54 protein-coding genes (1 of these 54 cut by a window edge) are annotated in these 57,671 nt (G+C 46.8%); 24 read left to right on the forward strand and 30 right to left on the reverse strand.

Annotation, left to right across the window (positions count from 1 at the left end):
* Positions 1 to 360: 360 nt before the first annotated feature.
* The 3 genes from dnaG to rpsU all read right to left on the reverse strand — a co-directional run bounded on the left by dnaG (position 361) and on the right by rpsU (position 3,126).
* The gene (gene dnaG, locus AOC20_RS07850; protein WP_215360010.1) at positions 361 to 2,322 is read right to left on the reverse strand and encodes a DNA primase; all 1,962 of its coding nucleotides are present in this window, start codon (positions 2,320 to 2,322) and stop codon (positions 361 to 363) included.
* 36 nt (positions 2,323 to 2,358) lie between these two features.
* Positions 2,359 to 2,805 carry a GatB/YqeY domain-containing protein gene (locus AOC20_RS07855; RefSeq protein WP_215360011.1) on the reverse strand — a complete coding sequence of 149 codons (447 nt, stop codon included), beginning with the start codon at positions 2,803 to 2,805 and terminating at the stop codon, positions 2,359 to 2,361.
* Positions 2,806 to 2,913: 108 nt separating this feature from the next.
* Positions 2,914 to 3,126, reverse strand: coding sequence for a 30S ribosomal protein S21 (gene rpsU / locus AOC20_RS07860; RefSeq protein WP_011903537.1), 213 nt, complete (start codon positions 3,124 to 3,126; stop codon positions 2,914 to 2,916).
* 77 nt (positions 3,127 to 3,203) lie between these two features.
* On the opposite strand from rpsU, the gene tsaD reads away from it, so the two are divergent.
* Positions 3,204 to 4,277 carry a tRNA (adenosine(37)-N6)-threonylcarbamoyltransferase complex transferase subunit TsaD gene (tsaD, locus tag AOC20_RS07865; RefSeq protein WP_215360014.1) on the forward strand — a complete coding sequence of 358 codons (1,074 nt, stop codon included), beginning with the start codon at positions 3,204 to 3,206 and terminating at the stop codon, positions 4,275 to 4,277.
* A gap of 23 nt (positions 4,278 to 4,300) precedes the next feature.
* Here tsaD and folE2 read toward each other — a convergent pair whose 3' ends face one another.
* Genes folE2 through xseB form a run of 4 tightly spaced genes read right to left on the reverse strand, consistent with a single transcriptional unit; the run spans position 4,301 to position 8,242 of the window.
* Positions 4,301 to 5,128: a GTP cyclohydrolase FolE2 gene (gene folE2, locus AOC20_RS07870; RefSeq protein ID WP_215360017.1), complete on the reverse strand. Its 828-nt coding sequence runs from the start codon at positions 5,126 to 5,128 to the stop codon at positions 4,301 to 4,303.
* Between the two features lie 25 nt (positions 5,129 to 5,153).
* On the reverse strand, positions 5,154 to 7,055 hold the full coding sequence (gene dxs / locus AOC20_RS07875; RefSeq protein WP_215360020.1) for a 1-deoxy-D-xylulose-5-phosphate synthase: 1,902 nt from the start codon (positions 7,053 to 7,055) through the stop codon (positions 5,154 to 5,156).
* 53 nt (positions 7,056 to 7,108) lie between these two features.
* Positions 7,109 to 8,008, reverse strand: a complete 900-nt coding sequence (locus tag AOC20_RS07880) for a polyprenyl synthetase family protein (protein WP_215360022.1) — start codon at positions 8,006 to 8,008, stop codon at positions 7,109 to 7,111.
* The gene (gene xseB, locus AOC20_RS07885) at positions 8,009 to 8,242 is read right to left on the reverse strand and encodes an exodeoxyribonuclease VII small subunit (protein ID WP_215360025.1); all 234 of its coding nucleotides are present in this window, start codon (positions 8,240 to 8,242) and stop codon (positions 8,009 to 8,011) included.
* Between the two features lie 162 nt (positions 8,243 to 8,404).
* Between xseB and AOC20_RS07890 the strand changes: the two genes are divergently transcribed.
* Together AOC20_RS07890 and AOC20_RS07895 are read left to right on the forward strand one after the other, a co-directional pair.
* Positions 8,405 to 9,511, forward strand: coding sequence for an aromatic ring-hydroxylating oxygenase subunit alpha (locus AOC20_RS07890; RefSeq protein ID WP_215360027.1), 1,107 nt, complete (start codon positions 8,405 to 8,407; stop codon positions 9,509 to 9,511).
* Positions 9,512 to 9,597: 86 nt separating this feature from the next.
* Positions 9,598 to 10,428 (forward strand): sulfurtransferase, encoded by an 831-nt coding sequence (locus tag AOC20_RS07895; RefSeq protein ID WP_215360030.1) that lies wholly within the window; start codon positions 9,598 to 9,600, stop codon positions 10,426 to 10,428.
* Here AOC20_RS07895 and AOC20_RS07900 read toward each other — a convergent pair.
* Genes AOC20_RS07900 through polA form a run of 3 tightly spaced genes read right to left on the reverse strand, consistent with a single transcriptional unit; the run spans position 10,425 to position 14,947 of the window.
* Positions 10,425 to 11,198 carry a ZIP family metal transporter gene (locus tag AOC20_RS07900; protein ID WP_215360033.1) on the reverse strand — a complete coding sequence of 258 codons (774 nt, stop codon included), beginning with the start codon at positions 11,196 to 11,198 and terminating at the stop codon, positions 10,425 to 10,427. The two genes, AOC20_RS07895 and AOC20_RS07900, sit on opposite strands and share 4 nt — an antisense overlap.
* Positions 11,199 to 11,203: 5 nt before the next feature.
* Positions 11,204 to 12,079 carry a dienelactone hydrolase family protein gene (locus AOC20_RS07905; protein ID WP_215360036.1) on the reverse strand — a complete coding sequence of 292 codons (876 nt, stop codon included), beginning with the start codon at positions 12,077 to 12,079 and terminating at the stop codon, positions 11,204 to 11,206.
* Between the two features lie 36 nt (positions 12,080 to 12,115).
* Positions 12,116 to 14,947: a DNA polymerase I gene (polA, locus tag AOC20_RS07910; RefSeq protein ID WP_215360038.1), complete on the reverse strand. Its 2,832-nt coding sequence runs from the start codon at positions 14,945 to 14,947 to the stop codon at positions 12,116 to 12,118.
* A gap of 116 nt (positions 14,948 to 15,063) precedes the next feature.
* Here polA and AOC20_RS07915 point away from each other — a divergent pair, with 116 nt between their 5' ends.
* The 3 genes from AOC20_RS07915 to AOC20_RS07925 are packed head-to-tail and all read left to right on the forward strand — an operon-like array spanning position 15,064 to position 17,208.
* Complete coding sequence (locus AOC20_RS07915; protein ID WP_251373081.1) at positions 15,064 to 15,435, forward strand: hypothetical protein; 372 nt, start codon at positions 15,064 to 15,066, stop codon at positions 15,433 to 15,435.
* A gap of 22 nt (positions 15,436 to 15,457) precedes the next feature.
* A complete protein-coding gene (locus AOC20_RS07920; protein ID WP_215360042.1) occupies positions 15,458 to 16,432 on the forward strand; it encodes a homoserine kinase in 975 nt (324 codons plus the stop codon).
* A complete protein-coding gene (locus AOC20_RS07925; protein ID WP_215360044.1) occupies positions 16,429 to 17,208 on the forward strand; it encodes a BPSS1780 family membrane protein in 780 nt (259 codons plus the stop codon). The genes AOC20_RS07920 and AOC20_RS07925 overlap by 4 nt, the downstream gene beginning before the upstream one ends.
* Before the next feature lie 8 nt (positions 17,209 to 17,216).
* On the opposite strand, the gene AOC20_RS07930 is transcribed toward AOC20_RS07925, so the two are convergent.
* Positions 17,217 to 19,583 (reverse strand): UvrD-helicase domain-containing protein, encoded by a 2,367-nt coding sequence (locus AOC20_RS07930; RefSeq protein WP_215360046.1) that lies wholly within the window; start codon positions 19,581 to 19,583, stop codon positions 17,217 to 17,219.
* 24 nt (positions 19,584 to 19,607) lie between these two features.
* Here AOC20_RS07930 and AOC20_RS07935 point away from each other — a divergent pair, with 24 nt between their 5' ends.
* Both AOC20_RS07935 and galU read left to right on the forward strand, forming a co-directional pair.
* Positions 19,608 to 22,499, forward strand: coding sequence for a valine--tRNA ligase (locus AOC20_RS07935; protein WP_215360048.1), 2,892 nt, complete (start codon positions 19,608 to 19,610; stop codon positions 22,497 to 22,499).
* A 25-nt stretch (positions 22,500 to 22,524) separates the two neighbouring features.
* On the forward strand, positions 22,525 to 23,415 hold the full coding sequence (galU, locus tag AOC20_RS07940) for a UTP--glucose-1-phosphate uridylyltransferase GalU (RefSeq protein ID WP_215360050.1): 891 nt from the start codon (positions 22,525 to 22,527) through the stop codon (positions 23,413 to 23,415).
* A gap of 88 nt (positions 23,416 to 23,503) precedes the next feature.
* Here the strand turns inward: galU and AOC20_RS07945 are convergent, their stop codons facing one another.
* Both AOC20_RS07945 and alaS read right to left on the reverse strand, forming a co-directional pair.
* Entirely contained in the window at positions 23,504 to 23,749 is a 246-nt protein-coding gene (locus AOC20_RS07945; protein WP_371816860.1) for a sulfurtransferase TusA family protein, read from the reverse strand.
* Complete coding sequence (gene alaS, locus AOC20_RS07950) at positions 23,746 to 26,370, reverse strand: alanine--tRNA ligase (protein WP_215360052.1); 2,625 nt, start codon at positions 26,368 to 26,370, stop codon at positions 23,746 to 23,748. Before alaS ends, AOC20_RS07945 begins: the two co-directional genes overlap by 4 nt.
* A gap of 122 nt (positions 26,371 to 26,492) precedes the next feature.
* On the opposite strand from alaS, the gene AOC20_RS07955 reads away from it, so the two are divergent.
* The 3 genes from AOC20_RS07955 (at position 26,493) to AOC20_RS07965 (ending at position 30,334) form a co-directional block, all read left to right on the forward strand.
* A complete protein-coding gene (locus tag AOC20_RS07955; RefSeq protein ID WP_215360054.1) occupies positions 26,493 to 26,954 on the forward strand; it encodes a tripartite tricarboxylate transporter TctB family protein in 462 nt (153 codons plus the stop codon).
* A gap of 19 nt (positions 26,955 to 26,973) precedes the next feature.
* A complete protein-coding gene (locus tag AOC20_RS07960) occupies positions 26,974 to 28,476 on the forward strand; it encodes a tripartite tricarboxylate transporter permease (RefSeq protein ID WP_215360056.1) in 1,503 nt (500 codons plus the stop codon).
* Positions 28,477 to 28,561: 85 nt separating this feature from the next.
* Complete coding sequence (locus AOC20_RS07965) at positions 28,562 to 30,334, forward strand: glutamine--tRNA ligase/YqeY domain fusion protein (protein ID WP_215360058.1); 1,773 nt, start codon at positions 28,562 to 28,564, stop codon at positions 30,332 to 30,334.
* On the opposite strand, the gene AOC20_RS07970 is transcribed toward AOC20_RS07965, so the two are convergent.
* Complete coding sequence (locus AOC20_RS07970) at positions 30,315 to 31,211, reverse strand: SDR family oxidoreductase (protein WP_251373082.1); 897 nt, start codon at positions 31,209 to 31,211, stop codon at positions 30,315 to 30,317. The two genes, AOC20_RS07965 and AOC20_RS07970, sit on opposite strands and share 20 nt — an antisense overlap.
* Positions 31,212 to 31,238: 27 nt before the next feature.
* On the opposite strand from AOC20_RS07970, the gene AOC20_RS07975 reads away from it, so the two are divergent.
* Positions 31,239 to 32,279: a CDP-6-deoxy-delta-3,4-glucoseen reductase gene (locus tag AOC20_RS07975; RefSeq protein ID WP_215360060.1), complete on the forward strand. Its 1,041-nt coding sequence runs from the start codon at positions 31,239 to 31,241 to the stop codon at positions 32,277 to 32,279.
* A gap of 68 nt (positions 32,280 to 32,347) precedes the next feature.
* Positions 32,348 to 33,541 carry an acetylornithine transaminase gene (locus AOC20_RS07980; RefSeq protein WP_215360062.1) on the forward strand — a complete coding sequence of 398 codons (1,194 nt, stop codon included), beginning with the start codon at positions 32,348 to 32,350 and terminating at the stop codon, positions 33,539 to 33,541.
* 14 nt (positions 33,542 to 33,555) lie between these two features.
* On the opposite strand, the gene AOC20_RS07985 is transcribed toward AOC20_RS07980, so the two are convergent.
* The 7 genes from AOC20_RS07985 to AOC20_RS08015 all read right to left on the reverse strand — a co-directional run bounded on the left by AOC20_RS07985 (position 33,556) and on the right by AOC20_RS08015 (position 39,733).
* Positions 33,556 to 34,272 carry an ABC transporter ATP-binding protein gene (locus tag AOC20_RS07985; protein WP_433915454.1) on the reverse strand — a complete coding sequence of 239 codons (717 nt, stop codon included), beginning with the start codon at positions 34,270 to 34,272 and terminating at the stop codon, positions 33,556 to 33,558.
* Positions 34,269 to 35,042, reverse strand: a complete 774-nt coding sequence (locus AOC20_RS07990; protein ID WP_215360066.1) for an ABC transporter ATP-binding protein — start codon at positions 35,040 to 35,042, stop codon at positions 34,269 to 34,271. Before AOC20_RS07990 ends, AOC20_RS07985 begins: the two co-directional genes overlap by 4 nt.
* Positions 35,039 to 36,085 (reverse strand): ABC transporter permease subunit, encoded by a 1,047-nt coding sequence (locus tag AOC20_RS07995; RefSeq protein WP_251373189.1) that lies wholly within the window; start codon positions 36,083 to 36,085, stop codon positions 35,039 to 35,041. The genes AOC20_RS07990 and AOC20_RS07995 overlap by 4 nt, the downstream gene beginning before the upstream one ends.
* 37 nt (positions 36,086 to 36,122) lie before the next feature.
* Entirely contained in the window at positions 36,123 to 37,058 is a 936-nt protein-coding gene (locus AOC20_RS08000; RefSeq protein ID WP_215360070.1) for a branched-chain amino acid ABC transporter permease, read from the reverse strand.
* A 75-nt stretch (positions 37,059 to 37,133) separates the two neighbouring features.
* Positions 37,134 to 38,312 (reverse strand): branched-chain amino acid ABC transporter substrate-binding protein, encoded by a 1,179-nt coding sequence (locus AOC20_RS08005; RefSeq protein WP_215360072.1) that lies wholly within the window; start codon positions 38,310 to 38,312, stop codon positions 37,134 to 37,136.
* A 29-nt stretch (positions 38,313 to 38,341) separates the two neighbouring features.
* Positions 38,342 to 39,283 carry a 4-hydroxy-3-methylbut-2-enyl diphosphate reductase gene (ispH, locus tag AOC20_RS08010; protein ID WP_215360074.1) on the reverse strand — a complete coding sequence of 314 codons (942 nt, stop codon included), beginning with the start codon at positions 39,281 to 39,283 and terminating at the stop codon, positions 38,342 to 38,344.
* 3 nt (positions 39,284 to 39,286) lie between these two features.
* Positions 39,287 to 39,733 (reverse strand): FKBP-type peptidyl-prolyl cis-trans isomerase, encoded by a 447-nt coding sequence (locus AOC20_RS08015; RefSeq protein WP_215360076.1) that lies wholly within the window; start codon positions 39,731 to 39,733, stop codon positions 39,287 to 39,289.
* A gap of 3 nt (positions 39,734 to 39,736) precedes the next feature.
* Between AOC20_RS08015 and radC the strand changes: the two genes are divergently transcribed.
* The 3 genes from radC (at position 39,737) to rpmG (ending at position 41,016) form a co-directional block, all read left to right on the forward strand.
* Positions 39,737 to 40,459: a RadC family protein gene (gene radC / locus AOC20_RS08020; RefSeq protein ID WP_215360079.1), complete on the forward strand. Its 723-nt coding sequence runs from the start codon at positions 39,737 to 39,739 to the stop codon at positions 40,457 to 40,459.
* Between the two features lie 144 nt (positions 40,460 to 40,603).
* On the forward strand, positions 40,604 to 40,837 hold the full coding sequence (rpmB, locus tag AOC20_RS08025; protein WP_011903570.1) for a 50S ribosomal protein L28: 234 nt from the start codon (positions 40,604 to 40,606) through the stop codon (positions 40,835 to 40,837).
* An 11-nt stretch (positions 40,838 to 40,848) separates the two neighbouring features.
* On the forward strand, positions 40,849 to 41,016 hold the full coding sequence (gene rpmG / locus AOC20_RS08030; RefSeq protein WP_015421876.1) for a 50S ribosomal protein L33: 168 nt from the start codon (positions 40,849 to 40,851) through the stop codon (positions 41,014 to 41,016).
* An 82-nt stretch (positions 41,017 to 41,098) separates the two neighbouring features.
* On the opposite strand, the gene AOC20_RS08035 is transcribed toward rpmG, so the two are convergent.
* From AOC20_RS08035 to purN, 3 genes are read right to left on the reverse strand one after another with little or no spacing between them, the layout of a single operon-like run.
* Positions 41,099 to 42,292, reverse strand: a complete 1,194-nt coding sequence (locus AOC20_RS08035) for a DesA family fatty acid desaturase (protein ID WP_215360081.1) — start codon at positions 42,290 to 42,292, stop codon at positions 41,099 to 41,101.
* Positions 42,293 to 42,320: 28 nt separating this feature from the next.
* Positions 42,321 to 43,880, reverse strand: a complete 1,560-nt coding sequence (locus tag AOC20_RS08040) for an RsmB/NOP family class I SAM-dependent RNA methyltransferase (RefSeq protein WP_215360083.1) — start codon at positions 43,878 to 43,880, stop codon at positions 42,321 to 42,323.
* Positions 43,877 to 44,506: a phosphoribosylglycinamide formyltransferase gene (purN, locus tag AOC20_RS08045; protein WP_215360085.1), complete on the reverse strand. Its 630-nt coding sequence runs from the start codon at positions 44,504 to 44,506 to the stop codon at positions 43,877 to 43,879. Before purN ends, AOC20_RS08040 begins: the two co-directional genes overlap by 4 nt.
* A gap of 39 nt (positions 44,507 to 44,545) precedes the next feature.
* Between purN and AOC20_RS08050 the strand changes: the two genes are divergently transcribed.
* From AOC20_RS08050 to dut, 5 genes are read left to right on the forward strand one after another with little or no spacing between them, the layout of a single operon-like run.
* Positions 44,546 to 45,496, forward strand: coding sequence for a bifunctional riboflavin kinase/FAD synthetase (locus AOC20_RS08050; protein ID WP_215360087.1), 951 nt, complete (start codon positions 44,546 to 44,548; stop codon positions 45,494 to 45,496).
* Positions 45,471 to 48,350: an isoleucine--tRNA ligase gene (gene ileS, locus AOC20_RS08055; RefSeq protein WP_433915473.1), complete on the forward strand. Its 2,880-nt coding sequence runs from the start codon at positions 45,471 to 45,473 to the stop codon at positions 48,348 to 48,350. The genes AOC20_RS08050 and ileS overlap by 26 nt, the downstream gene beginning before the upstream one ends.
* Before the next feature lie 11 nt (positions 48,351 to 48,361).
* On the forward strand, positions 48,362 to 48,853 hold the full coding sequence (gene lspA / locus AOC20_RS08060) for a signal peptidase II (protein WP_215360091.1): 492 nt from the start codon (positions 48,362 to 48,364) through the stop codon (positions 48,851 to 48,853).
* Between the two features lie 9 nt (positions 48,854 to 48,862).
* Complete coding sequence (coaBC, locus tag AOC20_RS08065; RefSeq protein ID WP_215360093.1) at positions 48,863 to 50,074, forward strand: bifunctional phosphopantothenoylcysteine decarboxylase/phosphopantothenate--cysteine ligase CoaBC; 1,212 nt, start codon at positions 48,863 to 48,865, stop codon at positions 50,072 to 50,074.
* A 41-nt stretch (positions 50,075 to 50,115) separates the two neighbouring features.
* Positions 50,116 to 50,565: a dUTP diphosphatase gene (gene dut / locus AOC20_RS08070; RefSeq protein ID WP_215360095.1), complete on the forward strand. Its 450-nt coding sequence runs from the start codon at positions 50,116 to 50,118 to the stop codon at positions 50,563 to 50,565.
* Positions 50,566 to 50,641: 76 nt separating this feature from the next.
* Here dut and AOC20_RS08075 read toward each other — a convergent pair whose 3' ends face one another.
* From AOC20_RS08075 to clpS, 3 genes are read right to left on the reverse strand one after another with little or no spacing between them, the layout of a single operon-like run.
* On the reverse strand, positions 50,642 to 50,875 hold the full coding sequence (locus AOC20_RS08075; protein WP_068320954.1) for a hypothetical protein: 234 nt from the start codon (positions 50,873 to 50,875) through the stop codon (positions 50,642 to 50,644).
* Between the two features lie 42 nt (positions 50,876 to 50,917).
* Entirely contained in the window at positions 50,918 to 53,224 is a 2,307-nt protein-coding gene (gene clpA, locus AOC20_RS08080; RefSeq protein WP_215360097.1) for an ATP-dependent Clp protease ATP-binding subunit ClpA, read from the reverse strand.
* Positions 53,221 to 53,577, reverse strand: coding sequence for an ATP-dependent Clp protease adapter ClpS (gene clpS / locus AOC20_RS08085; RefSeq protein ID WP_251373190.1), 357 nt, complete (start codon positions 53,575 to 53,577; stop codon positions 53,221 to 53,223). Before clpS ends, clpA begins: the two co-directional genes overlap by 4 nt.
* 276 nt (positions 53,578 to 53,853) lie before the next feature.
* On the opposite strand from clpS, the gene AOC20_RS08090 reads away from it, so the two are divergent.
* Both AOC20_RS08090 and AOC20_RS08095 read left to right on the forward strand, forming a co-directional pair.
* Entirely contained in the window at positions 53,854 to 54,057 is a 204-nt protein-coding gene (locus AOC20_RS08090) for a cold-shock protein (RefSeq protein WP_011903586.1), read from the forward strand.
* Positions 54,058 to 54,141: 84 nt separating this feature from the next.
* Complete coding sequence (locus AOC20_RS08095) at positions 54,142 to 54,594, forward strand: DUF192 domain-containing protein (RefSeq protein WP_215360099.1); 453 nt, start codon at positions 54,142 to 54,144, stop codon at positions 54,592 to 54,594.
* A gap of 64 nt (positions 54,595 to 54,658) precedes the next feature.
* Here the strand turns inward: AOC20_RS08095 and ppnP are convergent, their stop codons facing one another.
* Genes ppnP through argF form a run of 3 tightly spaced genes read right to left on the reverse strand, consistent with a single transcriptional unit; the run spans position 54,659 to position 57,243 of the window.
* Complete coding sequence (gene ppnP, locus AOC20_RS08100) at positions 54,659 to 54,964, reverse strand: pyrimidine/purine nucleoside phosphorylase (RefSeq protein ID WP_215360101.1); 306 nt, start codon at positions 54,962 to 54,964, stop codon at positions 54,659 to 54,661.
* A gap of 44 nt (positions 54,965 to 55,008) precedes the next feature.
* A complete protein-coding gene (locus AOC20_RS08105) occupies positions 55,009 to 56,241 on the reverse strand; it encodes an argininosuccinate synthase (protein ID WP_215360103.1) in 1,233 nt (410 codons plus the stop codon).
* Between the two features lie 54 nt (positions 56,242 to 56,295).
* On the reverse strand, positions 56,296 to 57,243 hold the full coding sequence (gene argF / locus AOC20_RS08110) for an ornithine carbamoyltransferase (RefSeq protein ID WP_215362274.1): 948 nt from the start codon (positions 57,241 to 57,243) through the stop codon (positions 56,296 to 56,298).
* Between the two features lie 152 nt (positions 57,244 to 57,395).
* On the opposite strand from argF, the gene AOC20_RS08115 reads away from it, so the two are divergent.
* Positions 57,396 to 57,671: the 5' portion of a DUF3579 domain-containing protein gene (locus AOC20_RS08115; RefSeq protein WP_215360105.1), read on the forward strand. Its footprint extends 39 nt past the window's final position; 276 of the gene's 315 nt are visible here — the first part of the coding sequence; its start codon is at positions 57,396 to 57,398; its stop codon lies beyond the right edge, outside the window.

Below are 57,671 nucleotides of genomic sequence, written 5' to 3' on the forward strand. Positions count from 1 at the left end.
CAGCTTTTACTGGCTTGGCTGGAATTTTTGCTTTGACTGCTGTTTTAGCTGGAGTTTTTGCTTTAGCTACTGGTTTAGCTGGAGCTTTTGCTTTTGGAGCTGGTTTTTTGGTCTTGGTATTTGGCATTTATTAGCACTTACTCACATTACTGTTGTTGATATCGACTGAAGAAACACAGCCCCGCGTAACTCACTTACTCACTTACCCCAAATTTCATTAAAATAAAGCGCAAGTGGCTGAATTAAATCGGTTTTTTCTTGGGAACAGAGGATTATAGTCGATTGCGACTTTTTGGACCCTATTCTTCCTAAAAATATGGGGTAATTTCAGGGAATTTCTAGGGGTCTTTACAGAAATTCTTAGAAGAATTTCAGCTTTTCGCCCAATTCCCGATAACGGGCTTTATCTTGCTCGGAAGCGGTGCTTCCAGCGATCTTTTGGGCAATTTCGGTCATTTCTTGCTTGAGATGGATTAATTCCAGTTTTTTGAATGCTCCATCAAGATCAGCGGCAGCACCTTCAAGCTCTAGATCGGATCCCATTACACGATTTCTGAGCACTTCATACAAAGGAGCGAACTCGCTACGTGAGAGCTGATCCTGGAACATGGCAAATGCCCCAGCGCCTGCGACTGCCGGTTTATTGCCCTCACCTGGAATGAATTCAACTAAGTCACACTGCGACAAAAGATCTTTCATTAACGCATGTGCTTTTGCAGATCTTTGTTCTGCAGCCTTAAATGCAAGCTCGCGCTTATTCGCATCTAAGGCTTTTCCCAAATGCGGAAACTGAATAATGACGCGTAACATTTGCTCTGCCAAATCGGTTGGCGCTTTGGGTGGTTCAATATTATGAGTAGCCACGCGTTTTGCGGAACCTTTGGATGCCTGCCATGGAGCACCCTGTCGATTACTCGAAAAATTATTCTGATTACCCTGGTTGCCTTGCCCACTTTGAGTCCGCGCTTGAACTGGCTGATAAGTAGTTTGGCGAACGGGTGCAGGCGCCACTGTTAAACCACAAAACGCTTCGAGTTCTGCTGGGGTTGTATTGGTCCGAATCGCTAGCTCACGCAAGATTTGGGTTCGCAAAGCGATTGGCGGCATGGAGAGCAACAGCGGCTTAGCGGCATGATGCGTATGGGCTCTGCCTTCAGGCGTGGTTAACTCATGGCCTTCGCTCGCCACCTTAAAGAAGAAGCTGGAGATAGACATCGCTTCTTTGATAACCTTTTCAAAAGCAGGCGCTCCATAAGCTCGCACGTAACTATCAGGATCATGCTCGGTTGGCAAAAACAAGAAACGAATTTCTTTATCATCCGACATCAAAGGCAAACAAGCTTCTAGCGCACGCTGTGCTGCACGTTGACCTGCAGCATCACCATCAAATGAGAACACTACTTTATCGGTTTGGCGCAATAGCATGCGCACATGGTTTGCAGTGCATGCTGTTCCTAAAGTAGCTACTGCATTCGGAAAACCCAATTGCGCTAAAGCAACGACATCCATGTAACCTTCACAAACGAGAACATATTCTTGTCCACGAATAGCTTGTCTTGCTTCAAACAACCCATAAAGAGTATTTCCTTTGGAGAACAAAGGTGTCTCTGGAGAATTTAAATACTTAGGCTCGCCTTGATCCAAAATGCGCCCACCAAAGCCAATTGTCTGTCCTTTGGGATTGCGAATTGGGAACATAATGCGATCGCGAAAACGGTCATAGCGCTTGATTGGTGCCCCTTCAGACTGCTCGCCCTGAATCAGCAAGCCACCTTCCACCAAAGTCTTTGCTATTTCGTCATTGGAATAAGTGCCAAACACAGCTTCCAGGCCCTGCCAGCCATCAGGCGCATAGCCTAAAGCGTAGCGCTTCGCTATTTCACCCGTAAGACCGCGGCCTTTGAGATATTCAACTGCACGGGTATTGCCTTTAAGTTGCTGGCGATACCAGTCTGCAGCTGAACTCATCACTTCACTCAGCGCCATAGCTTGCTGTTGTCTTGCTACATCATTTGCGGTGCACTCTTCACGTGGTACATCTAATCCTGCCGAACGCGCAAGATCTTCAATCGCATCTACATAACCAAGGCCGGAATACTCCATTAAAAAACTAATCGCTGATCCATGTGCGCCACAACCAAAGCAGTGATAAAACTGTTTAGTCGGAGATACTGAAAATGAAGGAGACTTCTCTGAATGAAAAGGGCACAAACCCTGAAAGTTTGCACCCGCTTTTTTTAACTTAACATGCTGCCCAACCACATCAACGATATCAACCCGATTTAAAAGATCGGCAATGAAGGATTGTGGAATGAGTGCCATAGGGCGAGTATGAAACTGTTTCTCTTTTTTGAATACTTACTTGGCGAGTGCGGCTTTTACTAAGCCTGAAACTTTGCCCATATCTGCTTTGCCAGCCAATTGACCTTTCAGCACGCCAATAACCTTACCCATATCCTGTGGGCCAGCAGCACCTGTAGAGGCAACGGCAGCAGCCACTGCAGCCTCAACCTCAGCATCGGATAACTGCGCAGGCAAGTAAGTTTGCAAGATCACCATCTCGGCAGCTTCAATTGCCACTAAATCATCGCGCCCTGCTTTTTCAAACTGAGAAATAGAATCCTTGCGTTGCTTAATCATTTTTTCAACAGTTGCAACTACACCGGCATCATCAACCACGATGCGCTCATCAACTTCACGTTGCTTAATCGCTGCCAACAAAAGACGAATAGTTCCTAGGCGCTCAACTTCTTTTGCGCGCATAGCATTTTTCATATCTTCGGTAATTTGATCTTTTAAGCTCATGACTTCATTCCTGATGTTGATTGATGGTGATTCAGAAAGCAAAAACCCGCTGCGTTTCACCGTCAGCGGGTTTCAAAGCTTCTCGGTGAAGAGAGCTTTTAAATTCTATTAGTAAAGCTTCTTAGGCAACATCTGGCTGCGAATACGCTTGTAATGGCGCTTAGCAGCTGCGGCCTTCTTACGCTTACGCTCAGCCGTTGGCTTCTCGTAGAACTCGCGTGCACGCAAGTCTGTCAAAAGGCCATTCTTTTCAATGGTGCGCTTGAAACGGCGCAATGCCACTTCAAATGGTTCGTTTTCGCGGAGGCGGACTGTAGTCATACTTATTTAACTCGTATATGCTCGATAGATATCGAAAAATTAACTGAATTGCGATTCTAGCACGACCAAGCGAAAAAATGATTGTTTTAGGAATAGAAACTTCTTGTGACGAGACCGGGGTGGCTTTATACAACACCACGCCTTGGGAAGAGGGTAAACCGGCCTTCCAGGGCATACTGGGCCAAGGTTTGCACTCCCAAATCGCCATGCACCGGGATTATGGGGGCGTTGTCCCCGAATTAGCCTCCCGAGACCATATTCGTCGAGTTTTACCCCTTTTAGACCAATCTTTAGCCCAATCGGACCTCAAATTGGCCGATATTGATGCCGTAGCCTTCACCCAAGGGCCAGGACTGGCTGGCGCCCTCCTGGTAGGCAGTGCCTTTGCTAAATCACTAGCTCAGGGACTTAATCTACCTTCTATTGGGGTACATCACTTAGAGGGACACCTGCTCTCCCCGCTTTTGGGCCAAACAGCCCCCCAATTTCCATTTATTGCCCTACTGGTATCGGGCGGCCACACCCAACTCATGAAAGTTTCCGGCATTGGCCAATACGAGCTTCTTGGTGAGACTTTGGATGATGCTGCTGGCGAAGCTTTCGATAAAACCGCCAAATTACTTGGTCTAAATTACCCGGGTGGCGCTGCAATTTCTAAATTAGCAGAACAAGGTCGCCCCGGAATGTTTGATTTACCAAAACCAATGTTGCATTCGGGTGATTTAGATTTTTCTTTCTCAGGTCTAAAGACTGCAGTCCTTAATCAAACTAAAAAGTTTTCTGAGAAAAATATTGTTGACGCAAATGAGATCGCACAATTTCATGCGAACCTCGCTAGAAGTTTTGTCGACTCAATCGTGGCAGTGCTAATAAGTAAATCTGAAAAAGCACTCAAGCAAACTGGTTGCAAACATTTAGTGCTCGCTGGAGGCGTGGGGGCGAATTTACAGTTGCGCACAGCACTCAATGACAAGGCGAAGAAGAATGGCTTTGAAGTGCACTATCCACCACTTGAGCTCTGCACTGACAATGGAGTGATGATCGCTTTTGCTGGGGCGCTACGTATGCTTGCCAAAAATAATGGCTCCACAACTTCTGGAGCCTTTGATATCAAACCCCGTTGGGATTTACAAAGCAATAATCTGAAATAAATTGATTGCTTATCTGCAGTTATTTATTTCTTGTGGCTAATTCTAGCGAATGCGCTGTGATTGTGAATAGACTCGAAGTTCTCGGCTTCAACTACAAAAGACCGAATACGCTGATCTGCCTTGAGGTTCCCGGCCACGTCACGTACTAAATCTTCCACGAATTTCGGGTTGCTGTATGAGCGCTCGGTCACCCACTTTTCATCAGGGCGCTTAAGTAGACCCCATAACTCACTAGATGCTTCACTCTCGGCAGCAGTCACCAAATCTTCTACTGTCATCCTGGTTTCCGTATCTAGCACCACTGACATCGTTACATGCGAGCGTTGATTATGCGCACCAAAATCAGAAATCTCTTTAGAGCACGGACATAAACTCATTACTGGGACTTGAGCACGCAAACCTAATTCAACATCAGTAATGCCTTTTGAATTCTGATTGGCAGTCGCCATCCAAGTCACTTCGTAATCCATCAAGCTCTCAACTCCGGAAACCGGAGCAGCTTTTTTAACAAAGTGCGTATAGGTAAATTGAACATGCCCTTCCTTGGCATCGAGCAATGGCAACATCTCACGCACCATTGCGACAACGGAAGTACTGTCTACTGCAATATCTTGCTTTTGTAGCAAAGCCATAAAGCGAGACATATGGGTACCCTTCACATGCGCAGGCAATGCCACATCCATCTCAAAAGTGCCAACCGATGGAAAGTTCCCTGTCGCGCTACGAATCGTCAGCGGATGACGCACGCCACGAATACCAACTTGCTCAATCGGTAAAGCGCGCTCGTCCCGCGTGGATTGCACGTCAGGCATTGCGCTAGGCTTGAGAAAAGCGGGATTCATGTCATTCATGGCTCTATTTTCAGGCAAAACCAGCTTATTTGCCTACAAGTGCTGAATTTACGGCCAATATTGCTGGAAAACGCTGTTTGATAGAGTTGGCGATACCCTCTACGTCCAGGCCACACTTGGTCATCAGCAAGCTGTAGTCGCCATGCTCAATAAATTGATCAGGAAGACCTAATTGCAGGAGGGGCTTATGAATACCAAGATTCGATAACGCCTCTAAACATGCGCTACCAGCACCGCCAGCAATTGCGCCGTCTTCAATCGTCACGAAATAATCATGGTCCTCAGCGAGTGATTGAATTAAATCTACATCAAGCGGCTTTACAAAACGCATATTGGCAACCGTTGCATCAATACCCTCAGCCACTTCGAGCGCAGGGTAGAGCAAAGTACCGAATGCCAATATCGCCACACGCTGACCCGCAGGTGCAGTGGATTTACGACGAACCTCACTCTTGCCCATGGGCAGTGTGCGCAACTCTTTTGAAGGAATTGCGCCTACACCAGCACCACGTGGATAACGCACTGCGCTTGGATGCGGTTGATGAAAAGCGGTTGTTAATAAATCACGGCACTCCGCCTCATCCGCTGGTGTCATCACCAACATATTCGGAATGCAGCGTAAAAATGGAATGTCATATGCACCAGCATGTGTAGCACCATCAGCGCCAACTAAGCCGGCACGATCCAATGCAAACAACACTGGCAGATCTTGTAACGCAACATCGTGAATGAGCTGGTCATACGCACGCTGCAAGAAAGTAGAGTAAATCGCTACAACCGGCTTCATACCCTCGCATGCCATACCCGCTGCAAATGTCACGGCATGTTGTTCAGCAATGCCTACATCGTAGTAACGTTTTGGGAAATTCTTTTCAAACTCAACCAAACCTGAACCTTCACGCATCGCTGGCGTTATACCCACCAACAAAGGATCTGCATGTGCCATGTCGCATAGCCACTCGCCAAAAACTTGTGTAAAAGTTTTCTTGCTAGTGGCCGCTTTTTTCACACCCTCTTCAGGATTAAATTTACTAGGGCCGTGATACAGCACTGGATCTGCTTCGGCTAACTCATAGCCCTGACCTTTTTTGGTCACTACGTGCAGGAACTGTGGCCCCCGACCCTCAAGGGCAAGGCGACGTACGTTCTGCAGCATCGGAATCAAAGCATCTAAATCATGACCGTCAATTGGGCCAAAATAGTTAAAGCCAAACTCTTGGAAAATCGTTGAGGGAGAAACCATACCCTTGGCATGATCCTCAAGGCGCTTAGCAAACTCCCGCAAGGGTGGTGCAATCGACAGCACGCTATCAATTCCCTTTTTGGTCGCAGAATATATATTGCCGCTTAGTAATCTGGCTAGGTGACGATTGAGTGCACCCACCGCAGGTGAGATCGACATATCATTGTCATTCAGTATGACAACCAATGGTATATCGTCATACACGCCGGCATTATTCATAGCCTCGAAAGCCATGCCACCAGTCATAGCGCTATCACCAATCACCGCTACAGCTACCTGACGCTCGCCTTTAGTTTGGAACGCACGAGCCATACCCATCGCCGCAGAAATACTAGTAGACGAGTGCCCAGTACCAAAAGCATCAAACTCACTTTCCGAGCGATGCGGAAATCCCGAGAGACCCTGGTACTGACGCAAGGTATTCATTCGCTCACGACGACCCGTCAAAATCTTATGTGGATAACTTTGATGTCCCACATCCCAAACGATACGATCGTCTGGGGTATCAAATACGTAATGTAAAGCAATCGATAACTCCACCGTTCCTAAATTGGAGGATAGATGTCCACCTGTCTTAGAAACAGAATCCAAAACAAACTCACGTAACTCATCAGCTAAAGCAGGTAACTCTTCACGTGTGAGTTTTTTGAGATCGTCAGGGGAGTTAATGGAATGTAAAGTCATCGAATCTAAATAATCTGTACTAATGAATTTCTCTTATATTTCTCATGTATCTCTTATTTGCCGCGATTGACAACCAAGAGAGCCAAATCTTTTAATGCTTGCGCCTGAGCACCAAAACTATCTAAGCTAGCGATTGCTACTTCTTGTAATTCTTTAGCCTGCTTCTGCGCATAGTCTAAACCCATCAAGGTCACATAGGTCGGCTTATTCGCTGCAGCGTCCTTGCCGGCTGTTTTTCCCAAGGTTTGACTATCAGCAGTAGCATCCAGTACATCATCGACAATCTGGAACGCCAATCCCAAGGCTTTTGAGTATGCCTCGAGATGCGCCAATTGCGTTTGATTGAGTTGCGCAGCAATACCACCCAGTTCTACAGCGCAGGACAATAACGCACCGGTCTTCATGGCATGCATTTGTTTTAAGCCTGGCAGATCAAGCTTCTTACCAACGCTCTCTAAATCAATTGCCTGACCACCAGCCATCCCGCGTGAACCAGAGGCAGCTGCTAAAGCAGAGATCATTTTTAGACGAACCTGCGCATCACAGTTTGCAGCTGCTAGGATCTCAAAGGCACGAGTTTGCAATGCATCACCAACCAACAGCGCAGTAGCTTCATCAAAAGCTTTATGTACGGTTGGGCGACCGCGACGCAAATCATCGTCATCCATACAGGGTAAATCGTCATGCACCAAGGAGTAGGCATGAATACATTCAATCGCAACTGCGGCAGCGTCCAATGAAACAGCTTCTGCTTTTCCATCATTACTCAGTTCACCAGCAGCGTAAACTAATAGCGGACGTATACGCTTGCCGCCACCCTGCGCTGCATAACGCATTGCCTCATGCAAACGATGTGGTGTGGTTTGTGCAGAATCGAGTAAGCGCTCTAAGGCTGACTCAGTTCGTTCGGAGTGGGAATTTATCCACTCTTGGAATTGAAAAGTGTTGCTCAATTAAGCCTCGAATACCCGAACCTGTTGCTCAACTTGGGCTAGCATTCCTTGGCAATGCTTTAACAAAGCGGCACCGCGTTGGTAGGCTAGCAAGGTCTCTTCTAAGGAAAATTTGCCGGACTCCATATCGGAAATAAGCTTCTCAAGCTCCTTGACGGCTTGCTCATAGCGCAAGTTGGGGTCAATTTGGACCTCAAGACCGGGTTTTTGACTCTCTGACTTCTTGGCTGGCATATGCTGGATTCCTTGGTATTTCTCACACAGATAGCCCTACATCTTAAAGCGAGAAGCTCCTTGGATGGGTATAATCCATCCCTTCCTTTCCAATATCGATCCGTCGATGGTTGGATTGGTTATTCCGCTTAGCTTCGGCTGACGTTTTCGGGGGTGGGGAGAATGACTAATCTGGCTACCGCGCAGCAGCTTGCGCCGTCCAATTTACAACTGCCGGTTTCGGCATATTTTGACGCTGATTTGTATCAGCGGGAAATCGAACTGCTTTTTAAGCAGGGTCCCGGCTATGTTGGTCACGAACTCATGGTGCCTGAAATCGGCTCCTATCAAACTTTAAGAGCAGAAAACGAAGGTCGCATCCTCGTTCGCAATGAATCCGGCGTGGAACTACTTTCCAACGTTTGTCGCCATCGTCAAGCATTGATGCTCAATGGTCGTGGCAAAGCCGATAATATTGTTTGCCCATTACATCGCTGGACCTATGACTTAGGTGGCAACTTATTAGGTGCGCCACACTTCGAAGATAAACCTTGTCTAAATCTTGGTAAGTCCCCATTACAAAATTGGCAGGGTCTCTTGTTTGAAGGCCCACGTGATGTACGTACCGATCTTGCCAAACTTGGTGTTGCTGATGATCTGAAATTTGATGGCTATGTACTAGACCATGTTGAAGTACATGATTGCAACTACAACTGGAAAACATTCATTGAGGTATATCTCGAGGACTATCACGTTGTGCCGTTTCATCCAGGTTTAGGTAAGTTTGTATCTTGCGAAGATCTACATTGGGAATTCGGAGATTGGCATAGCGTCCAAACCGTTGGTATTCATAAAGATTTACAGAACCCAGGTTCACCAACCTATCGCAACTGGCATGAGGCAGTACTACGTCAGTTCAACGGCAAAGCCCCACGCCATGGCGCTATCTGGCTAACCTACTACCCCAATGTGATGGTGGAATGGTATCCAGGGGTGCTTTGCGTATCCACCCTGCATCCAATGGGCGCAAATAAAACTCGCAATATTGTGGAGTTCTACTATCCAGAAGAAATTGCTTTATTTGAGCGCGAGTTTGTGGAGGCAGAACGTGCCGCCTATATGGAAACCTGCATCGAGGATGATGAAATCGCCGAGCGTATGGACCAAGGACGCGCAGCACTGCTAGCACGTGGCATCAATGAAGTAGGGCCGTACCAAAGCCCCATGGAAGATGGCATGCAACATTTTCATGAGTGGTATCGTCGCGTCATGAACTTTACAGGCGCATAATCAAAAGTAGCTTCACGACATTAGCAATTTACGGTTTCATTAATACCTTTCATTAATAACCCTCATCACTAAATATAGGAAGCATCATGACTCCTCTAATCTCAGCAAACCAATTAGAAGAAATCATTAATAGTGGTGAAAATGTATTGCTCTGTGATTGCCGCTTTGATTTAGTGGACCCTCTCATCGGCAAAAAATCCTATGAAGAAAGCCATATCCCGGGCGCTATTTATGTTGATCTAGATAAAGATCTATCGGGGACAAAAACTGGTAGTAACGGACGTCACCCCCTTCCAAGCCCAGAAGCCTGGGCACAAACTAAAGCTCGTCTTGGCATTAGCCCCAACACCCTAGTAGTTGCCTATGATAAGCAAGGGTCTGTTTACGCAAGCCGCTTGTGGTGGATGCTCAAAGCCACTGGGCACGCCAATGTTCGAGTTCTTGATGGCGGTTTAGATGCTTGGAATGGCCCTATGGGCAATATTCCTAGGGCACCCACTCCTTGCACACAAGCTATTGCAGTCATGCCCTATGCTGGACTGGTACTAGTTGATGAGGTGGTTAGTAATCTCAATTCCCAGAAATACAAAATAGTTGATGCGCGTACCGAAGATCGCTTTCATGGTCAAAATGAAACCTTGGATCCGATTGGCGGACATATTCCAGGAGCAATGAATCGTTTCTTTAAAAACAATCTGAGTGCAACTGCATTTAAAGCACCAGAACTATTGTTTAAAGAGTTCTCAGAATTTCTTGGGCCAATTAAGGCTTCTGAGGTTATTCATCAATGCGGGTCTGGTGTTACTGCCTGCCATAACCTTTTGGCAATGGAGCTTGCCGGATTTAAAGGTTCTCGCCTATACGCGGGTAGCTGGAGCGAGTGGTGCGCAGATCCTAAAAGACCCGTTGAGCTCTAATGCAGCAAGGAAAGTAGGATCACAAACCCTACACCGCAAGCAATCAATACCGTTTGACGTAAAGATTCAATCCAGTGTGGACGGCGGTGCATTTGCGGAATGAGATCGCTGACCGCAATATAAATAAAACTACTAGACGCAATCACCAGTAAGTACGGCATTGCCGCATGTGCACGCTCCAAGAAGAAGTAGGCAAGCACACCACCTGCTACTGCCGCTAAACCGCAAATAAAGTTATAAAGTAAAGCGCGTGTACGCGTGAAGCCTGCATTCAGTAAGACAATGAAATCGCCAATCTCTTGCGGGATCTCGTGAGCAATAATCGCAATGGCAGTAAAGATGCCCACTTGATAGTCAGCCATAAAAGCAGCAGCGATCAAAATGCCATCGACAAAATTATGAATGCCATCACCCACCAAGATCATCCATCCACTTCGTCCAGCGTTTTCAGCGTCATGCCCATGATGATGGTGATGACCATCACCTTCATGGTGATGATCGTGGCGTAGTAAAGCAATTTTCTCTAGCAAGAAGAAGCCCAATAAACCAGCAAGTAAGGTGGCGAATAAGAACTGAGGTTTTGCATCCTCCATGCTAAATGCTTCTGGTAGCGAATGTAGTAGAGCGGTGGCCAACAAAATACCAACTGATAAGCTGACCATATTGTTGACCATCTTGGACAGCAATGCCAGAGAACAGCTAGCGGCTACCAGCACGCTAGCTGTGCCAGCTAAGGCAGTAACTAAGAGGATAGTTTGTAAAACCGACATGCGGATTAAGCTACTCCATTTTTCTTGAACCAAGCAATGCATTTTTCCCAACCATCCTTGGCAGGACCTTCGCGATAAGTGGCGCGATAGTCTGCATGGAAAGCGTGTGGCGCATCTGGATACACTTCAATCATTGATGCTTTAGCAGCTGGGTTTTTAGGGGCAGCTTGCGCTAGGGCTGCGCGCATCTGCTCAACACTCTCCAAAGAGATGCCGGTATCAGCAGCTCCATATAAACCGAGTACTGGTGCCTTTAAGTCGGCAGCAATATCTACTGGATGACGTGGATTGCCTTCAGTTTTTTCGCCAATGACACGACCATACCAAGCAACTCCAGCGCGCACTTGCGGCAAAGTCGCAGATAACCAAGTGATTCGACCACCCCAACAGAAACCTGTCACGCCAACCCGCTTGAGATCGCCACCATTTTTACCCGCCCAAACTAAAGCAGCCTGCAAATCATTGAGGACTTGTACATCCGGTGTTTTAGCCACAATATTTTTCTGAATCTCTGCCACTGTTCCATAAGTATTTGGATCACCAGCGCGAGTAAAAAATTCAGGGGCAATTGCAAGATAGCCTAACTTTGCAAATCTTCTTGTGATATCAGCAATATATTCATGAACACCAAATATTTCACTCACCACTATTACGATAGGCAGTGAGCCTTTAGATGCATCAGGACGGGATACATAGGCTGGCATCTGAAAACTGCCGACAGGAATCATCTGCTCACCTGCCTTGATACCCTTAAAGTCCGTTTCAATTGCTGCAGCCATCACTGGTTCAGATGCGGCCACAAATCCCACGCCAATAGCGGTGGCACCAATGGCTGATGTCTTCATAAAATTGCGTCGACTATTTTGAATATCTTTACTCATTGTTTTGTCTCCTCGCTTCAATTTTTACTGCAGTTTTTAATGTGCTTCTTCCCAATTATCGCCAATCCCAATACTAACCACTAAAGGCACCTTTAGTTGAGCAACATGGCACATCAAATCCGGCAACTTAGCCTGCAGTAGCTCAATCTCATCCAAAGGAACGTCAAACACCAATTCATCATGTACCTGAAGGAGCATTTTGGTTTTTAACTGTTCTTTTTCCAACCAATCTTCCACCGCAATCATCGCTAACTTGATTAAGTCTGCGGCAGTACCTTGCATTGGAGCATTAATAGCGGCACGTTCAGCGCCTTGGCGACGTGGCCCGTTCGAGCCTTTAATCTCTGGTAACCAAAGACGGCGGCCGAAGACGGTTTCCACGTATCCATTCTCTCTTGCCTCGAGACGAGTCTGCTCCATATATTGAGCAACCCCTGGATAGCGATCAAAGTATTTGGCAATATAGTTTTGGGCAGCAGAGCGTTCGATACCTAGATTACCAGCCAAACCAAAAGCACTCATGCCATAGATCAGTCCAAAGTTAATGACTTTGGCGTAGCGACGCTGCTCAGAATTAACATCATCCAAAGGAATACCAAAGATCTCCGCGGCAGTGGCTTGGTGAACATCTTTGCCTTCTCTAAATGCCGTTAAGAGGTTTTCATCTTCAGCAATATGCGCCATGATCCGCAACTCAATTTGGGAATAATCCGCGGACAAAAGCTTACAGCCATCAGCTGGAATAAATGCTTCACGAATGCGGCGGCCCTCTTCTGTACGCACCGGAATATTTTGTAAGTTAGGATCGCTCGAAGCCAGTCGGCCCGTAACTGCAGTAGCTTGAGAGAAGTTTGTATGTACGCGACCAGTCTTAGGATCAGCCATGCGGGGGAGCTTCTCGATATAAGTAGACATCAACTTTGCCAAGCTGCGGTAATCCAAAATACGTGCAGGTAAGGGATAGTCTTCAGCCAACTTCTGCAATACTTCCTCATCAGTCGAAGGCGCGCCTGATGGTGTCTTTTTGATCACTGGCAACTCAAGCTGACCAAATAAAATTTCTGCGATTTGCTTGGGTGACTGGATATTGAAAGGCTGACCAGCTAACTGATGAATCTCCCCCTCCAGCTCCAGCAGACGCTTACCGACTTGCTGTCCCTGTTTTGCCAACAGCGCCGAATCAATCCGAATGCCATTACGCTCCATAATGCCGAGAACCCGCATGGCCGGCATCTCTACTTTTTCATAGATATAGAGCAGTCCCGGACTCTCCTGAATCTGCGGCCAAAGCTCTAAATGGAGACGCAAGGTAATGTCAGCATCTTCTGCCGCGTAGTCCGTTGCAATTTTGAGATCAACTTGATCAAAGCCAATCTGGTGAACGCCTTTGCCACACACCTCTTCGTAGCGAATCGTTTTCATGCCCAGATGGCGCTCAGCCAGGCTATCCATATTGTGCGGGAGATGAGATTCGAGCACATATGATTCCAGCAATGTGTCGAATGCAACGCCCTTTAAGGTAATTCCGTAGTTTGCAAAAATATGGGCATCGTACTTGAGGTTTTGGCCTACCTTTAAATGCGTAGTGCTTTCTAACCAAGACTTCATACGAGTGAGTACAAAATCACGATCAAGCTGTGCTTCACCATTACGATGCGCTACAGGAATGTAGCAAGCCTCACCTGGCTTCACCGATAAAGAAATACCAACGAGCTCTGCTGCAAGTGCATCAAGACTAGTAGTTTCAGTATCAACCGCTGTTAATGCAGAAGACTCAATCTTGCTTAACCACTTTTCTAAACTTGCTTCGTCCACAACACATTCATAATGACGTTCGATTGCATCTTGTGAGTCACGAGTTGCTTGCGATAAATCTTTGGTTGGTGCGTTAGCAACTATACGCACCTTCTTTTCTCCACCCGAATTTTCTTCAGAGTTATTAGCAATTGGGCTGCCTGCAAGATCGAAAGAAACTGGCTCAGAGTCTTTATCCTCTGGACTTGTAAGCTGCTTCTCGACATCGCGTAACCAGGTCTTAAAGGCATAACGTTCAAACAACTCACGAAGTAATGGCGCGTCTTCAGATTTCGCATGCAAGTCGTCTAAGCTTGGTAAATGTGGGGATAAATCACAATCCGTTTTTACTGTAATGAGCTGACGAGCTTGCGGCAACCAAGGAAGAGTGGCACGCAAGTTTTCACCAACAACACCTTTAACCTGATCTGCATTCGCCATCAAGTTATCGAGATTGCCAAATTCTGCTAACCATTTGTTTGCTGTCTTTGGACCTGCCTTAGGAACGCCTGGTACGTTATCTACGGTATCGCCAATGATGGATAAATAATCAACGATTAATTCTGGAGGTACGCCAAATTTTTCTTTTACACCCTCAATGTCAAGCTTCTCATTTGTCATCGTATTAATGAGAGTGACCGAAGGATTTACCAATTGCGCTAAATCTTTATCGCCAGTGGAAATGATGGTTTCCCAACCTGCTTGAGTAGCTTGGCAAGCCAAAGTACCAATCACATCATCAGCCTCTACACCAGACACCATTAATACCGGCCAACCTAAAGCCTTGACCATAGCGTGGATGGGTTCAATCTGTTTAACTAAATCCTCGGGCATTGGAGAACGATGCGCCTTGTACTCCGAGTACATTTCATCGCGGAAAGTCTTGCCCTTGGCATCAAAAACACAGGCAATATGGTCAGCCTTGAGCTCAGAGCGGGCTCGGCGCATCATATTAACCATGCCATAGATAGCCCCGGTAGGCTCTCCAGCCCCATTTCTGAGGTCTGGCATAGCGTGGAAGGCGCGATAGAGGTAGCTAGAGCCGTCTACCAACAAGAGTCTATGTTTAGTCATACCGCAATCGTACAATCTAGTTGTGAATTGCCTACAGGTCTGGTTAAGGAACCATCCGAGAGTAGGCTTAAAAAGGTGAAAAAATGCATTATTTAACAAACTTAGTGAGCCGATCAATGAGTCAAAGCCTCACCCTATTGAGCGTTTTGGTGGTTTTTGGACTTTTTGTCGCCATTCCAGCCCAAGCACAGAATAACAGTCAGGTACTGAGCCCTTCAGAATTAAACCGTATTAATAGTCAACCGATTGCTCCAGCAGTTAGCGCATCTGGATCAACGAATACACCGGAACAACGCAAACCGAACTATCAGTACAAAGATAAAAACGGTACTACGATTACCGAATACAAAGATGTCAATGCACCAAATCAAGTGGATGTAAAAACACCTTACACCAGCTATGAAATGGCTCCACCGACTTCTGTAATGCCTGGTCCGCAAAAAGAAACTGACCTGATTAGCGTGCCAAGCATCAGCATTCCTTTTTAATCTCAAAAGAATTCACTGGTTTATGGCTGTATTTACTCCGATCGATCTTGCAGATATTTCCAATTGGATTTCTCAAGATTTTGATATTGGCCAAGCCAGTGACATTCGTGGCATTCATGGTGGCATTGAGAACTCTAACTTTTTCTTAGACACCCTAAAAGATGGCAAGAAGCAGCAATATGTTTTAACCATTTTTGAAAGATTGTCCGCAGAGCAGCTCCCTTTTTATTTAGAGCTTATGCGCCACTTGGCCAATAAGGGCGTACCCGTTCCCAAACCCATTGAGAATAAGCAAGGGAAAATCTTATTTACCCTCAAAGGCAAACCAGCAGCCATAGTTACCAAGCTGCCAGGCCTCTCCAGACTTGAGCCGGAGGCTAATCATTGCGCATTAGTTGGTGAGATGCTTGCCAAGATGCATTTGGCTGGAAAAGATTTTCCGAAAGCACAAGAAAATCTTCGAAGCCTTGCTTGGTGGCAAAAAACAATCCCTCAAGTACTTTCATACCTCAATACCTCGCAAAAAGAATTGCTGATGCATGAGCTAAAAACTCAGGAAGAATTCTTCTTCTCCGGCAAATACGATGGATTACCGCAAGGCGCTAGTCATTGCGATCTCTTCCGCGACAATGTCTTATTCGATCCAAAAGGATCAGATGCATCTCATGATCAATTGGGCGGCTTCTTTGACTTCTATTTTGCTGGCACTGATAAATGGTTATTTGATATTGCAGTAACCGCAAATGATTGGTGTCTTGCTGAAAATAAACAAGATTTAGATCCTGTGCGTTTAGAGTCATTCCTCAAAGCCTATCAAGCAGTTCGCCCCTTCACCAAAGAAGAGCAAGCAAGCTGGCCACTCATGTTACGAGCTGCCGCCTTACGCTTTTGGGTTTCTAGACTATGGGACTTCTATCTGCCAAGAGATGCCCAGATGTTGACCCCTCATGACCCTACACACTTTGAACGCATCCTTTTAAGCCGACGCTCACTATGAAACTGAATTCCGCAGCACCCAAAGAAGGCTACACCTGGATTAGACAGGGTATTTGGCTCTTTAAACAGAATCCTTTGGGCTTCTTGATGTTGGTTTTTATGTATGTCTTTGCAGCACAACTAGCGGTCATGATTCCGGTGATTGGTGTTTTTGCCGTGCTAGTTCTTACGCCAACCCTTTCTGTTGGCTTTATGACAGCCTGTCGCCAGGCCATTCAAAAAGAACGAATTAGGCCAATTGTGTATTTGATTGCACTCCAATCAGGCCTAAGTATTCGCAAAAGAATTTTGCAATTAGGCTTGGTTTATGCCGGCATGATTTTGTTGCTGAGTTTTATCCTCAGCCTCTTAGTTGATTTTGAATTACTACTCCCATTAATGACTAGTGATAAACCCATTACACCCGAAGCATTGCGCCAGGTTTACCTAGTACTTTTCTTTGGAGCAATGCTCTACGTACCTGTAGCGATGTTGATGTGGTTCTCACCAGTATTGGTAGCGTGGGCAGATATGTCAGTTGCTCAGGCCCTTTTTTCCAGCTGCTTAGCGTGCTGGACTAATAAGGCAGCATTCTTTTTATATCTCTCCATTTGGAGCGCCATTTTGATTGCTATTCCGTTAATGGTAGGAATGCTTTTTGATGCCATCAACTTAGGTCAAGCAGCCTCATTCGTAATTGCCCCTATCTCCATGGCCGGCCTCACAGTAATGCACTGCTCTTTCTATGCGACCTGGAAGGCTTGCTTTGCAGAAGATGAGGTAGCTTTGCCTGTTTAACTGATTAATCAGTCAATCGCAGCAAGCTTTGCAATACTGAGTTGCAGCCACTTAATACCATGGCGCTTAAAGTTCACTTGCGCTCGCGCATCAGCATCTACGCCCTCTAAGCCAGTCACGCGCCCTTCACCAAACTTGGTATGAAATACATTCTGCCCAATCGTGAAGGGATAATTTCCACGTGGTGGCGAAGCCAATCTTTTCACTTCCAGTGAAGCAGAGCCAACTCGCTTAGCCGGCCTCTGGCGTTCAGAGCCCGAATCAAAAAAGTCATTAGATTCATATTCGCGCTGACGGGTATAGCCATCCTGCCAAGTAGATCCAGATCTTGAGTTACCGCCGCCCCACCGCGCATCTCTCGCTTTAGGGGTAAGCCACTTCAATGAATCCGATGGCAGCTCTTCAAGGAAACGGGAAGGCATGTTGTAGCGCACTTGACCATGTAGCATTCTTGATTGGGTGTGCGAGAGGTATAAGCGCTCTTTCGCACGAGTAATTGCTACGTACATCAAGCGACGCTCTTCTTCCAAACCATTCTGCTCATTTACGCTGTTCTCATGGGGAAATAAACCCTCCTCAAGACCGGTAATAAAGACAGAGGTGAACTCTAAGCCCTTAGCTGAGTGTACGGTCATCAGCTGCACAGCATCTTGACCTGCTTGGGCTTGGTTATCGCCGGCCTCTAACGAAGCATGGGATAAAAAGGCAGCCAAGGGCGAAACCTCGACAACGCCTGGGGCATTTTCACCAGGCAACATCGCAGCTGCAGCATCTTGACCATAACCTTCTTCAGCAATGAATGCGGTGGCAGCATTAATTAATTCTTGTAAGTTCTCTACGCGATCTTGTCCTTCGCGCTCTGAGAGGTAATGCTGTATCAAGCCGCTATGCTGTATCACGAACTCAACGGTTTCAGGTAAAGTATTGTGACGCGTTGCTTCCCGCATATGATCCACTAAGCGTACAAATCCACCAAGTGCAGCCCCGGCTTTGCCATCCAATGTGGAGGCTGCCAAGTACAAGGAGCACTGCTGCGCTCTTGCAGCATCTTGCAATGCCTCAATCGATCTTGCGCCAATTCCGCGAGTGGGGAAATTCACCACCCGTGAAAAAGAGGTGTCGTCATTCGGATTCTCTAGCAAGCGTAAGTAAGCAAGAGCATGTTTAATTTCGGCGCGCTCGAAGAATCGTAAGCCGCCATAAACGCGATATGGAATAGCCGCTGAAAATAGGGCATGCTCAATAATGCGTGACTGGGCATTGCTGCGATAGAGCAATGCGACTTCAGTACGCTTGATACCGCTATTTACCAAGGCCTTAATCTCATCCACTAACCATGCAGCCTCTGCATGATCACTTGGCGCCTCATAGATACGGACCGGCTCCCCATGTCCAGCATCAGTGCGTAGGTTTTTACCAAGACGCTCGGAGTTGTTTGCAATCAGATGATTTGCTGTATCCAAAATATGTCCATGCGAGCGATAGTTCTGCTCTAGCTTCACCATCAAGGGATGATATTGCTTCTCGTATAAGCGCATGTTTTCAACATCGGCTCCACGGAAAGCATAAATACTTTGATCATCATCTCCAACAGCAAATACGGAACTACTACCCATACCACTGACATTGATACGACTCGCATCGTGACCAGACAATAATTTGAGCCAAGCATATTGCAAGGCATTGGTATCCTGGAACTCATCAATCAAAATATGGCGGAAACGCTCTTGGTAATGCGTGCGAATCGCTTCACTATGTTTGAGCAACTCATAGCTACGCAATAAGAGTTCTGCAAAATCAACTACACCCTCACGTTGACACTGTTCATCGTAAGCAGCATAGAGTTGCGCCATCTTGGCCTGGAAATCATCGCCAACCGCTAAATCCTTTGCACGCTGTCCACGCTCTTTGGCATGCGCAATAAAGTACTGCAATTGCTTGGCAGGATACTTTTCATCATCAACCTTCAAACCTTTTAGAAGGCGTTTGATTGCCGACAGCTGATCCTGGGTATCCAAAATCTGGAAAGTCGACGGCAAACCCGCTTCTTTATGGTGCGCCCGCAATAAACGGTTACAGAGACCGTGAAAGGTGCCGATCCACATACCCCGAGTATTAATCGGCAACATGGCGCTTAGGCGAAGCATCATCTCTTTGGCAGCCTTATTGGTAAAGGTCACTGCCAGGACGCCAATAGGGGATACCTGGCCAGTCTGAATCAACCAAGCTATACGGGTGGTAAGGACGCGAGTCTTGCCGCTCCCTGCCCCAGCCAAAATCAAGGCTGACTGGGCTTGGCCATTTTCATTTACGGGCGGGAGGGTCACTGCCTCGCGCTGTTCTGGATTGAGGTTCGCGAGCAAGTCTGAGTACATCAGCCCAATTATAATTTGCCTCTTATGCCAAATGCCTCAAATACCCCTAATTCACCAGCGGCCAGCTCAGCGGACGAGCTCGCCAAATCCTACGAACCCGCCCCGATAGAGGCCTACTGGGGTCCAGAGTGGGAGCGTCGGGGTATTGCTGATTCCACAATGGATGAAGGCAAGGGTGATTTTTCGATTCAACTGCCACCACCCAATGTGACCGGCACCCTTCATATGGGGCACGCTTTCAATCAAACCATCATGGATGGCTTGATCCGCCATGCCCGTATGTCAGGCAAAAATACCTTGTGGGTACCAGGCACCGATCACGCAGGTATCGCAACTCAGATTGTTGTTGAGCGTCAGCTTGATACGCAAAAAGTTTCTCGTCATGATTTGGGCCGTGAAAAGTTTTTAGAAAAAGTGTGGGAGTGGAAAGAAACTTCCGGCAACACCATCACTAGGCAAATTCGACGCTTAGGCGCATCGATCGATTGGGGTAAAGAATATTTCACGATGGACAGCAAGATGTCCAAAGCAGTAGTGGAAGTTTTTGTGCGCTTGCATGAGCAAGGTTTAATTTATCGCGGTAAACGCTTAGTGAACTGGGATCCAGTTTTGGGTACTGCAGTTTCTGATTTAGAAGTCGTGAGTGAAGAAGAAGATGGCTCAATGTGGCACATCCGCTATCCGTTAACCGATGGCTCTGGTCACCTCACTGTTGCTACTACTCGCCCTGAAACCCTGCTGGGCGACGTCGCCGTCATGGTTAACCCAGAGGATGAGCGATACAAACACCTCATTGGTAAATCAGTGAATCTACCTTTATGCGATCGTCAAATTCCGATCATTGCTGATGACTATGTAGATTTGAACTTTGGTACTGGCGTTGTCAAGGTAACTCCTGCGCATGACTTTAATGACTATGCAGTAGGCCAACGTCATCAACTACCGCTGATTAACATCCTGACTTTGGATGCCAAAATTAATGAGAATGCTCCAGCCGCCTATCAAGGTATGGAGCGTTTTGCAGCTCGTAAACAAGTAGTTTCAGATTTAGATACTGCAGGTTTATTGGAAAAAGTTCAGCCTCATAAATTAATGGTTCCTCGTGGTGATCGTACCCAAACGATTATTGAGCCGATGCTCACAGACCAATGGTTTGTTGCTATGTCCAAACCAAGTCCAGATAACAAATATCAACCCGGTTCATCGATCGCTGGCGCCGCTTTAGATGCTGTAACTAAAGGCGACATTAAGCTTGTGCCAGAAAATTGGATTAATACCTATACCCAGTGGTTAGCCAATATTCAGGACTGGTGTATCTCTCGTCAACTCTGGTGGGGTCATCAAATCCCGGCCTGGTATGGTGAAGATGGGCAAATTTTTGTAGGGCGATCTGAGGAAGAGGCTCAGGCTAAGGCTGCTACTGCAGGCTACACCGGCAAATTGAATCGTGATCCTGATGTTCTCGATACTTGGTTCAGCTCTGCCCTGGTGCCATTTAGCTCATTAGGCTGGCCAGAAGAAACGCCTGCTTTGAATCACTTCCTACCCTCATCCGTTCTAGTGACCGGTTTTGACATCATCTTCTTCTGGGTAGCACGCATGGTCATGATGACCTGTCACTTCACTGGGAAGGTGCCATTTCACACCGTCTATGTACACGGCTTAGTACGCGATGCTGAAGGCCAGAAGATGAGCAAATCCAAAGGCAACACTTTGGATCCAATTGATTTGATTGACGGCATTCAGATTGAAGAGTTAGTAGGCAAAAGAACTACCGGCCTCATGAACCCGAAACAAGCAGAGAGTATTAGCAAGAAAACCAAAAAAGAGTTTCCGGATGGCATTCCTGCGTTTGGTACTGATGCCTTGCGCTTTACCTTTGCATCATTAGCTTCACTTGGGCGCAATATCAACTTTGACCAAAAGCGCTGTGAAGGCTATCGCAATTTCTGCAATAAGCTCTGGAATGCCACGCGCTTTGTACTCATGAACTGCTCGGGCAATGATGAGGAAAATGGCTTAGCGCCTTGTGACAACCAATGCGGACCAGAGGGTTACTTAGACTTTTCTCCTGCCGATAAATGGATTGTTTCCCAACTTCAAAGAACAGAAGCCGAAGTAGCCAAAGGATTTGAGGCTTATCGCTTTGACAATATCGCGAGCAGTATTTACCAATTTGTCTGGGACGAATATTGCGATTGGTATTTAGAGCTCGCTAAGGTACAACTACAAACCGGCACACCAGCGCAACAACGCGCAACTCGCCGCACCTTATTGCGTGTTCTAGAAACCATCTTGCGCATGGCGCATCCATTGATTCCATTCATCACTGAGACACTTTGGCAAACGGTTGGGCCGAAGTCTGGAAAAGATTTAGCCCAGCAAACTAAACAAACGATTGCACTTCAGCCCTACCCAGTTGCTCAACCTGAAAAGATTGATGAGCAAAGCGAAGCTTGGGTTACACAGATCAAAGCGATCGTGGATGCTTGCCGCAACCTGCGCGGTGAGATGCAAGTGCCACCAGGTCAAAAAGTACCGCTCTGGATTTTTGGACCGCAAGCATTCTTAGAAAAAGCGACCTCTTATTTAATGGCTCTTGCCAAGTTAACTGAAGTCAAAATCTACAGCGATGAATCCGCTTTAGAGAAAGATGCTCCAGGTGCACCTATTGCCCTAGTAGGCGATATCAAGCTCCTACTCAAGATTGAGGTAGATGTAGCTGCAGAGCGCATACGCCTAGGCAAAGAAATTGACCGCCTTGCCAATGAAATCAATAAAGCCAAGGGTAAATTGACTAATGAAAGCTTTGTGGCTCGCGCCCCAGCCGAAGTTGTAGCCCAAGAAAAACAACGTCTTGCCGGCTTTGAGCAAAACCATGAGAAGCTTGTTGCACAATTAGAGCGTCTTAAATAAAGAAAACGATTAGAACGGATCATTCATGTCAATCCATTTCGGCTCCAAAAAAGTCACTAAGGCTGTATTTCCTGTTGCAGGATTTGGTACACGCTTTTTGCCTGCCACTAAAGCCAGCCCAAAAGAGATGCTCAATGTGGTGGACAAGCCACTGATTCAGTACGCTGTTGATGAAGCGGTTGCCGCCGGTATTACAGAGTTAATTTTTGTTACGGGCCGCAGCAAACGTGCGATTGAGGACCACTTTGATAAAGCTTACGAATTAGAGGCAGCCCTAGAAGCTAAGGATAAGCAGGACCTCCTTCGACTAGTTCGCAGCGTTAAACCCGACAATGTAGATTGTGTTTACATTAGACAAGCAGAGCCACTAGGCTTAGGTCATGCTGTTCTCTGCGCGGCACGAGTAGTGGGCGACGATCCATTTGCAGTAATCTTGGCCGATGATCTTTTGGATGGAAAGCCTCCAGTGCTCTCCCAAATGTTAAAAGTCTACGATGAGCGAGAAGGCTCTGTAATAGCGGTAGAAAAAATCGATCCAGCAAAGAGTGGTTCTTATGGAATCGTCTCCGGCGATGAAGTCAGCAAAGGTATCTATCACCTGAATGGCATCGTTGAGAAACCAAAGCCAGCAGATGCCCCTTCTGACCTAGCAGTTGTGGGTCGTTATGTGCTTTCCGCAAAAATTTTTGATCACATTCGCAATGTAAAACCTGGTGCAGGCGGCGAAATTCAACTTACAGATGCAATTGCCGCTTTGCTAAAAGAAGAGCCTGTATTTGCCTATCAATATGATGGCGTGCGCTATGACTGCGGTAGCAAACTGGGCTACCTTAAAGCTTCAGTAGATTTCGCCTTGCGCCACCAAGAAGTCGGCGAAGAGTTTGCGGAATACCTAAGAAGCTGGTCTTTAAAGTAAGCTCCTTAAGCAGAAATTAAAAAGGCAGAGACTAATCTCTGCCTTTTGTTTTATTGCTTACTCAGAAGGATGAATGACAGACTTATTCTTATCTGCGCTTCATAAAGAAAACCAATACATCGCCTTCGGTAGTGCTAGCAAGCAACTCATTACCAGTTTGCTTAGCGAAAGCAGGAAAATCATGAGCGGCACCCGCATCCGTTGCCTTAATCTTCAAGACTTCACCTGACTGCATGGTTGCCAAAGCTTTCTTGGTGCGCAGGATAGGCAATGGACAGTTCATACCAATGGCATCAACTTCTGCATTAAAAGCAATATTCACTGCTTCACTCATTTGCTTGCCACCCAGTCTTTAACGCCCTCTAAGGCTACGCCTAACTTACTAGGGTCAGTTCCACCAGCCATCGCCATTTCTGGTTTACCGCCGCCTTTACCACCCACTTGTTGCGCAACAAAGTTGACGAGATCACCCGCCTTCACTTTACCAATTGAGTCAGCAGTCACCCCAGCAATCAAACTCACCTTATCGCCCTGAACGGAGGCCAACACAATGGCAGCGGTCTTGAGTTTTGCCTTAAGAGCATCCATGGTTTCGCGTAGTACACCAGCATCAGCACCATCCATTCGAGCAGCAAGTACTTTGATGCCATTCACTTCTACTGCCTGACCAGCCAACTCATCGCCCTGGCTTGCAGCTAACTTAGAGTTCACTTTCTCTAATTCACGCTCTGCTTGACGCAAGCTTTCTTGAAGCTGTGCCACACGATTCACTAAATCTCCAGGATGGGTTTTGAGAATTGCTGCAGCCTCGTTGACTTTATCTTCTAAGCCTTGCAGGAAGTGAAGGGCATTATTACCAGTCACTGCCTCAACACGGCGGATCCCTGCAGCAACGCCGCCCTCCGAAACAATCTTCAAGCTACCAATATCACCCGTGCGGCCTACATGCGTACCACCACAGAGCTCTTTGGAAGAACCAATCTCTAGAACGCGAACCTCATCACCATACTTTTCACCAAAGAGCATCATGGCACCGGTCTTTTGCGCATCTTCTAAGGACATTACCCTGCCTGAAGTTGCGGTGTTTTCTAGAATCTCTTGGTTCACGATATCTTCAATACGACGAATCTGCTCTGCAGTGATGGGCGCATTGTGCGTAAAGTCAAAGCGAGTCTTGGTAGCGTCTACTAAGGAACCTTTTTGCTGGACATGATCGCCCAATACTTCACGCAATGCTTTATGCAAGATATGCGTAGCGCTGTGGTTGCGCATCGTATCGGTTCTTTGTTGGGTATCAACCAAGGCATTAATTACATCGCCTACTTTGAGCTCACCCTCTAAAACTTCACCCTGATGACCAAATACATCGGCCTGAATCTTAAAAGTATCTTCGACTGCAAATCGAATACTTTCATTACGAAGCTCACCCTTGTCGCCAACCTGGCCACCAGATTCAGCATAGAAAGGGGTATTGTCCAAAACAATCACTGCTGCATCACCTGCTTTCACGGATTGCACAGCTGAACCATCTACATAAAGGGCGGTTACTTTCGCGCCCTCATGTTTTAGGGTGTCGTAACCGTGAAATTGAGTTGGCGTGCCTTTGTAATCTAAGCCTTGTGCGACCTTGAACTTACCGGCAGCTCTTGCTTGATCGCGCTGCTTTTGCATCGCCACTTCAAAACCTTCGGCATCAACCGTTACACCACGTTCGCGACATACGTCAGCAGTTAAATCTAATGGAAAACCAAATGTGTCATGCAAGCGGAAAGCAGTTTCACCATCGACTACTTTTGCACCCCCAGCTAAAGCGCCATCCAAAATTTCCATACCGTTAGCGATAGTTTGGAAGAAACGCTCCTCTTCTTGTTTAATGACTTCGCTCACCTTATCTTGTGCAGCACGCAATTCTGGATAAGCGTCACCCATTTCTTTGACGAGTGCTGGCACTATTTGATAAAAGAATGGTTTACGTGCGCCTAGTTTGTAGCCGTGACGAATCGCACGACGTGCAATACGACGCAGCACATATCCACGACCTGCATTACCTGGAATAACGCCATCCACCACAATGAAACTGCATGCGCGGATATGATCAGCAATCACCTTGAGTGAAGGACTATCTGGATCACAATTCTCACCGCCAGCAGCATCTACTGCCGCCTTGGAAGCCTTGAGGAGGTTGACGAAGAGGTCAATCTCATAATTAGAATGAACGTGCTGCAAGACTGCCGCAATACGCTCTAAACCCATGCCTGTATCGACACTAGGCTTAGGCAGTGGATGCATTACACCCGCCTCGTCGCGATTAAATTGCATGAAGACGTTGTTCCAAATTTCGATGTATCGATCGCCATCTTCATCTGGGCTACCTGGAGGGCCGCCAGCAATATGATCGCCGTGATCATAAAAAATTTCAGTGCAAGGACCGCACGGACCGGTGTCACCCATCATCCAGAAATTGTCTGATGCGTAACGTGCACCCTTGTTATCGCCAATCCGAATAATGCGATCAACAGGAATGCCAATTTGTTTATTCCAAATTTCAAAAGCCTCATCGTCTTCCGCATACACCGTAACCAGGAGTTTTTCCTTTGGCAGCTGAAATACTTGAGTCAATAAATCCCAAGCAAACTGGATCGCGTCCTTCTTGAAATAGTCTCCAAAGGAGAAATTTCCGAGCATTTCAAAAAAGGTGTGATGACGGGCGGTATAGCCAACGTTATCTAGGTCGTTATGCTTTCCGCCGGCCCGGATGCACTTTTGGGCGGTCGTAGCGCGGTTATAGGGGCGCTTATCAAAGCCCAAAAATACGTCTTTGAACTGATTCATACCTGCATTGGTAAATAGCAGGGTTGGGTCATCCCCCGGCACTACTGGGCTGGATGGGACAATTTGGTGGCCTTTTTGGGCGAAGAAATCCAGGTAAGCCTGGCGAATTTGGGAGACTTTCATGCCAATAATTATCGCATTGGCACTAGCCTAGGGCAAACGCTAAGGAAGATGGGTCAAACCTGCCTTACAATCGCACAACATCAATAAAAATCGACAGCTGAGTCGATCACAAGGAGAGCAACTTGAAAATTCGCAATCAACGGGATTTTGGGGCCGGAATCATGTACATGGTTATAGGTCTCTTTTTCGCCATCATGGCCACTAATTACCCCATGGGAACTGCCGCCAAAATGGGTCCTGGCTATTTCCCATTCTATTTAGGTATTTTGATGTTCTTCCTAGGGGTTTTGGTAGCTGTTAAAGCATTTGGCGCCAAAGCAGCCATTGAGTCCATCCCTAAATTTAACTGGCGCATCATGGCGCAAATTACTGGTGCGGTAGTGCTCTATGGCCTACTGCTTCCACGCATGGGCTTCTTGATTGCCATAGTAGTCTTGGTGTTCGTAGCCGCCAGCGCCAGCAAAGAATTTACTTGGAAAGGTACAGCAATAAATGCTGCCTTTTTAGTGACATTTACTTATTCAGTGTTTGTATTGGGTCTGAAGCTTCAGTTCCCACTCTTTCCTGTATTTTTACAACAATAACGAAACGGGACTCTGAAAAATGGATTTATTCACTAACTTAGCTCTCGGTTTCGACACCGCGTTCACATTACAAAACCTGATGTACTGCCTTATCGGCTGTATCTTGGGAACCTTAATTGGGGTATTGCCAGGTCTTGGCCCGATCGCAACGATTGCGATGCTGTTGCCTGCTACCTACGCACTTCCTCCAATTGCCGCCCTGATCATGTTGGCAGGTATTTACTACGGTTCACAGTACGGCGGATCTACAACGGCGATTCTCTTAAACATCCCGGGGGAGACGTCCTCGGTGGTAACGGCGATCGACGGCTATCAAATGGCCCGAAATGGCCGTGCTGGTGTTGCACTCTTTACCGCTGGCATGGGTTCATTCTTTGCAGGTTGCGTAGCAACTCTAGTATTGGCCGCATTTGCTGCGCCACTCTCTCAGCTTGCATTTAAGTTTGGCCCCGCCGAATACTTCTCCTTAATGGTGTTAGGTTTGATCGGTGCGGTGGTATTGGCATCTGGCTCTTTGATCAAGGCGATCGGCATGATCATCTTGGGTCTCTTGATGGGCTTAATTGGTACTGACGTGAATTCTGGCGTATCTCGCTATGCGTTTGATATTCCTGAGTTGAGCGACGGTATTGGATTTGTTGCTGTAGCGATGGGCGTATTCGGCTTCGCAGAAATCATGGGCAATCTTGAGAAGTCTGGCGACGATGAGGGTTTCCTCAATAAGCTCACCAGCATGGTTCCTACCAAGAACGACGTGAAGCGCATGATCCCATCGATCTTGCGTGGTACTACCATCGGCTCTATCTTGGGTATCTTGCCAGGCGGCGGCGCAGCTTTGGCAGCGTTTGGCGCTTACTCTGTTGAGAAAAAATCCTCTAAGTACAGCCATGAGTTTGGTAAGGGTGCGATTGAGGGTGTTGCAGGTCCAGAAGCAGCAAACAATGCTGCCGCTCAAACTTCATTCATTCCATTGCTCACATTAGGTATCCCACCAAATGCCGTTATGGCTTTGATGGTTGGTGCAATGACGATTCATAACATTCAGCCAGGTCCACAAGTAATGACCAGCAACCCTGCTTTGTTCTGGGGTTTGATCGCTTCCATGTGGATTGGTAACGTGATGTTGATCCTCTTGAACTTGCCTTTGATTGGTATCTGGGTGAAGCTCTTGAAGATTCCTTATCGCTTCCTTTACCCAGCGATTCTGGTGTTCTGCTGTATCGGCGTGTACACCGTAAATAACACTGTGTTTGATGTCTATGTAACCGCAGGCTTTGGCTTAATTGGCTACTTATTCTTCAAACTGGGTTGTGAACCTCCTCCATTGCTGCTGGGCTTCGTGCTCGGACCAATGATGGAAGAGAACTTCCGTCGTGCATTGTTGTTATCTCGCGGCGATTTCACTACTTTCGTAACCCGCCCACTGTCCTTAGGTTTGCTGATCGCAGCAGCCCTCTTGGTAGTGATCGTGGCTCTGCCAGCAGTGAAGAAGACGCGCGAAGAGGCGTTCGTGGAGGATTAATTCCCCGCGCGCCCCCCAGAAATGAGCCCGCAGCAGTTTGCGGGCTTTTTCTTTATGGGTCAGGGGTTTTCTCTACAATGTGACTATGTCCCAAGATAGCAAACCCTCTAAAGCAAATACCGGCGCTGTAGCCGAACCATCTAATTTCTTACGCCAGATCATTGATCATGATTTAGCAAGCGGCGCTTTTTCACAGCGTACTAATTTGGTGGGCGAAGCCATCCCATCCATCATCACCCGTTTTCCGCCTGAGCCAAATGGCTATCTACATATTGGTCATGCTAAAAGCATTTGCCTGAACTTTGGTTTGGCTGCTGATTACAACAATCAGGCTGGTGGCGCGCGCTGCAATATGCGCCTGGATGATACCAATCCCGTCAAAGAGGATGTGGAATACGCCGATAGCATTTTGGATGCAGTGAAGTGGCTGGGATTTGATTGGGGTACTAATCTGTATCACGCAAGCGATTACTTTGACAAACTCTATGAGTTTGCAGAGATCTTGATTGAGAATGGCAAAGCCTATGTCGATAGTCAAAGTGCTGATGACATTCATACCAATCGCGGTAATTTTGGCCAGGCTGGTAAAAATAGTCCTTATCGTGATCGCAGCCCCGAAGAGAATCTAAAGCTGTTTCGTGAGATGCGCGATGGTAAATTTAAAGATGGGGAACACGTTCTTCGTTTGAAGATTGACATGGCACATCCGAACATTGTGATGCGTGACCCAGTGGTTTATCGCATCCGCCATACCGACCACCACCGCACTGGTAGTAAATGGTGCATTTACCCTCTTTACGATTTCACACATTGCATTTCTGATGCCTTAGAAAATGTCTCTCACTCCATATGTACATTGGAGTTTGAGAATAATCGTCCGCTCTATGACTGGATTGTGAGCTCCCTTAAAGAGCTGGGCGTATTTAAAGATCCAGTGCCGCATCAATATGAATTCGCCCGCCTCAATCTCACTTACACCATCACTAGCAAACGTAAGTTGTTGCAGCTGGTCGAAGAAAAGCATGTTGAAGGTTGGGATGATCCACGTATGCCAACAATCGTAGGCATACGTCGTCGTGGCTACACCCCAGAAAGTATTCGCCTGTTCTGTGAGCGTATTGGGGTTTCCAAAGCGGATAGCTGGATTGATATGAGTACTCTTGATCAGGCGCTTCGTGATGATCTTGAAGTCAGAGCGCCACGCGCTACTGCGGTATTAAAGCCACTTAAGCTTGTAGTCGAAAACTTTGATGCCTCAGCAACAGAGGCTTGCTCTGCGCCGCGTCACCCCAATCATCCAGAATGGGGTAATCGCGAATTTAACTTTACTCGTGAACTATGGATTGAAGCGGATGACTTTATGCAAGAACCCGTTAAAGGATTCTTCAGACTGTATCCACCTATTGGCGATCAACCTGGTAGCCGCGTCCGCTTACGACATGGCTTTGTAGTCGAGTGCACTGGTTTTGAAACCGACGCACAAGGTAATGTTACTCAAGTCAATGTCACTCATTTCCCCGATAGCAAGAGTGGCACAGCTGGCTCCAATAATTACAAGGTGAAGGGCAATATTCACTGGATTAGCGCTGCAGAAGCTATTCCAGCTGAAGTGCGCTTATACGATCATCTTTTTAGCGACCCACATCCAGATAGTGGCGACAAGAATTTTTTGGATGCCATCAATCCAAACTCTATGCAAACGATTGCTGCGTATTTAGAGCCTTGCATGAAAGATGTGAAAGCCGAAGATCGTTTTCAGTTTGAGCGCCATGGTTACTTTGTTGCCGACCAAAAAGATTGCCAGCCTGGCAAGCCAGTATTTAACCGTACAGTTGGCCTTAAGGATTCTTGGAAATAGTTTTTAGAAAATGTCCTACGCTGGGATAGCGTAGTGGTGTTTTGAGTTCATGCAAACGCGTGTTCGTTACTCTGCGTGATTCACGCATGAAAGACCAAAGCATCGGGCTCACAATTTTTTGTAGCTCGCTACCAGGCAATCGAGCTGGTCTTTCCAGGCCAAAAGCATCTGCAACTTCATCAAAGTAGTCACCCATTTTGGTTTCACCGCCATCGCAAGCGTTAATGATGCGTTGTGGCTTACCGTGATAAACCGCCGCACATACCAGCCTTGCGAGATCATCACTATGAATATGATTGGAGTAAGCATCCTCCTCAGACAACAACGCTGGCGTTTTCGCCTGTAAGCGCTCAATCGGCAAACGGTCAGCGGCATAAATTCCTGGCACACGCAGAATCGTTAAAGCCACTCCATGGGCTGGCGCCCATAAACGGAGCGCCCGCTCTGCGTCCACCCTTCTTTGAGCGCGCTCACTTTGTGGGCTCACTTGGGTTACTTCGTTCACTTTGCCACCCCTGTGGTCGCCATATACGCCTGTAGTACTGATATAGATCAGGCGCCTGACGACATTAGAGCCTTGGGCTAAAATTCTAAGTAGGTTGCGGGTTCGGCAATCACGATTTCCACCATTTTGAGGTGGCGCCAAATGAATCACGGTTTGAGCTAAACCACTTAGGCGCCACAAAGACTCTGGATGATCCAGATTACCCAAAATAGGAATCGCGCCAACCTCCCTCAACTCCTGAAAGCGATTTTGTTGAGAAGTGAGTGCGTATACGCGATGACTTCGTGAGAGCTGTTTAGCCACCCGAAGACCGATGTCGCCGCAGCCAATAATCAGGATTGAAGGTTTACCAAAAGATTGCATAAGTGACATCGTAACGATTTATTGAAAGGAATGAGAGTGTCTTATCAAGTCACGCTCAAAACGAGCGGCAAACAATTTACCGTTAATCCAGATGAAAATCTCCTGGAGGCCGCCCTGCGTCAAGGCATCAACCTTCCCTACGGCTGTAAAAATGGGGCTTGTGGCTCCTGCAAAGGAAAGGTTTTAGAGGGTCAGGTAACTCATGGTCAACATAGCGAAAGCGCTCTCAGCAAGACCGATGAAACCGCTGGCGGCATTCTGTTTTGTTGCTCCCATCCCCAGTCTGACTTACTCATTGAAGCTCGTGAAGTTCAAGGGACTGGCGATATTGCAATTCGCAAAGTGCCTTGCCGGGTCAATTCCATTAGCAAGCCTAGCGGCGATGTGGCCATCCTCAAACTCCAATTGCCAGCTGCTGAACGCTTTCAATTCCTGGCTGGGCAGTATTTAGAATTTCTCCTAAAGGATGGTCAACGCCGCGCCTACTCGATTGCTAATGCGCCAGAGCAAGAGGGTCCACTTGAATTGCATATTCGCCATTTACCAGGCGGCTTATTTACAGATTTTGTTTTTGGTGCCGTTACTCCTGCATTAAAAGAAAAGGATATCCTGCGCTTTGAAGGCCCATTAGGCAGCTTCTTCTTGAGAGAAGACTCTAAAAAACCGATTATTTTTGTTGCAGCGGGCACTGGCTTTGCCCCCATCAAATCGATCATCGAGCAAATGCAGGCGAAGAAAATTGCGCGCCCTATTCATCTTTACTGGGGTGGACGCCGTCCCAGCGATTTGTACTTGGATGATCTGTGCAAAGTTTGGGAACAAGAAATTGCCGACTTTAAGTACATTCCGGTAATTTCTGATGGGTTAGCGGAAGATAACTGGCAAGGTCGCACTGGGTTTGTGCACCAAGCAGCCATGGCAGACCATCCTGACATGAAGGACTTTCAGGTGTACGCCTGTGGTGCGCCAGTGATGGTCAATGCCGCCAGAGATGACTTTTCATCTAAATGTCATCTACCTGAGGAAGAATTCTTTGCAGACTCTTTTACTAGCGCAGCGGATTTAGCGACCGCCTAAGCACTGCAAAACCGATTCAGCGAGATAATAGAGCCCTTACTTATATTTATTAATCCAAGCAGACCAGCATGAATAAGCCAAACCAGACTATTGATACTCACTCAGTCATGTTTATTACCCCACGTCCAGAGGTAATCATGGTCGAAGGTAAAGGTTCATGGCTAACGGACAACAATGGCAAGCGCTACTTGGACTTCTTACAGGGTTGGGCGGTAAATTGCTTAGGTCATGGTAACCCCGGAATGATTGAGGCACTCAACGTACAAGCAAAGAAGTTAATCAATCCAAGTCCTGCGTTCTATAACGAACCTATGATTGGTTTATCCAATCTCTTGACTGAGAACAGCTGCTTCAACAAAGTCTTTTTTGCGAATAGCGGTGCAGAAGCTAATGAAGGCGCAATTAAACTCGCTCGTAAATGGGGTCAACTCAATAAATCTGGTGCCTTTGAAATCATCACCTTTGATCATAGTTTTCATGGTCGTACATTGGCAACCATGAGCGCCTCCGGAAAACCTAACTGGGATACGATGTTTGCCCCACAGGTAGCAGGCTTTCCTAAAGCAGACTTGAATGATTTAGAGTCGGTGAAAAAACTAGTAACTGATAAAACAGTAGCTGTCATGCTTGAACCTGTTCAAGGTGAGGGCGGCGTCATTCCAGCGACTAAAGAATTTATGCTTGAACTGCGTAAGTTCACCAAAGAAAACAATATCCTCTTAATCGCCGATGAAGTGCAAGCCGGCTGCGGCCGTACTGGCACCCTCTTTGCTTACCAAAACTACGGTATCGAGCCAGACATCATGACCTTAGGTAAAGGTATTGGTGGTGGCGTCCCATTGGCAGCCTTATTGGCAACCGATGCAGTCGCTTGCTTTGTGCCGGGCGATCAAGGGGGTACTTACAACGGTAATCCACTCATGACCGCTGTCGGTATTAGCGTCATTGAGCAGCTGTTAGCTCCAGGATTTTTGGATAGCGTTAAAGCCAAAGGTGAATTACTCAAATCAGAGCTACTCAAACTTTGTGCAGAATTTAATTTGGAAGGTGAGCGTGGTGAAGGCTTGTTACGCGCCCTCATGCTTGGCAAAGATATTGGCCCAAAATTGGTTGAGCTAGCGCGTGATCGCGGCCCTGAGGGATTGCTGATTAATTCACCAAGACCAAATTTGTTACGCTTTATGCCGGCATTAAATGTGTCTGATGATGAGATTCGTCAGATGTGCAATATGCTGCGCGAGTTACTCAAAGAAGTGGCTTAAAAGACATTACCTGCCTACTCACCGAGGTAGGCAGTTCTTACCCTAGGATCCTCTAGCAACTCTTTTCCAGACCCACTGAGAGTGATTAAGCCGCTCTCCATGACATAAGCGCGATCCGCCATCTGCAAAGCGAGACGGGCATTCTGCTCCACCAACAAAATAGTCATTCCACTGGCAGATAAGCTGCGAACCACATCAAAAATCGTTTCAACCATAATCGGCGAGAGACCCATTGATGGCTCATCCAGTAGCAGTAACTTAGGTTCGGCCATCATTGCCCTACCCATTGCCACCATTTGCTGCTCACCTCCAGAGAGGGTGCCTGCCAACTGAGATAAGCGCTCCTTCAGCCTCGGAAAATACGAATACACCTCTTCAAGCTTGCGCTCGATTTCTTTAGCATCCGTTTTTAAGTAAGCGCCCATCTGTAAGTTTTCTAGAATAGTCATGCGCTTAAAGACGCCACGACCCTCTGGCACCATACCCAACCCCAAGCGAACCAATTCGTAGGCCGGCAATTTTTTCGTAAGATGATTTGCAAAATCAATCTCGCCAGCGGAAGGCGTTAATAAACCTGCAATCGCTTTCAAGCTCGAGCTCTTACCGGCGCCATTGGCGCCAATTAATGCAACAAGCTCGCCTTGATTGACGTGCAGATCAATTCCCTTAACGGCGTTAATTCCACCATAGGATACTTTGAGATCTTTTACATTTAGTAAGGAGCTCATCAAGCGGCCCCCTGACCAAGATAAGCTCTAATGACTTCCGGATGCACGCGGACATCCGCCGGCTTTCCGGCGGCAATTACCTTGCCGTAATCTAGCACCGTCAAGCTGTCGCAAATCCCCATGACCAAACTCACATCGTGCTCAATCAACAAAATTGTTTTGCCATCAGCACGGATACGCAATAGCAATTCTCGCAGCTCTAATTTCTCAGTTGCATTCATACCAGCAGCGGGCTCATCAAGCGCCAGGAGCTTGGGCTCAGTGGCTAAAGCCCTCGCTATCTCAAGACGACGCTGATGGCCATAAGAAAGGTTACGCGCTTCTATCTGGGCAAACTCGCTTAGGCCAACATAAGCCAATAGCTTATGCGCCTTATCTCGTATCGCTTGTTCTTCACGTTTGGCGGATGGAAAGCGGAAAATCGCTCCAAGTAAACCGGCCTTAGTGCGACAGTGACAACCCACCATCACATTTTCAAGAACAGACATTTCCCCAAAGAGACGAATATTTTGAAAAGTTCTGGCTAAGCCAGACTTAGTTACCTCGGATACCGATTCCGGAAAATACGATTTGCCATCAAACAAAAAGATTCCTGAATCTGCCGGATATAAACCAGTAATGACGTTAAAGAAAGTAGTCTTACCAGCGCCATTAGGGCCGATTAAGCCAACAATCGATCCCTGCGGTACTTGCAGACCAACAGAGTCTAGAGCCTGAACTCCACCAAAGCGCTTTGATACATCCGCCACATCCAAAAGCAAGGGGGCGCTCATCTTCCACCTCCACGCTTTTGCCAAATGCCGCCAGGTCTATAGAGCATGATCAAAATTAGAGCCAAGCCATAAATTAATTGGCGAATGATTTCAACATCGACAATCACATGACCAAACAGAAACAGCTGCACTGGCTGGGCAATGCCGCGCAAAACTTCTGGAAAGACTGCCAATAAAACCGCACCCAAGATTACCCCTGGAATATGGCCGATACCACCAAGAACCACCATAGCCAAAACAACGATGGACTCCCACAGCGTGAATGATTCCGGAGAAACAAAGCCCTGAAAGGCTGAAAATAAGACCCCTGCCACCCCGGCAAATGAAGCGCCTATGGCAAAAGCAAGTAATTTCATATTGCGGGTATTGATACCCATCGCTTTAGCAGCAATCTCATCTTCACGAATTGCAATCCAGGCGCGCCCTATACGTGAGTCTTGTAAATGCAGACAAACGATTGCTACTGCAACCGCTAATGCCAGGAATAGATAGAACACTAGATATAAACCAGGGATTTGGATGAAGCCAAGATCTAGGGGCCTGGTAAATGGGATGTCAAATAATTGCAGTGGATCAATGCCAGAAATTCCCTTAGGTCCATTAGTGAGATTTAAAGGACGATCGAGGTTATTCATGAAGATGCGAATAATCTCACCAAATCCCAAGGTGACGATTGCCAAATAATCGCCACGTAACTGCAAGGTAGGCAAACCTAAGATCAAGCCAAATAAGGCGGCCAATATAATCGAGAACACTGCAACCATCCAGGGTGAAAAGTGCATACCCTCTGGAAAGCTCGCCGCAATACTTGCAAACTGAGTTGGTAAGTGCGGGGATGCCAATAGAGCGAAGCTGTAAGCGCCTAATGCATAAAAGGCGATGTAGCCTAAATCCAATAGACCCGCAAAGCCCACTACAACATTTAAACCCAGGGCTAAAACGATATAGAGCAAAGCAAAATCCAGTACGCGCACCCAGTAGTTACCGCCTCCCGCGCCTACAACCCAAGGCAAGAGAACTAAAGCAACTACACCAAGCCATATGTAGGCAGTGCGACTTAGGTGATTTCCAACAAGACCCTTAAGCACGATCAGAAACCTTCTCGCCCAACAGACCAGTGGGTCGCAAAACAAGTACTAAGATCAAAACCAGAAATGCAAAGATATCTTGGTAGTTAGAGCCAAAGACTCCGCCAGTGAGCTCACCAATATATCCAGCACCCAAGGATTCAATCAAGCCCAAGAGCAAACCGCCCAACATCGCGCCCTGAAGATTGCCAATGCCGCCCAGAACGGCTGCAGTAAATGCTTTAAGGCCCGGAATGAAACCCATATAAAAATGGACATTGCCATAGTTGCTAGCAATCATGACGCCCGCTAAGCCGGCCAATGCACCACCCAACATAAATGTAATAGAGATGACGCGATTCGGATTGACACCCATGAGTGCGGCAATTTGAGTTTGCTCAGCCGTAGCACGCATGGCTCTACCAAGCTTTGTTTTTTCCACTAGGAATAACAGCCCAGCCATCACCACTAAGGCGACGACAATGATCACAATTTCTTTACCAGTAATGGTAGCGCCGCTACCCCATAAATCGATCGGCACAGAAGGCAATAATTGCGGATAGGTCATTGGATTGCGCGACCAAATCATCATCGCAATGGTTTGCAACAAAATAGACATGCCAATCGCTGAGATCAAAGGCGCTAAACGAGGAGCATTGCGTAGGGGACGATAGGCAATACGCTCAATCCAATAACTGAGCCCAGCGCATACCGCCATCGTCACCGGCAACACAATTAGCAGCGTAAGCCATCCCGGTAAATCACTGGTTAAGTTCAGAATCAAGCGCAAGAGTGACAGCGATACCATCGCACCAATCATCAATACTTCGCCATGCGCAAAATTAATAATGCCCAGAACACCATAGACCATGGTGTATCCCAGCGCGATCAAAGCATAGATGCTTCCAAGCACTAAGCCATTAATGATCTGCTGAAGAAGAATGTCCATTAGGGCTGGGAATTTATTGAGTCTGAATAAAAAAATAGCACCGCAGAAGCGGCGCTATTTTTTATTGCAGTGTCATTACATCTTAATAACTTCAAGAACTGTTTTCTTTTTGTCTTTGAAATCATACAAAGTAATTACGCCCTCTTTCATATCGCCCTTATTATCAAAAGCAATATTGCCTACCAAGCCTTGCATTTTGGTATCAGGCATGACGGCCAAAATCTTGGCAGGATCGGTTGAATTTGCGCGCTTCATCGAATCTACTAAAACATAGACAGCGTCATAGGTAAAAGGCGCATAAATTTGTACATCAGTATTAAAGCGCTCTTTGTAACGCTTCTGGAAATCAGCCCCTTGTGCCATCTTCGATAAAGCCATACCCGCTTCTGAGCAAGTCACATTTACTACAGCCTCGCCAGCCAACTCTGCAAGCTTCTCGGTACACATACCATCACCACCAACGACCTTTGCCTTAATACCCAACTCAGCAGCTTGTTTAGTTAAGGGGCCACCAGTAGCATCCATGCCGCCGTACATGATGACATCAGGCTTGCTGCCTTTAATCTTGGTCAGAATAGCTTTGAAATCCGTTGCTTTGTTGTTGCTCGCTTCACGAGTCACCACTTTCATACCAGCAGCCTTGACTGTTTTCTCAAACTCATCAGCTAAACCTTTGCCGTACTGAGTAGAGTCATCAATAATCGCAACAGTTTTTGCCTTCAAGGTATTGGCAACGTAATTAGCCAATGCTGGCCCTTGTTGTGCATCCGTAGCAACTAAGCGATAAGTTGTCTTAAAGCCCTGCTTTGTGTAGTCAGGATTCGTTGCAGATGGAGAAATCTGGGTAATACCGGCATCGCTGTAAATACGTGAAGCTGGAATACTCGTTCCAGAGTTGAGATGACCTACTACACCTGCCACTTTGGCATCCACTAATTTTTGCGCAACTTGTGTAGCAGTCTTTGGATCTTCGGCATCATCTTCAGGCACCAAAGTAAGAACTACTTTTTTTCCATCAATCGTTAAACCTGCTTTATTGATTTCTTCAAGTGCCAAGCGGGCGCCGTTCTCATTGTCCTTACCCAAGTGAGCAATGGGGCCAGTTAAAGGGGCAACGTGACCGATCTTGACCTCAATACTATCTGCTGGAGCTGCAGCAGTCTTATCGCCACCTTTGCCGCAAGCCGCCAGCAGTAGGGCCGCCGCCGCTAAAGCAAGGGCATTTCTTGTAAAAGTAATGTGTGATTTGTTCATCTACAGCTCCTCTGTTATGAATGGATACTTCAACCAACTAAATTTTTCGGCAGGGAAAAGGTAACGTCCTCAACTACGCCATCGAGTGCACGTACGCTTCTGGGTCCAAACTCCTGAATTCGACTGACAATGGATTGAGCCAAACTTTCGGGTGCAGACGCGCCCGCAGTTAAACCTATCCGTTTTTTGCCAACAAACCATTCTGGCTTAAGTTGCTCTGGGGCATCCACCATGTAAGACGGCACGCCTAACTTTTCAGAAAGCTCACGCAGACGATTGGAGTTTGAACTCGTCGCACTACCGACCACAATAACTAACTCAACTTGAGGTGCCATGAATTTCACAGCATCTTGACGATTCTGGGTGGCATAACAAATATCTTGTTTGCGAGGCTGGACAATGTGGGGAAACTTTTTGGTTAACGCTTCAACAATTTCCTTGGTCTCATCTACTGAGAGCGTTGTCTGTGTAACAAATGCAATCTTCTCGTCGGCCGGAAATACTAAGGAATCAATATCCCTAACTTTCTCAATTAAGAAAACACCTTCTTTTACTTGCCCCATGGTGCCCTCAACCTCAGGGTGTCCTGCATGACCAATCATCAATACGGTAAAGCCGTCTTTGCACATTTTGACAACTTCAAGATGAACCTTGGTAACCAAGGGGCACGTAGCGTCGTAGACCTGCAATCCTCGCGCTTCAGCATCCTTACGCACTTCCTGAGAAACACCGTGCGCACTAAATACAACGATGCCGCCTTTAGGAACTTCATGCAATTCCTCTACAAATACTGCGCCCTTATCGCGCAACTCATTCACCACGTAGGCATTGTGAACAATCTCATGTCGCACATATATTGGTGCACCGAAACGAATGAGCGCCTCGTTCACAATATTGATAGCGCGATCTACGCCCGCGCAAAACCCACGCGGTTGAGCCATCAAAATTTCTGCGTTATCGGGAGTGCTCATGATTTATAGAATCGCCACAATCTCTGCCTCAAATGTCACCGGTCTTCCTGCAAGAGGATGATTAAAGTCAAACCACGCACCCTCATCATTGATCGACTGCAATACACCCGCATACTGAGCACCGCCTGGCGCGTTGAACTCAATCACATCACCAGGATTAAATTCCACATCGTCATCGCGACCTTCTTTGAGAGCCTGCAAAGATACCCATTGCACTAAATCCTCTTTACGATCACCAAAACTTTCTTCGGGTGGAAGCAATGCACTTTTTTTCTCACCCACGCCTAAACCAAGTAAGACTTTTTCAAAGCAAGGAGCAAATTGTCCAGACCCCATCAAAACCGTCGCAGGACGATCAATAAAAGTGTTGATGTAATCCTCCCCACTAGGCAGTGTGAGCCGATAGTTGAGAGTCAGAAAGGAATTGGGCAAAACGGTAAGCTTAGTCATAAGGTGATTGTATCTAGGCCTGCGCAGGCTGTGCACTCCCCGATTACAGACTGGCCAAAAAATGAGCAGCCCCGGGAAAAACTCCGCTTAAATGGCGCCAAGGCACTTTCTGATGCGGAACTACTGGCCATATTTTTGCGGGTAGGGGTAAAGGGTAAAAGTGCCGTTGCTCTAGCCAAAGATCTACTGCATCATTTTGGCAGCCTACCTAAGCTTCTAGCCAGCACACCCCACGAATTCACCCGCATTCATGGCGTAGGGCTATCTAAATGGTCGCAAATTCAAGCAGCATATGAGCTGGTTAAACGCAGCCTGGAAGATGGTCTTACCCAAGACCCCATCTTTTCATCACCTAACCACGTGAGAGAGTTCTTGCAGGCCAAAATTGGACGCCTGCCCCACGAGGTATTTCTGTGCCTGTATTTGGACTCCCGCCTGCACCTGATTGAATGTGAGGAGCTTTTTAGAGGGTCTATTACCCAAACAGCCATCTACCCTCGGGAAATCCTAAAAGAAGCCCTTGCCAAGAATGCCAGTGCCCTGATCGTGGCGCACAACCACCCTAGCGGCAACCCATTGCCTAGCGTCGCCGACCAGGAACTCACCAAAATACTAGCAAATGCCTTGCAAATGGTTGATATTCAACTTCTCGACCATTGCATTGTGAGTGGCAGTGGTTTTTTCTCTTTTTCAGACTCCGGTCTTATGAGTATTGGCAATAAATGATAGTAATTACTAACTTAATAGCCCATCCGTCCCTCAGGAGTACTTTTTATCTCCAATAACCAGCCAAGAAAGTCATTTAGAGCTAGCCCAAAACAGGCTGAGACTGATACAATCTTCTTTTTTCGCAATTAATGGAGTTATGTCATGGCAAAAGTTTGCCAAGTCACTGGGAAGAAGCCGATGGTTGGCAACAATGTATCCCATGCAAACAATAAAACGAAGCGTCGCTTTTTGCCGAATTTGCAAAATCGTCGTTTTTGGGTTGAATCTGAAAACCGCTGGATTAGCTTGCGCTTAACCAATGCTGGTTTGCGCGTTATCGACAAAAACGGTATTGATGCTGTGTTGTCTGATCTTCGTGCACGTGGCGAAATTTAAGGAGCGCACAAATGGCTAAAGGCGGCAGAGAAAAAATCAAGTTAGAGTCATCAGCAGGTACTGGTCACTTCTATACAACTTCAAAAAACAAGCGTACAAAGCCTGAGAAAATGGAGATCATGAAGTTCGATCCAACCATTCGCAAGCACGTTGCTTACAAAGAAACAAAGCTGAAGTAATCCTTACTTCAAGCAAATAAAAAACCCGCTACATCAGCGGGTTTTTTATTGTCAAAAGTTTTGAACTGTATTTCGTTTTTACTTAGGCGTAACGACGCAATCTCAATGAGAACTCACGCAGACTTGTTAAGCCGCTATCTTCAGCGCGCTGACACCAAGCATGTAACTGAGAAACCAATTGCTCTCTGCTCGCGCTAGAACGACTCCAAATAGCTTGAAGATCACGACGCATCTCAATCATCTTACGTAACTGCGCATTGCTTGCCATTAATTCTTCTAGCTTTGCTTTTTCTTGCTCAGTTAAGCGAGACTCGTCTTTAGCTAACCATGTGCGCGCGTCACTGAGGTGCGCTGCCAAAACTTGCATATGCTGCACTTCGTTACTAAAAAAACTGCGCAAGGTCTTGCTATAACGCGCCATGATTTCATAGCGGTTTGCGATGATAGCTTCTAAAGTATTCAGATCGGCGGGGCGTAAATCACTCAGCACTGGCTTAGGTGGAGTCTTCTTCACAGTTGCTAAACCAACTGCGCTCATCATCTGGATATACATCCAACCAATATCAAACTCATACCATTTATTAGACAGCTTTGCGCTCGTGGCAAAAGTATGGTGATTGTTGTGCAGCTCTTCACCGCCAATCAAGATGCCCCAAGGCACAATATTTCTGGAGGCATCTTCGTTATCAAAATTACGATAGCCCCAGTAATGACCAATGCCGTTAATTACTCCAGCCGCAGTAATTGGGATCCACAACATTTGCACAGCCCAAACAGTGAGCCCAACCGCACCAAATAAAAACACATCGAGGATGAGCATGATGGCAACGCCCTGCCAAGAGAACTTGGAATAGACGTTGTGCTCGATCCAGTCATTTGGCGTGCCATGACCAAATTTATCTAATGTCTCTTGGTTAGCAGCTTCTTTTTTATAAAGCTCTGCACCACGTGAGAGAACAGTGTTAATTCCTAAAACCTGAGGGCTATGTGGATCATCAACAGTTTCACATTTAGCGTGATGCTTGCGATGAATGGCAGCCCACTCTTTGGTAACCATGCCTGTTGTTAGCCAAAGCCAAAAACGGAAAAAGTGGGAGGCGATGGGATGCAGATCCAAGGCACGATGCGCCTGGCAGCGGTGCAAGAAAATGGTTACTGCAGCAATCGTGATGTGGGTGGCGATTAATGTAAAAACAACTATCTTCCACCAAGACCAATCCAAATATCCATTCGCAAGCCAATGGAGGAATAAATCAAAACCTGAAACTGTATTCAAAAGGGAATCCCTAAAGAGGTCTAAAACTCTATTTTAGTTCTTTAGGAGTCTTCTTGTTTTTGACCTTAGTCTCTTTTTGAGGGTCTTTTTCTGCCTCGGGAACGGGCGCAGCAGCTTTCTTCTGGAAAACTGCCCCAAAGAAGCCATCCGTTCCATGAATATGAGGCCATAACTGCCACCAAGGATTGTCTTTGCTGCAACCTAAAGGAAATTTATCCTTTGGAAACAATGGCTTAAGAACTTCCGCCGCTGGAACAGCCTCAAATTGCGGGTGTTTCGCCAAGAAATCCTCAGCAATGGCTTGATTCTCTTGCGGCAGCAAGCTACAAGTGGCATAAACCAAGCGTCCGCCTGGCTTCAATAGACGGGCTGCAGAGGCCAAAATATTCATTTGCTTCTGGTTTAGCTCCAAGACCCCGGCTGGGGTCTGGCGCCACTTGAGGTCAGGGTTGCGTCGCAAGGTACCCATTCCACTACAAGGGGCATCAACCAGGACGCGATCAATCTTTCCAGCCAAGCGTTTGATCTTGGCATCATTCTCGCTGTCAATCCACACCGGATGAACGTTAGAAAGGCCGCTACGAGCCTGTCTTGGCTTCAAATTTGCTAAACGACGCTCAGATGTATCTAAAGCGTACAAACGTCCGGTGGAACGCATGAGCGCTCCAATTGCCAAAGTCTTGCCACCCGCACCAGCACAAAAATCCACAACCATCTCGCCACGCTTAGGAGCAAGCAGGTATGCCAAGAGCTGACTACCCTCATCCTGAACTTCAAACATGCCGTCTTTGAAGCCTGCAGTATTTTGCAAAGCAGGCTTGCCCATAATGCGCACACCATCGGGTGCGTATGGAGTCGGAATTGCTTGATAGCGACCGCCCAATGCATTCATCTGCGCGAGTAATTCTTCGCGATTGGTTTTCATGGTGTTTGCACGCAAGTCTAAAAGTGCTGGATGCATTAATGACTTAGCAAGTTCTTCGCGAGTTTCTTCGCCAGGATATTGACCAAATGCATCCCACAACCACTCAGGTAAATTGTTGCGCACCAAGGGATTTAATGCCGCAGGATCAACTGTTGCAAAACGTTGCAACCATTCATATTCACCTGGCTTGAGCACATGTGCTAAGTCAGCAATGGCACTCTCTGCGCGATTGGCAGAACCAAGTCCACCTTCAGACAGAGCAGACAGCAAACCCAATAAGGCTAAGCGTCTAGCTTGAGAACCTTCGCCGCTCGAGGCAAATTGAGAGAACTCATTTTTACGACGCAAAATAGCAAACGCACTCTCAGCAATCAAAGCACGATCGCGATTTCCGAGTTGTTTCTCTTCTCTAAAATAACGACTGACGACTCGGTCTGCTGGCTGTTCAAAACTCAGTAATTCCGGAAGCAAACGCTCTAGATGAATTGCATGCTGTGGCAATGCTTTTGCATTCGAGAAATTCTTTTGGCCTTCCGGCGCAATTAAATTACCGCTAGCATTTCTGCGCTCGGGGCGACGCAATGGATCTTTCGATTTCGTTGCGTAACTTTTATTGGGGGCTAGTCTGTTACCAGATCTGCGGGGTGGACGTTCTGCACTCATAATTTAAAAAATTGCGACTCCGGGGGTTGTAACTTCACTTGATTACCTTCTATGCGCAATCGTCCATCGAGGAACCATTTTACGGCCCGCGGGTAAATTTGATGCTCAGCTGTTAAAACACGGGCCGCTAAGGTATTGGCATCGTCGCCTTCAAGCACCGGAACCGAGGCCTGACAAATAATCGGACCTTCATCCACACCTTCATTTACAAAGTGCACGGTAGCGCCATGTTCCTTCACGCCAGCCTCTAAAGCCCGCTCATGGGTATGCAGGCCTGGGAAGGCTGGCAACAGGGCTGGGTGGATATTAATTAGGCGGCCCTCGAAATGGCGAATAAATCCTGGGGTCAGAATCCTCATAAAGCCGGCGAGAACCACCAAATCAGCCCCTAAAGCGTCAATCTGCTCAATTAATGCAGCATCAAAGGATTCACGGGTAGCATGCTCCTTATGCTCAATAGCAAAGGCTGGAATGCCCTGCGAGCGAGCAAAATCAAGGCCCTTAGCTGCTGAGTGGTTCGCTATGACCCCAGCAAATGTGACTGACCATTGCTCTTTTTGGGCGGTTTTGAAGATGGCTTCGAAATTAGATCCGCGGCCTGAGATTAAGGTGACGATAGAAGGCATGCCCACAATATAATTGATGGCTACCCTGAAAGCGATTTTGTGAACGTATTCCGTGGCCCCACCCAGTTTTCTGCAGGACCAGCTTGTGCCTTAACCATCGGGAATTTCGATGGCGTGCACAGGGGTCATCGCGCCCTGCTGAAACAGCTTGTTGATGGAGCCAAGGATCGGGGCTTGGTCAGCTGCGTCATGACCTTCGAGCCACATCCAAAAGAATTCTTTTCTCCAGAGCAAGCACCAGCCCGCATCCTAAATTTGCGAGATAAATTGGCAGCGCTTGCCGACCTTGGAATTGACCGCGTTGTTGTTGAGCACTTCAATGCTGCTTTTGCCAAACTTTCACCAGAAGAATTTGTTGCAGAAATTATTGTCAAGCGCTTGAATGCCAAATGGATTTTGATTGGTGATGATTTTTGTTATGGCGCTAAACGCGCTGGTAACTTCGCTAGCTTGCAGGCTGCCGGCAAAAAATATGGCTTTGAAGTATCCAGCATTCAAACCATTCAGGAAAATGGTGAACGCATATCTAGCTCTGCTTTGCGCGCAGCACTAGCAGACGGCAATATGAAACTTGCTGAAAATTTATTAGGTCGCCCTTACGGTATTTCCGGTCACGTCATTCATGGGCAACAACTCGGTCGTCAGCTAGGCTTCCCTACTTTGAACTTAGCCGTTGCTAATCATCTTCATCATCGTAAGCCAGCAACGACTGGAATCTTTACCGCTCAGGTTTTGGGCTTAAGTGAGAATCCCCTTCCAGCCGTAGCCAGCCTTGGCGTTAGACCAACAGTAGAAGATGAAGGCAGAGTACTGCTAGAGACCCATATTTTCGATTACAACGCAGATGTTTACGGAAAAATTATTACCGTAGAGCTCTTAGAAAAAATCCGTGATGAGGCGAAGTATCCAGACCTCGAAACTCTTACACAAGCGATTGCAGCAGATGCAACGCATGCCAGAAATTATTTCCAGAAAAAAGCTTATGTCTGAAAAAGAAAACTCGTACCCCGTCAATCTACTAGATACCTCCTTTCCGATGCGTGGAGATCTTGCTAAGCGTGAACCACAGTGGGTAGCTGGCTGGCAAAAAAATAAGCTCTATGAAAAGATTCGTGCAGCCCATGCCAACCAACCGAAGTTCATTTTGCATGATGGCCCCCCTTATGCTAACGGTGATATTCACATTGGCCATGCTGTTAATAAAATTCTAAAAGACATGATTGTCAAGTCCCGCTGGTTGATGGGTTTTGACTCTGTCTATGTTCCTGGCTGGGATTGTCATGGTATGCCGATTGAAATCCAGATCGAAAAAGAATTTGGTAAAAATTTACCCACGGCTGAAGTGCAATCTAAAGCACGTGCTTATGCGCATGTTCAGGTAGAAAAGCAGAAGAAAGACTTTGAGCGTTTAGGTGTATTAGGAGATTGGAATAACCCCTATCTCACTATGAACTTCCGCAACGAAGCTGATGAAATCCGCGCTTTGGGCAAGATCTGGGAAAAAGGCTATGTATTCCGTGGATTAAAACCAGTGAACTGGTGTTTTGATTGTGGCTCTGCACTTGCCGAAGCCGAAGTGGAATACCAAGACAAAACTGATCCAACTGTTGACGTCGGTTTTGCATTTGATGATGCTCAGCGTCCACAACTGGCAAAAGCATTTGGACTTACTGAGTTACCAAATAAGCCAGGACAAATTGTTATCTGGACAACTACCCCTTGGACTATTCCTGCAAACCAGGCAATGAATGTTCATCCAGAGCTGACTTATGCGCTGGTAGACGTTGGCGATAAGTTACTAATTCTCGCCAAAGATCGCGTTGAAACTTGCCTGCAAGACTATGGACTAGAAGGCAAAGTTATTGCCACCTGCACTGGAGCTCAATTAGCGAATATTTCCTTTTGGCATCCGCTCGCGTCATTACATGAGGGCTATAAGCGTCTCTCGCCAATCTATCCAGCTGAGTACGTTACTTTGGATACTGGTACTGGCATCGTTCATTCTGCTCCTGCTTATGGCGAGGAAGACTTTAAATCTTGTAAAGCTAACAAGCTTGCTGATAAAGATATTCTGAATCCAGTCATGGGTAATGGTGTCTATGCCTCTTGGTTGCCGCTCTTTGCCAATGAATACATTTGGAAAGCCAATCCTAAGATTGTGGAAGCGATGCGTGAAGCAGGTAGTCTGTTGCGCGATAAAACGTATACCCACTCGTATATGCATTGCTGGCGCCATAAGTCGCCAATTATTTACCGTGCCACTTCACAATGGTTTGCTAGCATGGATAAGAAGCCATCGGATGGTAAGGCTAGTCTGCGCGAGACAGCTTTAGCTGGCATTGAAAGTACCGAGTTCTTCCCGGCATGGGGCAAGCAACGTCTCAACAGCATGATTGCTAATCGTCCCGACTGGACTTTGTCACGTCAACGCCAGTGGGGTGTCCCAATGGCTTTCTTTGTTCATAAAGAAAGTGGTGAGCCACATCCACGGACAGTTGAGCTACTTGAAGAGATTGCCAAGCGCGTAGAAAAAGAAGGTATTGAAGCTTGGCAAAAATTAGAAGTTACCGAGTTACTTGGTGAAGAAGCGGCGCAATACGAAAAGAACCGTGACACCTTAGATGTTTGGTTTGATTCTGGCACTACCCACTGGCACGTCATTCGCGGCTCACATCGTGATGAGTTGTTAACTGCCGATGCAGAAACAACTAATGGACGCTTGGCTGACCTATACCTAGAGGGATCAGACCAGCATCGGGGTTGGTTCCACTCCTCATTACTCACTGGGGCTATGCTTGACGGCAAGCCACCATATAAAGCACTCCTTACTCATGGCTTTACTGTCGATGGACAAGGCCGCAAGATGAGTAAATCTGTAGGCAATGTGATCGCCCCTCAACAAGTAGCGGATAAGTTAGGCGCGGAGATTATTCGCTTGTGGGTTGCCTCTACCGACTACTCTGGTGAAATGACTATCTCCGATGAGATTCTCAAGCGCGTTACCGAGAGCTACCGTCGTATACGCAATACCTTGCGCTTCTTGTTGGCCAACTTATCAGATTTTGATCCTAGTAAGCATACGATTCCTTCTGATCAATGGCTTGAGATAGATCGTTATGCAGTAGCCCTTGCCAATCAATTACAAAGCGATGTGGAAGCACACTACAAGGCCTATGAATTTCAGCCAGCAGTCGCACGTATATTGAGTTTCTGCTCCGAGGATCTAGGCGGCTTCTACTTGGATATCCTTAAGGACCGCCTGTACACAAGTGCACCCGACTCTCCTGACCGCAGAGCTGCTCAGAATGCTTTATTCCACATCACTCGCAATCTCTTGAAGTGGTTGTCGCCATTCCTGTCCTTTACCGCAGAAGAAGCCTGGAAAGATTTTCCGCATGGCTCAGAAAGCAAGCTTGCAGAATCGATCTTCATGGAAGAGTTTGGTCAATTCCCACCAATTGCCCACGCTAATGAATTACTTGCGAAGTGGAATCGCATTCGGGAAATTCGCTCTGAAGTCACCAAAGCAATTGAAGTGGAGCGTGAAGCAGGCAATGTGGGATCTTCATTGCAGGCTGAGCTCACAATCAAAGTAGGTGATGTGGACTTTGCTATCTTGCATTCACTTGAAGATGATTTACGCTTTGTCACGATTACCTCTAGTGCCAATATCGAGCTGAGCAATGCAGGCTTAGAAGTTTTAGTGCGTGGTAGCCAATATAAAAAATGTGGTCGCTGCTGGCATCACACCAAGGATGCAGGAAGCCATGCCGATCATCCAGAATTATGTGGTCGCTGTATCACCAACTTATTTGGCGATGGTGAACACCGCCTATTTGCATAAGATACTTGTATATGAAAAGCCTCACCCTGCTTCGTTACCTTGCAATAGCGACCATCGTGCTCTTGCTAGACCAACTCAGCAAGTGGTCAGCGCTCAGCAATTTACAAATGGGTGTACCCGAACCAGTTCTACCTTTTCTGAACTGGCTGCTGCTTTTTAATCCAGGTGCAGCATTTTCTTTTTTAGCGCAAGGTTCAGGTTGGCAACGCTGGTTCTTTACGATAATTGGCCTGGCTGCTTCCATCTACATACTTTGGCTCTTGTACAAAAGCCAAAGCGACAAACTACTCTGTATAGCCCTAAGCCTCATCTTGGGTGGTGCATTAGGCAATGTCTTGGATCGGGTGATGTATGGTGCCGTAGTTGATTTTATTGATGTGTATTACGGTAACTGGCATTGGCCAGCTTTCAATATTGCCGATAGCGCTATCTGTATTGGGGCATCCCTCATTATTTGGGGTGAATTACGCAAGTCATTTGGCAAATCCGCCCAATCCCATTAAGCTGGCGCCATGCAATCACTTATTAACAAGAAGATCGTTCTCGGCATCTCTGGCGGAATAGCAGCCTATAAGGCCCCAGAACTTGCACGCCAACTTATGCAGGAAGGTGCATCAGTACAAGTAGTGATGACTGAAGCCGCACAGCAGTTTGTGACACCAGTGACTATGCAAGCCCTCACCGGCAATCCGGTTTACTTAAGCCAATGGGATAGCACTATTCCAAACAATATGGCTCACATTGAGTTATCGCGCTCAGCAGATGCTATTTTGATTGCCCCAGCAAGCGCTGATCTGATGGCCAAACTTTCTTTGGGTTTAGCTGACGATCTGCTGACCACTCTCTGCCTTGCGAGAGATTGCCCCCTCATGCTTACACCAGCAATGAACAAACAAATGTGGGAGCATGCTGCAACTCAAAGAAGCGCGAAAAGACTTACTGACGATGGCGTTGCCCTTTTAGGTCCCGCCAGTGGTTTTCAGGCATGCGGCGAAGTGGGCATGGGCAGAATGCTCGAACCTGCTGAAATTACTGAACAGGTGATTGCCTTCTTTCAGAAAAAATCTTTGGCCGGTAAAAAAGTATTGATCACTGCTGGCCCGACTTTCGAAGCGATTGATCCAGTACGCGGCATCACCAATCACAGCTCAGGCAAGATGGGTTTTGCGATTGCACGCGCTGCTGTTGAGGCAGGCGCTCAAGTTCATTTAATTGCCGGCCCCTGCGATCTTGAAACTCCGCTACTAGCAACTGGACAAATTACCCGCACTAATGTGGTTAGCGCCAACGAAATGCATGCAGCCACCCTAGCAGCTACAGCCAATGATATTTTCTTTGCAGTGGCAGCTGTTGCAGACTGGGGTATTGCCAAGCCAGCCAAAGAGAAAATCAAGCGCCAAGGTAATCAAGCACCCAGCCTGGAGTTTGTTGCAAACCCAGACATTCTCCTAGATATTGCTAGGACAGTAAAAACCAAAGGTGGCAAGCCCCATCCTTACTGCGTAGGTTTTGCAGCCGAATCAACTGATTTAGAGAAGCATGCTGACGAAAAACGTAAGCGCAAAGGTATCCCGATGATTGTTGGCAATATTGGTCCAGATACTTTTGGTAGCGACCTGAATCAATTGCTTGTCATTGATGCTAGCGGTAGTAAAAAAATTGCTAAAGCAGAAAAGCTCCAGCTTGCACGTCAACTAATTCAGATGGTTGCCAAAAAAATCTAAGCAGCAACCCTTTACTTACATTCTCCGTTTTAGGAAATTCTATGCAATCTCTCCAAGTCAAAATTCTCGATGAACGTATGCGCGATCAGCTACCCTCCTACGGCACTCCAGGAAGCGCTGGACTTGATTTACGTGCCTGTATTGATGAGGCCATTGAAATTGCGCCAGGCCAGACTTTGCTTGTGCCCACTGGCTTAGCAATCTATGTTGAAGATCCGGCCTATGCTGCTTTTATTCTGCCGCGCTCAGGATTAGGTCATAAGCACGGTATCGTCCTAGGCAACTTAGTGGGACTCATTGACTCTGACTATCAAGGGCAATTGATGGTGAGCACTTGGAACCGTGGCTCAACCCCATTCAAGCTAGAGCCTATGGAGCGCCTCGCTCAATTGGTGGTGATGCCTGTACAGCAAGTAGAACTCAAAGTTGTGGAAGAGTTCACTGAGAGTAGTCGTGGTGCTGGTGGCTTTGGAAGTACGGGTAGGACTTAGGTTACAACTGCCTTAAAAATATTTCTCTGAAATAAAAAGCCACCCTAGGGTGGCTTTTTATTTAAGCGAGAATTACTTACTTACGAATATGCGCTTTGCGAGCAGCATCTTGTGACATACCGGCACCAGCACCTTCACGAGACTCTTTCTCAGCAGTAATTTCTTTACGGCGCTCTTTGCAAGAACCAGCAATCTCTTGCAATGCTTTGCGAGCACGGGCAGCAGAAGCTTTAATACCCTTACCTTGAAACTTTTCATTCTCAGCTTTATAAGTTTCAAAAGCTTCTAGCAATTTATCGTGATGAGACATATCTTCCTTTTTGGTTTGTATTTTGTTAAATCAATTGGTTAATTAAATTTCTTCAGCTGGGGCTACGTCAGCTTTAGCGCGTTTTCCTGGTAAGACTGGAGCCTCAAAGTTCAGTAGAACTTTACCATCGGCATCAATATCAACATCCACATGGCCGCCCTGAGCTAGCTTACCAAACAAGAGTTCGTCAGCAAGCGCCTTGCGCACCGTATCCTGAATAATGCGCTGCATTGGACGCGCACCCATTAAGGGATCAAAGCCATGCTTAGCTAAATGCGCTCTCAATGCCACACTGAAAGTCGCATCTACCTTCTTCTCGTGAAGTTGCTCTTCCAGCTGCATCAAGAACTTATCAACTACCCGCATGATGATGGATTCATCAAGCGCCTTGAATGAGACGATTGCATCCAAGCGATTGCGGAACTCAGGCGTAAAGAACTTCTTAATATCAGCCATTTCATCACCAGACTCACGTGCATTGGTAAAGCCGATGGTGGATTTCTGCATCGCCTCAGCACCAGCATTGGTTGTCATGATAATGATCACATTACGGAAATCCGTCTTGCGACCATTGTTATCCGTTAATGTGCCATGGTCCATCACCTGCAAAAGAATGTTGAAAATATCTGGATGGGCTTTTTCAATTTCATCGAGCAGGAGCACACAATGTGGCTTCTTATTCACGGCCTCAGTTAACAAGCCGCCTTGATCAAATCCAACATAGCCAGGAGGCGCACCAATCAAACGGCTTACCGCATGACGCTCCATGTATTCCGACATATCAAAGCGCAAGAGTTCAATTCCAAGGATGTAGGCAAGCTGTTTAGCAACTTCTGTCTTGCCAACGCCTGTTGGACCAGAGAACAAGAACGATCCAATTGGCCTATCAATCTTGCCAAGACCAGCACGAGTCATCTTAATTGCGCTAGCCAAGGCTTCGATCGCAGGATCTTGTCCAAACACCACGCTCTTAATATCGCGATCCAAAGTCTGCAGTTTGCTGCGGTCATCCACGGTGACGGATTGGGGCGGTATGCGCGCAATCTTTGCCACGATCTCCTCAATCTCAGGACGACCAATGGTTTTCTTCTGTTTCGACTTCGGCAAAATACGTTGAGCAGCACCAGCTTCATCGATTACATCAATCGCCTTATCAGGCAAGTGACGATCATTAATATAGCGAGCAGAGAGTTCTGCAGCTGCCACCAAGGCGCCAGCTGCATACTTCACGCTATGGTGTTCTTCGAAGCGTGACTTCAAACCACGCAGAATTTGCACTGTTTGATCTACTGTTGGCTCAACCACATCCACCTTTTGGAAGCGACGTGACAATGCCGCATCTTTTTCAAAGATGCCACGGTATTCTGTAAAGGTTGTTGCACCAATGCACTTCAGTTGACCGTTAGACAAAGCAGGCTTTAATAAGTTGCTCGCATCCAAGGTTCCGCCAGAAGCCGCGCCCGCACCAATTAGTGTGTGTATCTCGTCGATAAATAAAACGCCATGAGCATGATCTTTGAGAGACTTGAGAACGCTCTTCAAGCGTTGCTCAAAATCACCGCGGTATTTGGTGCCTGCTAAAAGGGCGCCCATATCCAAAGAGTAAACCGTGGCATTAGCCAAGATATCAGGAACATCACCCTTAACGATTCTCCAGGCTAAGCCTTCAGCAATCGCTGTTTTACCCACGCCGGCTTCACCTACCAATAATGGGTTGTTCTTGCGACGACGGCACAGCACCTGAATTACCCGTTCTACCTCGCTCTCGCGCCCAATCAATGGGTCAATTTTGCCTTGACGGGCCATGACATTGAGGTTCTGGGTGTATTGCTCAAGCGGGCTCTCCTTACCAGAAGCGCTAGATTCCTCAGCTTCTTGAGAAGGCTCAACTGGTTTTACATGCTCGGATTGATCTTTGCGCACACCATGACTGATAAAGTTCACAACGTCTAAACGTGTAACACCTTGCTGTTGCAAGAAATACACTGCATGCGAATCTTTTTCACCAAAGATGGCTACCAATACATTGGCACCAGTCACTTCTTTTTTTCCATTCGAAGTAGATTGAACGTGCATGATGGCACGTTGAATCACTCGCTGAAATCCTAGAGTAGGCTGTGTATCAACTTCATCATTACCTGGAACTACCGGTGTATTGTCATTGATAAAATTTTTCAGTTGAGCGCGCAACTCCGCAATATTCACTGCGCAAGCTTTTAGAACCTCCACCGCGGTAGCGTTATCTAGTAAGGCTGCGAGCAAATGCTCGACCGTAATGAACTCATGTCTTGATGCCCTTGCGTCAACAAACGCCATGTGCAAACTCACTTCTAATTCTTGGGCAATCATGCTTCCTCCATAGTGCACTGTAGTGGATGACCCGCTTCGCGGGAGAGTTCGATAACTTGATGCACTTTTGTAGCAGCAACATCGCGAGTGAATACTCCGCAAACGCCTTTGCCAACTAGATGCACTTGCAACATGATGCGTGTAGCTGTTTCGTGATCCTTATTAAAATACTCCTGAATTACCATCACCACAAATTCCATTGGTGTGTAATCGTCATTCAATAGTAAAACTTTATACATCGATGGTGCTTTAACTTGCTCGACCTGTTTTTCGAGAAGAATAGTGTCCTCGGCATATGGAATGCCTGGGTTGCCAGTAGTGGGATTTTTGGGTGCGCGACTCATTAGAAACATTCTAAACACAGATATTGAAACTTTAATTTACTAGGGTCTTGTTGCGAAAACCACGCAAAAACCCCCTTTAAAGGCATATTGGGGCATTTTTCGATAAAAAAAGGGGTGTTTACCAGGGGGTAGGTGCATATAACTCCTTGACACCCCTCCAAAAAGGGCAAACAATCAGGGGGTAGGCTTCAAGAGAGGTTCTATTTAGGCGTGTTGTGGATTGAGACTGATTAAAAAGTATTTACCCTCATCACGGTTGTTTTAAGTTTATGTAATGGAGTTCGCATGGCGACCGGAATTGTTAAGTGGTTCAATGATGCAAAAGGTTTTGGCTTTATTAAACCTGATGATGGTGAAGAAGAGTTGTTCGCGCATTTCAGCGCAATTACTATGCCTGGGTTCAAAACCCTCAAGGAAAACCAAAAGGTAACGTTTGACATTACCCAAGGTCCTAAAGGCAAGCAAGCTACCAATATCCAAGCGGCTTAATAGTCCTTAGATCATTATTAAAAACCCAGGATTCGTTCCTGGGTTTTTTTTCGCCTGCAATTTACCTCACTTAAAATACAACTCATGCTTATTTCAAAAAATATTATTAGCAATCTCATTGCGGCCCTTGTTTTATTTAGCTCAAACCTTGCATTAGCGCAGGTCAACACCGGCTTACCAATCGTAGAATTAAAAACTGGTATCTACCGCATACAAGCTGAGCTGGCTGATACGCCAAAGGCTAGAGAGGTTGGCCTAATGAATCGTACTAGCATGCCTACTAACTCCGGAATGCTATTTATCTTTGAACAAAAAGCTGGTCATTGCTTCTGGATGAACAACACCAAGATTCCACTCTCAATTGCATTCATTGCCGATGATGGGAAGATTGTGAACATCGAAGAGATGCAAGCTGAAACCACTAATAACCATTGCCCAAAAGCAGCCATACGTTATGCGTTAGAGATGAACAAGCAATGGTTCGCGGAAAGGGTGATCGTGCCAGGCACTGTAGTCACCGGTCTACCAAAGAGATAAGAAAAATAAAAGGCAATAAAAAACGCAGACCTCGGTCTGCGTTTTGCTTTAATGCCTTATTGATTTATTCAAAGTGGCAAACGTAATGAACCGGTTGCTCGGCGCGAATAATAAAGTAACCGCCCTTCTCCACTTCCCAGCTTTGGCCTGCCTTGAACTCTTGCTCAGGGGCTCCATTGATGCTGACAAAAGCGCTGCCGTCAACTACCTCCATGATTTCTTTGGTACTTAAGTCAAAGCGCAAAGTGCTTGGCAACACAACACCAACAGACTTACGCACGCCATTTGGCAGAGTAACAGTATGTGAAACACACTTGCCATCAAAAAATACATTGGCTTTCTTACCTACGGAAACTTGATCAAATTGCATACTGATTCTTTCTATTCTGTTTGGTTCTAATCGTTTACCGCTAATTATTTCTTGGCGCGCTTGCGCTTTGCTGTTTCAGCAATACGCATACGTAAAGCATTGAGCTTAATAAAGCCACCAGCATCTGCTTGGTTATATGCGCCACCATCATCGTCAAAGGTTGCAATATTCTGATCAAACAAAGTATTGGCTGAGTCACGTGAAATCACTGATACAGAACCTTTGTAGAGCTTCAAGCGAACCACACCATTGACTGCCTGCTGCGTATGATCAATCAAGGTCTGCAAGGCAAGGCGCTCTGGCGCCCACCAAAGACCGTTGTAAATCAAGCTTGCATAGCGTGGCATCAAATCATCCTTCAGGTGAGCCACTTCGCGATCCAAGGTAATGCTTTCGATACCGCGGTGCGCCTTCAACAAAATGGTGCCACCAGGAGTCTCATAACATCCACGACTCTTCATGCCTACAAAGCGGTTTTCAACAAGGTCGAGACGACCAATGCCGTGCTTGCCGCCAATGCGGTTTAACTCAGCCAATAGCTCATGCGGCTTGTAAGCCTTACCGTCAATCGCAACCGGGTCGCCGGCTTTAAATTCGATCTCAATAATTTCTGGGGCATCAGGCGCCTTCTCTGGAGAGACTGTCCAACGCCACATTGACTCTTCCGCTTCCGCATTAGGATTCTCTAAATGACGGCCTTCGTAGCTAATGTGCAAGAGGTTGGCATCCATTGAGTATGGTGAGCCACCCTGCTTATGCTTCATCTCGACTGGAATGCCATGCTTTTCTGCATAAGCCATTAACTTCTCACGTGAAAGAAGATCCCACTCACGCCAAGGGGCAATCACTTTAATTCCCGGCTCTAAAGCGTAGTAGCCCAACTCGAAGCGAACCTGGTCGTTGCCCTTGCCTGTAGCGCCATGGGAAACAGAGTCAGCGCCAGTTAGGCGGGCAATTTCGATTTGACGTTTAGCAATTAAAGGACGCGCAATAGATGTGCCCAACAAATATTCACCTTCGTAAATCGTATTAGCGCGGAACATTGGAAACACAAAGTCGCGCACAAATTCTTCACGCAAGTCATCAATAAAAATATTTTCTGGCTTGATACCAAATTGTAGCGCCTTAGCGCGTGCTGGCTCTAGCTCCTCGCCCTGACCCAAGTCAGCAGTAAAGGTTACGATCTCACAGCCATAGGTATCTTGAAGCCATTTCAAGATCACGCTAGTGTCTAAACCACCGGAATATGCTAAGACTGCTTTTTTAATATCTGACATGTTTTCTTATTCAATCAAAAATAAATTAAAACGAATTACAAAAAAATTAATTCCTTAATCCAAACGACCACAGAGTAAATACTCCATCAAAGCCTTTTGAACATGCAAACGATTTTCTGCTTCTTCCCACACAATACTTTGCGGACCATCAATTACGCCAGCAGAAACTTCTTCGCCACGATGCGCTGGCAAGCAATGCATAAACAAAGCGTCAGGCTTAGCCAAGGACATCAACTCCTCATCTACCATCCAATCTTGGAAAGCATTCATGCGTGAGGTGTTTTCATCTTCATAGCCCATGCTTGTCCAAACGTCAGTGGTAACCAAATCAGCGCCCTTGCAAGCCTCTTTAGGGTCGGCACAAACCGTCAAATGTTTTGCAGCATTAGATGTCAAACGCGCTGGGTCTAACTGATAACCTTCAGGGGCAGAGAAGCGTAACTGAAAATCCAAGCATTCAGCAGCTTGCAGCCAGGTGTAGGCCATATTATTTGCATCGCCTACCCAAGCCACTGTCTTGCCCTGTATCAGACCGCGTGCCTCAACAAAAGTAAAGATATCAGCCAAGACTTGGCAAGGATGATATTCATTTGTCAGGCCGTTCATAACCGGCACACGTGAATTTGCTGCAAAGCGCTCAATAATCTCTTGGCCAAAGGTGCGGATCATGATGATGTCCGTCATCCTTGAAATCACCTGTGCAGCATCCTCCACAGGCTCTCCACGGCCCAACTGAGTATCTCGAGTGTTAAGGTATACCGCATGGCCACCCAGCTGATGGATGCCCGCCTCGAAGGACAGGCGGGTGCGGGTGGAATGCTTCTCAAAAATCATTGCCAAAGTACGGTCATGGAGCGGATGCCATGTCTCATAACTCTTAAATTTGGCTTTGAGCCAGGCTGAGCGCTTGAGCAGATAGTCATACTCTTCTCGGGTCAGATCAGAAAACTGCAGGTAGTGCTTTACCTTACCAGGCGCTTGAGGCTTTGCCAGGGATGTCATAGTTGAGCTTTCTACTAAAGTTTTGGCTTGCATTTTTTTCTTCAAACATTTGACTGCACGAAAATGGATCCTAAAGTCATCTTACGGCCATCTCAGGCTGTTAAGCTAGAGGGCTTAGCAATACCATTTCTTACAACCATCATTACGCGAACTTGAACCACAAAAAGCTTTTCATTCAAGGCATTACCACTTCTGGCAAACCATTTCGGCCCAGCGATTGGGCGGAGCGTCTGTGCGGGGTGATGGCTACTTTTCGCCCTCCCGGGGACTCCGGGGACCCTCGCTTCACTTATTCGCCCTATGTCAGACCAGTGCTTATTGCAAAAGTGAAATGCGTTGTTATCGATACCAGACTGGGAGACCTAGATCCAAGGGCGCTAGACTTTGTCGTGAACTTTGCCAAAGACAACAGCCTACCGATCGAAGAG

The organism is Polynucleobacter ibericus (assembly GCF_018687955.1).
Classification (GTDB): domain Bacteria; phylum Pseudomonadota; class Gammaproteobacteria; order Burkholderiales; family Burkholderiaceae; genus Polynucleobacter; species Polynucleobacter ibericus.

Coding starts and splice junctions, on each gene's coding strand:
- dnaG (WP_215360010.1), bottom strand. CDS start 2,322: ATGGCACTCATTCCACAATCCTTCATTGCCGATCTTTTAAATCGGGTT.
- AOC20_RS07855 (WP_215360011.1), bottom strand. CDS start 2,805: ATGAGCTTAAAAGATCAAATTACCGAAGATATGAAAAATGCTATGCGC.
- rpsU (WP_011903537.1), bottom strand. CDS start 3,126: ATGACTACAGTCCGCCTCCGCGAAAACGAACCATTTGAAGTGGCATTG.
- tsaD (WP_215360014.1), top strand. CDS start 3,204: ATGATTGTTTTAGGAATAGAAACTTCTTGTGACGAGACCGGGGTGGCT.
- folE2 (WP_215360017.1), bottom strand. CDS start 5,128: ATGAATGACATGAATCCCGCTTTTCTCAAGCCTAGCGCAATGCCTGAC.
- dxs (WP_215360020.1), bottom strand. CDS start 7,055: ATGACTTTACATTCCATTAACTCCCCTGACGATCTCAAAAAACTCACA.
- xseB (WP_215360025.1), bottom strand. CDS start 8,242: ATGCCAGCCAAGAAGTCAGAGAGTCAAAAACCCGGTCTTGAGGTCCAA.
- AOC20_RS07890 (WP_215360027.1), top strand. CDS start 8,405: ATGACTAATCTGGCTACCGCGCAGCAGCTTGCGCCGTCCAATTTACAA.
- AOC20_RS07895 (WP_215360030.1), top strand. CDS start 9,598: ATGACTCCTCTAATCTCAGCAAACCAATTAGAAGAAATCATTAATAGT.
- AOC20_RS07900 (WP_215360033.1), bottom strand. CDS start 11,198: ATGTCGGTTTTACAAACTATCCTCTTAGTTACTGCCTTAGCTGGCACA.
- AOC20_RS07905 (WP_215360036.1), bottom strand. CDS start 12,079: ATGAGTAAAGATATTCAAAATAGTCGACGCAATTTTATGAAGACATCA.
- polA (WP_215360038.1), bottom strand. CDS start 14,947: ATGACTAAACATAGACTCTTGTTGGTAGACGGCTCTAGCTACCTCTAT.
- AOC20_RS07915 (WP_251373081.1), top strand. CDS start 15,064: ATGAGTCAAAGCCTCACCCTATTGAGCGTTTTGGTGGTTTTTGGACTT.
- AOC20_RS07920 (WP_215360042.1), top strand. CDS start 15,458: ATGGCTGTATTTACTCCGATCGATCTTGCAGATATTTCCAATTGGATT.
- AOC20_RS07925 (WP_215360044.1), top strand. CDS start 16,429: ATGAAACTGAATTCCGCAGCACCCAAAGAAGGCTACACCTGGATTAGA.
- AOC20_RS07930 (WP_215360046.1), bottom strand. CDS start 19,583: ATGTACTCAGACTTGCTCGCGAACCTCAATCCAGAACAGCGCGAGGCA.
- AOC20_RS07935 (WP_215360048.1), top strand. CDS start 19,608: ATGCCAAATGCCTCAAATACCCCTAATTCACCAGCGGCCAGCTCAGCG.
- galU (WP_215360050.1), top strand. CDS start 22,525: ATGTCAATCCATTTCGGCTCCAAAAAAGTCACTAAGGCTGTATTTCCT.
- AOC20_RS07945 (WP_371816860.1), bottom strand. CDS start 23,749: ATGAGTGAAGCAGTGAATATTGCTTTTAATGCAGAAGTTGATGCCATT.
- alaS (WP_215360052.1), bottom strand. CDS start 26,370: ATGAAAGTCTCCCAAATTCGCCAGGCTTACCTGGATTTCTTCGCCCAA.
- AOC20_RS07960 (WP_215360056.1), top strand. CDS start 26,974: ATGGATTTATTCACTAACTTAGCTCTCGGTTTCGACACCGCGTTCACA.
- AOC20_RS07965 (WP_215360058.1), top strand. CDS start 28,562: ATGTCCCAAGATAGCAAACCCTCTAAAGCAAATACCGGCGCTGTAGCC.
- AOC20_RS07970 (WP_251373082.1), bottom strand. CDS start 31,211: ATGTCACTTATGCAATCTTTTGGTAAACCTTCAATCCTGATTATTGGC.
- AOC20_RS07980 (WP_215360062.1), top strand. CDS start 32,348: ATGAATAAGCCAAACCAGACTATTGATACTCACTCAGTCATGTTTATT.
- AOC20_RS07990 (WP_215360066.1), bottom strand. CDS start 35,042: ATGAGCGCCCCCTTGCTTTTGGATGTGGCGGATGTATCAAAGCGCTTT.
- AOC20_RS08000 (WP_215360070.1), bottom strand. CDS start 37,058: ATGGACATTCTTCTTCAGCAGATCATTAATGGCTTAGTGCTTGGAAGC.
- AOC20_RS08005 (WP_215360072.1), bottom strand. CDS start 38,312: ATGAACAAATCACACATTACTTTTACAAGAAATGCCCTTGCTTTAGCG.
- ispH (WP_215360074.1), bottom strand. CDS start 39,283: ATGAGCACTCCCGATAACGCAGAAATTTTGATGGCTCAACCGCGTGGG.
- AOC20_RS08015 (WP_215360076.1), bottom strand. CDS start 39,733: ATGACTAAGCTTACCGTTTTGCCCAATTCCTTTCTGACTCTCAACTAT.
- rpmB (WP_011903570.1), top strand. CDS start 40,604: ATGGCAAAAGTTTGCCAAGTCACTGGGAAGAAGCCGATGGTTGGCAAC.
- rpmG (WP_015421876.1), top strand. CDS start 40,849: ATGGCTAAAGGCGGCAGAGAAAAAATCAAGTTAGAGTCATCAGCAGGT.
- AOC20_RS08040 (WP_215360083.1), bottom strand. CDS start 43,880: ATGAGTGCAGAACGTCCACCCCGCAGATCTGGTAACAGACTAGCCCCC.
- purN (WP_215360085.1), bottom strand. CDS start 44,506: ATGCCTTCTATCGTCACCTTAATCTCAGGCCGCGGATCTAATTTCGAA.
- lspA (WP_215360091.1), top strand. CDS start 48,362: ATGAAAAGCCTCACCCTGCTTCGTTACCTTGCAATAGCGACCATCGTG.
- coaBC (WP_215360093.1), top strand. CDS start 48,863: ATGCAATCACTTATTAACAAGAAGATCGTTCTCGGCATCTCTGGCGGA.
- dut (WP_215360095.1), top strand. CDS start 50,116: ATGCAATCTCTCCAAGTCAAAATTCTCGATGAACGTATGCGCGATCAG.
- AOC20_RS08075 (WP_068320954.1), bottom strand. CDS start 50,875: ATGTCTCATCACGATAAATTGCTAGAAGCTTTTGAAACTTATAAAGCT.
- clpA (WP_215360097.1), bottom strand. CDS start 53,224: ATGATTGCCCAAGAATTAGAAGTGAGTTTGCACATGGCGTTTGTTGAC.
- clpS (WP_251373190.1), bottom strand. CDS start 53,577: ATGTTTCTAATGAGTCGCGCACCCAAAAATCCCACTACTGGCAACCCA.
- AOC20_RS08090 (WP_011903586.1), top strand. CDS start 53,854: ATGGCGACCGGAATTGTTAAGTGGTTCAATGATGCAAAAGGTTTTGGC.
- AOC20_RS08095 (WP_215360099.1), top strand. CDS start 54,142: ATGCTTATTTCAAAAAATATTATTAGCAATCTCATTGCGGCCCTTGTT.
- ppnP (WP_215360101.1), bottom strand. CDS start 54,964: ATGCAATTTGATCAAGTTTCCGTAGGTAAGAAAGCCAATGTATTTTTT.
- AOC20_RS08105 (WP_215360103.1), bottom strand. CDS start 56,241: ATGTCAGATATTAAAAAAGCAGTCTTAGCATATTCCGGTGGTTTAGAC.
- argF (WP_215362274.1), bottom strand. CDS start 57,243: ATGACATCCCTGGCAAAGCCTCAAGCGCCTGGTAAGGTAAAGCACTAC.